The organism is Fibrella aestuarina BUZ 2 (assembly GCF_000331105.1).
Lineage (GTDB): Bacteria > Bacteroidota > Bacteroidia > Cytophagales > Spirosomataceae > Fibrella > Fibrella aestuarina.
Map to the genome: position 1 here is coordinate 610,001 of NC_020054.1, position 57,671 is coordinate 667,671.

The 57,671-nt window shown below is 54.2% G+C and carries 49 protein-coding genes, 1 tRNA gene and 2 rRNA genes (2 of these 52 running past the window's edge); 23 read left to right on the forward strand and 29 right to left on the reverse strand.

Annotated features, from left to right (window positions below; translation table 11 throughout):
- Positions 1-1,441, forward strand: a 23S ribosomal RNA gene (locus FAES_RS02340) (it extends 1,411 nt beyond the left edge of the window).
- A 119-nt stretch (positions 1,442-1,560) separates the two neighbouring features.
- Positions 1,561-1,671: ribosomal RNA gene (rrf, locus tag FAES_RS02345) — 5S ribosomal RNA — on the forward strand.
- 344 nt (positions 1,672-2,015) lie between these two features.
- Here the strand turns inward: rrf and FAES_RS02350 are convergent.
- Both FAES_RS02350 and gatB read right to left on the reverse strand, forming a co-directional pair.
- Positions 2,016-3,170 (reverse strand): TlpA disulfide reductase family protein, encoded by a 1,155-nt coding sequence (locus FAES_RS02350; protein ID WP_015329584.1) that lies wholly within the window; start codon positions 3,168-3,170, stop codon positions 2,016-2,018.
- A gap of 58 nt (positions 3,171-3,228) precedes the next feature.
- Positions 3,229-4,713 carry an Asp-tRNA(Asn)/Glu-tRNA(Gln) amidotransferase subunit GatB gene (gatB, locus tag FAES_RS02355; protein WP_015329585.1) on the reverse strand — a complete coding sequence of 495 codons (1,485 nt, stop codon included), beginning with the start codon at positions 4,711-4,713 and terminating at the stop codon, positions 3,229-3,231.
- Positions 4,714-4,883: 170 nt separating this feature from the next.
- On the opposite strand from gatB, the gene bshC reads away from it, so the two are divergent.
- The gene (gene bshC, locus FAES_RS02360; protein WP_015329586.1) at positions 4,884-6,434 is read left to right on the forward strand and encodes a bacillithiol biosynthesis cysteine-adding enzyme BshC; all 1,551 of its coding nucleotides are present in this window, start codon (positions 4,884-4,886) and stop codon (positions 6,432-6,434) included.
- Between the two features lie 21 nt (positions 6,435-6,455).
- On the opposite strand, the gene FAES_RS02365 is transcribed toward bshC, so the two are convergent.
- The 12 genes from FAES_RS02365 to FAES_RS02420 all read right to left on the reverse strand — a co-directional run bounded on the left by FAES_RS02365 (position 6,456) and on the right by FAES_RS02420 (position 16,759).
- Complete coding sequence (locus FAES_RS02365; protein WP_015329587.1) at positions 6,456-8,003, reverse strand: GH3 auxin-responsive promoter family protein; 1,548 nt, start codon at positions 8,001-8,003, stop codon at positions 6,456-6,458.
- Between the two features lie 82 nt (positions 8,004-8,085).
- On the reverse strand, positions 8,086-8,988 hold the full coding sequence (locus tag FAES_RS02370; RefSeq protein ID WP_015329588.1) for a glycerophosphodiester phosphodiesterase family protein: 903 nt from the start codon (positions 8,986-8,988) through the stop codon (positions 8,086-8,088).
- Between the two features lie 10 nt (positions 8,989-8,998).
- Positions 8,999-9,784, reverse strand: a complete 786-nt coding sequence (gene trpA / locus FAES_RS02375; protein WP_015329589.1) for a tryptophan synthase subunit alpha — start codon at positions 9,782-9,784, stop codon at positions 8,999-9,001.
- A 115-nt stretch (positions 9,785-9,899) separates the two neighbouring features.
- Positions 9,900-11,099, reverse strand: a complete 1,200-nt coding sequence (trpB, locus tag FAES_RS02380; RefSeq protein WP_015329590.1) for a tryptophan synthase subunit beta — start codon at positions 11,097-11,099, stop codon at positions 9,900-9,902.
- Between the two features lie 5 nt (positions 11,100-11,104).
- Entirely contained in the window at positions 11,105-11,497 is a 393-nt protein-coding gene (locus FAES_RS02385) for a PIN domain-containing protein (RefSeq protein WP_041257404.1), read from the reverse strand.
- Complete coding sequence (locus FAES_RS02390) at positions 11,494-11,712, reverse strand: hypothetical protein (protein WP_015329591.1); 219 nt, start codon at positions 11,710-11,712, stop codon at positions 11,494-11,496. The genes FAES_RS02385 and FAES_RS02390 overlap by 4 nt, the downstream gene beginning before the upstream one ends.
- Before the next feature lie 24 nt (positions 11,713-11,736).
- The gene (locus FAES_RS02395) at positions 11,737-12,381 is read right to left on the reverse strand and encodes a phosphoribosylanthranilate isomerase (RefSeq protein WP_015329592.1); all 645 of its coding nucleotides are present in this window, start codon (positions 12,379-12,381) and stop codon (positions 11,737-11,739) included.
- Positions 12,378-13,205 (reverse strand): indole-3-glycerol phosphate synthase TrpC, encoded by an 828-nt coding sequence (gene trpC, locus FAES_RS02400; protein WP_015329593.1) that lies wholly within the window; start codon positions 13,203-13,205, stop codon positions 12,378-12,380. Before trpC ends, FAES_RS02395 begins: the two co-directional genes overlap by 4 nt.
- A gap of 56 nt (positions 13,206-13,261) precedes the next feature.
- Complete coding sequence (gene trpD, locus FAES_RS02405; protein ID WP_015329594.1) at positions 13,262-14,248, reverse strand: anthranilate phosphoribosyltransferase; 987 nt, start codon at positions 14,246-14,248, stop codon at positions 13,262-13,264.
- Positions 14,249-14,348: 100 nt separating this feature from the next.
- Entirely contained in the window at positions 14,349-14,915 is a 567-nt protein-coding gene (locus FAES_RS02410; protein WP_015329595.1) for an anthranilate synthase component II, read from the reverse strand.
- 114 nt (positions 14,916-15,029) lie between these two features.
- Complete coding sequence (locus tag FAES_RS02415) at positions 15,030-16,469, reverse strand: anthranilate synthase component I family protein (protein ID WP_015329596.1); 1,440 nt, start codon at positions 16,467-16,469, stop codon at positions 15,030-15,032.
- Between the two features lie 216 nt (positions 16,470-16,685).
- Positions 16,686-16,759: transfer RNA gene (locus tag FAES_RS02420), tRNA-Pro, on the reverse strand.
- Between the two features lie 110 nt (positions 16,760-16,869).
- Between FAES_RS02420 and FAES_RS02425 the strand changes: the two genes are divergently transcribed.
- Both FAES_RS02425 and proC read left to right on the forward strand, forming a co-directional pair.
- Positions 16,870-17,688 (forward strand): Fpg/Nei family DNA glycosylase, encoded by an 819-nt coding sequence (locus tag FAES_RS02425; RefSeq protein WP_015329597.1) that lies wholly within the window; start codon positions 16,870-16,872, stop codon positions 17,686-17,688.
- A 53-nt stretch (positions 17,689-17,741) separates the two neighbouring features.
- Positions 17,742-18,545, forward strand: a complete 804-nt coding sequence (gene proC / locus FAES_RS02430; protein ID WP_015329598.1) for a pyrroline-5-carboxylate reductase — start codon at positions 17,742-17,744, stop codon at positions 18,543-18,545.
- Positions 18,546-18,647: 102 nt separating this feature from the next.
- On the opposite strand, the gene purB is transcribed toward proC, so the two are convergent.
- Together purB and FAES_RS02440 are read right to left on the reverse strand one after the other, a co-directional pair.
- Positions 18,648-19,979: an adenylosuccinate lyase gene (gene purB / locus FAES_RS02435; RefSeq protein ID WP_015329599.1), complete on the reverse strand. Its 1,332-nt coding sequence runs from the start codon at positions 19,977-19,979 to the stop codon at positions 18,648-18,650.
- Positions 19,980-20,056: 77 nt separating this feature from the next.
- Positions 20,057-20,983 carry a DUF1207 domain-containing protein gene (locus FAES_RS02440; RefSeq protein WP_051054013.1) on the reverse strand — a complete coding sequence of 309 codons (927 nt, stop codon included), beginning with the start codon at positions 20,981-20,983 and terminating at the stop codon, positions 20,057-20,059.
- 259 nt (positions 20,984-21,242) lie between these two features.
- Here FAES_RS02440 and FAES_RS02445 point away from each other — a divergent pair, with 259 nt between their 5' ends.
- Complete coding sequence (locus FAES_RS02445; RefSeq protein WP_041257405.1) at positions 21,243-21,614, forward strand: HPF/RaiA family ribosome-associated protein; 372 nt, start codon at positions 21,243-21,245, stop codon at positions 21,612-21,614.
- 217 nt (positions 21,615-21,831) lie between these two features.
- Here FAES_RS02445 and FAES_RS02450 read toward each other — a convergent pair whose 3' ends face one another.
- On the reverse strand, positions 21,832-24,309 hold the full coding sequence (locus FAES_RS02450) for a ribonucleoside-diphosphate reductase subunit alpha (RefSeq protein ID WP_015329602.1): 2,478 nt from the start codon (positions 24,307-24,309) through the stop codon (positions 21,832-21,834).
- 508 nt (positions 24,310-24,817) lie between these two features.
- Between FAES_RS02450 and FAES_RS02455 the strand changes: the two genes are divergently transcribed.
- Positions 24,818-25,057 (forward strand): type B 50S ribosomal protein L31, encoded by a 240-nt coding sequence (locus FAES_RS02455; RefSeq protein WP_015329603.1) that lies wholly within the window; start codon positions 24,818-24,820, stop codon positions 25,055-25,057.
- Positions 25,058-25,147: 90 nt separating this feature from the next.
- On the opposite strand, the gene FAES_RS02460 is transcribed toward FAES_RS02455, so the two are convergent.
- Positions 25,148-25,960: a mechanosensitive ion channel family protein gene (locus FAES_RS02460; protein ID WP_015329604.1), complete on the reverse strand. Its 813-nt coding sequence runs from the start codon at positions 25,958-25,960 to the stop codon at positions 25,148-25,150.
- Positions 25,961-26,240: 280 nt separating this feature from the next.
- On the opposite strand from FAES_RS02460, the gene FAES_RS02465 reads away from it, so the two are divergent.
- Positions 26,241-26,972, forward strand: a complete 732-nt coding sequence (locus FAES_RS02465; protein WP_148289277.1) for a peptidase associated/transthyretin-like domain-containing protein — start codon at positions 26,241-26,243, stop codon at positions 26,970-26,972.
- Positions 26,973-27,039: 67 nt separating this feature from the next.
- Here FAES_RS02465 and FAES_RS02470 read toward each other — a convergent pair whose 3' ends face one another.
- Both FAES_RS02470 and FAES_RS02475 read right to left on the reverse strand, forming a co-directional pair.
- Positions 27,040-29,709 (reverse strand): valine--tRNA ligase, encoded by a 2,670-nt coding sequence (locus FAES_RS02470; RefSeq protein WP_041258523.1) that lies wholly within the window; start codon positions 29,707-29,709, stop codon positions 27,040-27,042.
- 171 nt (positions 29,710-29,880) lie between these two features.
- Positions 29,881-30,453, reverse strand: coding sequence for a YceI family protein (locus FAES_RS02475; protein ID WP_015329606.1), 573 nt, complete (start codon positions 30,451-30,453; stop codon positions 29,881-29,883).
- A 308-nt stretch (positions 30,454-30,761) separates the two neighbouring features.
- Between FAES_RS02475 and FAES_RS02480 the strand changes: the two genes are divergently transcribed.
- The gene (locus FAES_RS02480; RefSeq protein ID WP_015329607.1) at positions 30,762-31,331 is read left to right on the forward strand and encodes a hypothetical protein; all 570 of its coding nucleotides are present in this window, start codon (positions 30,762-30,764) and stop codon (positions 31,329-31,331) included.
- Between the two features lie 140 nt (positions 31,332-31,471).
- Positions 31,472-31,942: a hypothetical protein gene (locus tag FAES_RS02485; protein ID WP_015329608.1), complete on the forward strand. Its 471-nt coding sequence runs from the start codon at positions 31,472-31,474 to the stop codon at positions 31,940-31,942.
- A 56-nt stretch (positions 31,943-31,998) separates the two neighbouring features.
- On the opposite strand, the gene uvrA is transcribed toward FAES_RS02485, so the two are convergent.
- Positions 31,999-34,890 (reverse strand): excinuclease ABC subunit UvrA, encoded by a 2,892-nt coding sequence (uvrA, locus tag FAES_RS02490; protein WP_015329609.1) that lies wholly within the window; start codon positions 34,888-34,890, stop codon positions 31,999-32,001.
- Positions 34,891-35,272: 382 nt separating this feature from the next.
- On the opposite strand from uvrA, the gene FAES_RS02495 reads away from it, so the two are divergent.
- The gene (locus FAES_RS02495; RefSeq protein ID WP_148289278.1) at positions 35,273-37,372 is read left to right on the forward strand and encodes a S9 family peptidase; all 2,100 of its coding nucleotides are present in this window, start codon (positions 35,273-35,275) and stop codon (positions 37,370-37,372) included.
- 89 nt (positions 37,373-37,461) lie between these two features.
- Entirely contained in the window at positions 37,462-38,496 is a 1,035-nt protein-coding gene (locus FAES_RS02500) for a DUF3500 domain-containing protein (protein WP_015329611.1), read from the forward strand.
- Positions 38,497-38,590: 94 nt separating this feature from the next.
- Here the strand turns inward: FAES_RS02500 and FAES_RS02505 are convergent, their stop codons facing one another.
- From FAES_RS02505 to FAES_RS02515, 4 genes are all read right to left on the reverse strand, one after another.
- A complete protein-coding gene (locus FAES_RS02505; RefSeq protein ID WP_015329612.1) occupies positions 38,591-39,517 on the reverse strand; it encodes an AraC family transcriptional regulator in 927 nt (308 codons plus the stop codon).
- Positions 39,518-39,686: 169 nt separating this feature from the next.
- Positions 39,687-40,826, reverse strand: a complete 1,140-nt coding sequence (locus tag FAES_RS02510) for an acyl-CoA dehydrogenase (RefSeq protein ID WP_173401283.1) — start codon at positions 40,824-40,826, stop codon at positions 39,687-39,689.
- Between the two features lie 135 nt (positions 40,827-40,961).
- Positions 40,962-41,090: a hypothetical protein gene (locus FAES_RS30705; protein ID WP_015329614.1), complete on the reverse strand. Its 129-nt coding sequence runs from the start codon at positions 41,088-41,090 to the stop codon at positions 40,962-40,964.
- A gap of 12 nt (positions 41,091-41,102) precedes the next feature.
- Positions 41,103-42,620 carry a type III PLP-dependent enzyme domain-containing protein gene (locus tag FAES_RS02515; protein ID WP_015329615.1) on the reverse strand — a complete coding sequence of 506 codons (1,518 nt, stop codon included), beginning with the start codon at positions 42,618-42,620 and terminating at the stop codon, positions 41,103-41,105.
- A 207-nt stretch (positions 42,621-42,827) separates the two neighbouring features.
- Here FAES_RS02515 and FAES_RS02520 point away from each other — a divergent pair, with 207 nt between their 5' ends.
- The 4 genes from FAES_RS02520 to FAES_RS02535 all read left to right on the forward strand — a co-directional run bounded on the left by FAES_RS02520 (position 42,828) and on the right by FAES_RS02535 (position 46,064).
- Positions 42,828-43,784, forward strand: coding sequence for an FAD:protein FMN transferase (locus FAES_RS02520; protein WP_229364409.1), 957 nt, complete (start codon positions 42,828-42,830; stop codon positions 43,782-43,784).
- Between the two features lie 61 nt (positions 43,785-43,845).
- Positions 43,846-44,217, forward strand: coding sequence for a hypothetical protein (locus tag FAES_RS02525; protein WP_041257408.1), 372 nt, complete (start codon positions 43,846-43,848; stop codon positions 44,215-44,217).
- A gap of 78 nt (positions 44,218-44,295) precedes the next feature.
- Complete coding sequence (locus FAES_RS02530) at positions 44,296-44,928, forward strand: ABC transporter ATP-binding protein (RefSeq protein ID WP_015329617.1); 633 nt, start codon at positions 44,296-44,298, stop codon at positions 44,926-44,928.
- On the forward strand, positions 44,886-46,064 hold the full coding sequence (locus FAES_RS02535) for a hypothetical protein (protein WP_148289279.1): 1,179 nt from the start codon (positions 44,886-44,888) through the stop codon (positions 46,062-46,064). Before FAES_RS02530 ends, FAES_RS02535 begins: the two co-directional genes overlap by 43 nt.
- 113 nt (positions 46,065-46,177) lie before the next feature.
- On the opposite strand, the gene FAES_RS02540 is transcribed toward FAES_RS02535, so the two are convergent.
- Positions 46,178-47,536 (reverse strand): Gfo/Idh/MocA family protein, encoded by a 1,359-nt coding sequence (locus FAES_RS02540; protein ID WP_015329619.1) that lies wholly within the window; start codon positions 47,534-47,536, stop codon positions 46,178-46,180.
- Positions 47,537-48,025: 489 nt separating this feature from the next.
- On the opposite strand from FAES_RS02540, the gene FAES_RS02545 reads away from it, so the two are divergent.
- Entirely contained in the window at positions 48,026-48,298 is a 273-nt protein-coding gene (locus tag FAES_RS02545; protein WP_015329621.1) for a hypothetical protein, read from the forward strand.
- A gap of 222 nt (positions 48,299-48,520) precedes the next feature.
- A complete protein-coding gene (locus FAES_RS02550) occupies positions 48,521-49,033 on the forward strand; it encodes a hypothetical protein (protein ID WP_041257412.1) in 513 nt (170 codons plus the stop codon).
- A gap of 97 nt (positions 49,034-49,130) precedes the next feature.
- Here FAES_RS02550 and FAES_RS02555 read toward each other — a convergent pair whose 3' ends face one another.
- Positions 49,131-51,227, reverse strand: coding sequence for a prolyl oligopeptidase family serine peptidase (locus FAES_RS02555; RefSeq protein WP_041257414.1), 2,097 nt, complete (start codon positions 51,225-51,227; stop codon positions 49,131-49,133).
- A 125-nt stretch (positions 51,228-51,352) separates the two neighbouring features.
- Here FAES_RS02555 and FAES_RS02560 point away from each other — a divergent pair, with 125 nt between their 5' ends.
- From FAES_RS02560 to typA, 3 genes are all read left to right on the forward strand, one after another.
- Positions 51,353-51,988 (forward strand): phosphatase PAP2 family protein, encoded by a 636-nt coding sequence (locus FAES_RS02560; RefSeq protein ID WP_015329624.1) that lies wholly within the window; start codon positions 51,353-51,355, stop codon positions 51,986-51,988.
- Positions 51,989-52,069: 81 nt separating this feature from the next.
- Complete coding sequence (locus tag FAES_RS02565) at positions 52,070-52,501, forward strand: hypothetical protein (RefSeq protein WP_015329625.1); 432 nt, start codon at positions 52,070-52,072, stop codon at positions 52,499-52,501.
- Between the two features lie 338 nt (positions 52,502-52,839).
- Positions 52,840-54,654, forward strand: coding sequence for a translational GTPase TypA (gene typA / locus FAES_RS02570; RefSeq protein WP_015329626.1), 1,815 nt, complete (start codon positions 52,840-52,842; stop codon positions 54,652-54,654).
- A gap of 74 nt (positions 54,655-54,728) precedes the next feature.
- Here typA and FAES_RS02575 read toward each other — a convergent pair whose 3' ends face one another.
- Positions 54,729-55,526, reverse strand: coding sequence for a polyprenol monophosphomannose synthase (locus FAES_RS02575; RefSeq protein WP_015329627.1), 798 nt, complete (start codon positions 55,524-55,526; stop codon positions 54,729-54,731).
- 222 nt (positions 55,527-55,748) lie between these two features.
- On the opposite strand from FAES_RS02575, the gene FAES_RS02580 reads away from it, so the two are divergent.
- A complete protein-coding gene (locus tag FAES_RS02580; RefSeq protein WP_041257415.1) occupies positions 55,749-55,985 on the forward strand; it encodes a hypothetical protein in 237 nt (78 codons plus the stop codon).
- 56 nt (positions 55,986-56,041) lie between these two features.
- Positions 56,042-56,587 (forward strand): molybdopterin adenylyltransferase, encoded by a 546-nt coding sequence (gene mog, locus FAES_RS02585; protein WP_015329629.1) that lies wholly within the window; start codon positions 56,042-56,044, stop codon positions 56,585-56,587.
- Between the two features lie 102 nt (positions 56,588-56,689).
- Here mog and FAES_RS02590 read toward each other — a convergent pair whose 3' ends face one another.
- Positions 56,690-57,671, reverse strand: the 3' portion of a protein-coding gene (locus FAES_RS02590; RefSeq protein WP_015329630.1) for an Anthranilate phosphoribosyltransferase-like protein. The gene runs 329 nt beyond the window's last position; only the last 982 of its 1,311 coding nucleotides appear in the window; its start codon lies beyond the right edge, outside the window; the stop codon is at positions 56,690-56,692.

A 57,671-nucleotide genomic window follows, 5' to 3' on the forward strand; every position in this document is an offset into this window, starting at 1 on the left:
AGCGAAGGTCAGATGGACAACTGGTTAATAGTCCAGTACTACCCGCTGATGCCAATCACTGACAAATTGATGGAGTCCACACGTCCTGCGGGAATAGGGCGTCACAGCGGCGGCTTCGGCCAAAGCGAGGGGGCGAAGTTGGTTTCAAGAAAAGGTGGTGAAGCGTCAGTCAGTGGGTACCCGTACCGCAAACCGACACAGGTGGTTGGGGTGAATAACCTAAGGCGCACGAGAGAATCATGGCCAAGGAACTCGGCAAGATAACCCTGTAACTTCGGGAGAAGGGGGGCCTACCCTCGCAAGAGGGAGGTTGCAGAGCAAAGGCCCAGGCGACTGTTTACCAAAAACACAGGACTCTGCCAAATCGAGAGATGACGCATAGGGTCTGACACCTGCCCGGTGCTGGAAGGTTAAGGGGGGATGTTAGGGGCAACCCGACGCATTGAACTGAAGCCCCAGTAAACGGCGGCCGTAACTATAACGGTCCTAAGGTAGCGAAATTCCTTGTCGGGTAAGTTCCGACCTGCACGAATGGTGTAACGATCTGGGCACTGTCTCAGCCATGAGCTCGGTGAAATTGTAGTAGCGGTGAAGATGCCGCTTACCCGCCACGGGACGGAAAGACCCCGTGCACCTTTACTATAGCTTAACATGGATCGCTGGTCTGGCATGTGTAGGATAGGCGGGAGGCGTTGAATCGGTGTCGCCAGGCATCGTGGAGCCACCCTTGAAATACCGCCCTTTTCAGACTGGCGGTCTAACCCCTAATCGGGGGACAGTGTTTGGTGGGTAGTTTGACTGGGGTGGTCGCCTCCGAAAGGGTAACGGAGGCTTCCCAAGGTTTGCTCAGGCCGGACGGTAATCGGTCGGGGAGTGCAATAGCAGAAGCAAGCTTGACAGTGAGGCAAACAGGCCGATCTGGTGCGAAAGCAGGGTATAGTGATCCGGTGGTACTGCATGGGTGGGCCATCGCTCAAAGGATAAAAGGTACGCCGGGGATAACAGGCTGATCTCCCCCAAGAGCTCACATCGACGGGGAGGTTTGGCACCTCGATGTCGGCTCGTCACATCCTGGGGCTGGAGAAGGTTCCAAGGGTTCGGCTGTTCGCCGATTAAAGTGGCACGCGAGCTGGGTTCAGAACGTCGTGAGACAGTTCGGTCCCTATCTGTGGTGGGCGTGGGATGATTGCGGGGATCTGACCTTAGTACGAGAGGACCGGGTTGGACGCACCGCTGGCGGATCGGTTGTCGTGCCCGCGGCACGGCCGAGTAGCTACGTGCGGAACGGATAAGCGCTGAAGGCATCTAAGTGCGAAACCGACCTCAAGATGAGTCATCTGTTAATAAAGGCTGTGGGAGACGACCACGTGGATAGGCGGCAGGTGGAGGTGTGGAGACACATGGAGCCGAGCCGTACTAATGAGCCTGAAAGGTTGACCGCTGATCAGTTGTAGATCAATGCTTGCCAGCACATTGTGTGTAAACTCTCTTCTCGATTGGTGAACGAACGAAACGATATTGATCGCGCCAATAAATTGGTGGGATCAGACGAGTAAGGAGGTTGGTAACGACGGGCGGGTGAACACCTTTTCCCATTCCGAACAGAGCCGTTAAGCCCCGCACTGCCGATGGTACTGGAGTCGAATCCGGGAGAGTAGGCGGTCGCCACCTCTGAAACAGCGAGAGCCGTGTTCCACCAGGAGCACGGCTTTTTGCATGTATACACCATACCCAAAAAGCGATCAATTCACAGGCACTAAATAGACACTAAACTGTTGAATCCGGCGTAAGGTGTCAAATTCACAACGCACCAAACGCTGTAAGTCATTCTACGATCGATAGTTCGCTGAGCTGATTAGTGGCCTCGAGTAAACCGCCTAATTTAGTTTGTTAGTGCTGCTCTTGATTAGATGAAGCACAGCATAGTGTGGTTGAGCTATATACTAGTCAATGAAAAAGCCCCCGGATAGATTATGATCTATCCGGGGGCTTTTTACTACTGTTTAACGCTTTCGCTACTGCAGGATCTCAGTCAGTTTTGCTTCCAGAGCGTCACCGCGTAAGTTCTTGGCTACTATTTTGCCTTCCTTGTCAATCAGAAACGTAGCAGGAATTGCACTTACGCCGTAGCGTTGAGCGGCTTCGGATTGCCAATATTTCAAATCGGATACGTGCGTCCAGGTAAGGCCATCGTTCCGGATAGCACGTACCCAGGCTTCGCGCTGACCGGGCCGGTCAAGCGAGACGCTGTAAATGGCAAAGCCCTTATCCTTAAATTTATTATACATCCGTACAACGTTGGGGTTTTCGTTACGGCAGGGACCACACCAGCTTGCCCAGAAATCGACGAGCACTAATTTGCCGCGTAGAGACGATAACGGAACCGTAGTGCCATTGGTATCAGTCAATGCAATTTCAGGCGCTTCAGCACCAACGGAGAGGCCTCTGATACGAGCAATGTTTCCAATGAATGATTTGGCGTGAGGCGAACTGATGCCAGCCTGCTCAAATTTCCGGGCCAATGTATCGAGCGTTGGGAAATCTGTCTCCGGATTCAGAAAGTTCGTCGCGTAGAGTGCTGCCAACGACGTACCTAGTTCAGGCAACATAGCCTTTACTTTCTTGGTCGTTTCGGCCGCTAGCCCATCGTAGGTCTGTTCAATTTGCGACATACTCTTTGCATCATTACGAGCTTGCGCTTCCTGATACGATTTCATCAGGTCTGTACCCTTGTCTCGGATATCGTTCTGTAGCTGGAGCAGCGTACGAAACAGATCATTCGACTTGGTACCTGTGACCGTAATTTTTGGTTTAGCAGGGGGCGCATTCTTGGCTTTTGGCTTTACGCCCGGCTCCGCCAAAACGGTTAACGTCTCACCGCCTTCCAGCAACACGGCCGCTTTTTCTTTAATCACGCCCATATTCACCAGATAAATGTTACCGCCCTCAGGTACGTTCGTTTTGAGCGTAAACTGCTTGTCGGCCGTAACGACGGCAGAGTCGAGCCGAACGGCAGGATTGGTGTTCGATTCCAGGTATACTTTCGAGCCGGGCGTTGCCATCGCAATCTGGCCTGTCACGGTCGAGGGTTTGGTAGCCTGGGCATTGGCCGCTACCGAAAATAAGCAGCAAGTCAGGCTGGTGACCGTGCTTAGTACGAATTGCTTCATCGTTTATTTGTCCTGTTTAGACACCCTGATAGTCAATATGTTTACGCCAGAGCAAGCATCAGGCCAGGCTTTTTGCCAACAGTTGATTCACCAACTTGGGGTCGGCCGAACCTTTTGACCGCTTCATGACCTCGCCAACAAACAAACCCATCAGGTTCTTCTTACCCTTGCGATATTGGTCGACCTTATCGGGCCAGTCGGCTAGCGTCTCTTCAATTAACGTTTGTAAGGCGTCGGTATTACGGTTCTGTAACAAGCCGTTAGCGGATGCTAGTTCAGCGGGCGATTGGCCAGGCTGAGTCACCATCAATCCGAAGATTGTTTGGGCGGCTGTTTGGCTAACCGTTCCTTCATCAATCAGCCGAATCAACGCTGCCAGCGAGGTAGCCGGTACAGGAAATTGCCCTTCCTGTAACAACTTATCAGTCAACTGCCCTTTGACAGGCCCCATAATCCAGTTGGAAGCCGCTTTGAAATTGGTAGTCTCAGCACATACCGCTTCAAAATAATCAGCGAGTTCGCGCGAATCGGTCAGCAGGGCCGCGTCGTAATCGGGCAAGCCGTAGTGTGTGCGGAAGCGGTCGTAACGCTCACGGGGAAGGGCAGGCATCGCGGCCCGAATGCGGGCTAGCCATTCATCGGAGATGACCACGGGCATCAGATCAGGATCAGGGAAGTACCGGTAATCATTCATGGTCTCCTTCTCGCGCATGCCAAAGCTTTGGCCTTTATCGGCATCGAACGTGCGCGTTTCCTGAATAATTCGTCCACCTTCTTCGGTTACCTTGATCTGCCGGGCAAACTCGGCTTCTACAGCGCGCTGCACGTTGCGGATCGAGTTCAGGTTCTTTACTTCAACCTTCGTCCCCAACTGCGTGTCGCCTTTGGGCCTGATGGAGATGTTGACATCGCAGCGCAACGAGCCCTCTTCCATGTTGCCATCACAAATACCCAAATAGCGAACGAGCCGACGAACCTCAGTCAGGAATTGCCCGGCTTCATCGGCCGAGCGCAGGCAGGGGTCAGTCACCATCTCGATCAGCGGTGTACCGGCGCGGTTATAATCCAGGCAGGTAGCGTCGGTATCGGCCGTGTGAATACTCTTGCCGGCATCTTCCTCCAGATGGATATGATGCAGTTGAACGACTGTATGTTCGATTTCACCGTCGGCATTTTTGGCCCGGATCGGAATACCACCGCCTACACAGATCGGCCCTTTATCCTGCGAAAGCTGATAGCCCTTTGGCAGATCAGGGTAAAAGTAATTTTTCCGGGCAAAAATGTTACGCCGGGTAATGCTGCTGCCGCAGGCAAGGCCCATTCGGACAGCGTACTCGACAGCCAGCCGATTAGGCCGCGGCAACGTACCTGGATGCGCCAGCGTAATGACGCTCACCTGCGTGTTTGGGTCGGCCCCGAAGGCGTTGGCATCGGCCGCAAACATTTTGCTGGCCGTGAGCAGCTGGCAGTGCACTTCCAGACCAATAACGGCTTCGTAACCGACTGACGATGTCGGAGTTATAAGAGATGATTCGACTTGCATTGCTACAAAGATAAGCTCTATCGGGCCGTAAGTGGTTTAGTTGACAGCCGTAAGTACTGGTAAACAGACTACCTTTTGAAACCTACTCCGTCGACTTCCCTCCGGCTTGCCGAACCTTGCCCGTAAGCTGCGCGTTGAAGCCTCTGTAACCTCGCTATTCGTCTGCCCGCATGGAGTGTCAGTACGTACCCCTATCAGCCACCGGCCAATTCTCGCAACTCTTTCTCGATTACCTCGATCAAAAACCAGCCTTGCGGGCTTTTTACGGCGATTTTCCGACTCTTAGTGCGTTCGACAAACAGATGGCGCAGCGGCAGTTTCCGAACGAAAACCGGGCGGTGCTGGTCGAGGTGCTGACCCAACAGTATAGTCAGATTGCGTCGAAGCCCGATCTGGAAGCACTCAATGATGAGAAGACATTCGTCGTAACGACGGGGCATCAGTTGAACCTGGGCACGGGGCCGTTGTATGTGGTGTACAAAATCGTGACCATTATCAACCTAGCCCGCAAGCTTAGCGCAACGTACCCCGGTTACCGGTTCGTGCCGCTTTACTGGATGGCGTCGGAAGACCACGATTTTGCCGAAATCAACCATTTCCGGCTGTTTGGACGTACCCACACCTGGCAAACCGAGCAGCGTGGTGCCGTCGGTCGGATGGACCCCCGCGAGCTAGCCAGCCTGTTTGCCGAAATACCCGAGAAACTGCCTTTGTTTGAGCAGGCGTACCTGAACAATGATACGTTGGCGAACGCGGCTCGTCAGTACATGCACGAGTTGTTCGGGCAGGAGGGGCTGATTTGTCTGGATGCCGACGATCCCGCACTGAAGCGCCTTTTCGCGCCGATCATGCGCGACGAATTGCTCCATCAACGTAGCAGCAACTTGGTCAACGAAACAACCGAGCAGTTGAACGCGCTGGGCTACAAAACGCCCATTTCGCCCCGCGACATCAATCTCTTTTACCTTACCGACGGTCTACGTGAACGCATTGTCCGCACGGAGGAAGGCGTGTTTAACGTGAATGGTACCCAACTCCATTTCACCGAAGAAGAGCTCCTGGCTGAACTCGATGCTCACCCGGAGCGATTCAGCCCGAACGTGGTAATGCGGCCGTTGTATCAGGAAGTCATTTTGCCCAATCTGGCCTACATCGGTGGACCATCAGAAGTGCCTTATTGGCTACAATTGAAAGCCGAGTTTGACCATTTTGGCGTGCCTTTCCCGTTGTTGATGCCCCGTAATTTCGCCCTGTATGTGCCCCGCGTCACAGCACGGCGTATTAACAAACTAGGCCTTGACACATCGGAGATGTTTCAGGATGTAGTGACCCTCAAGCGCCGGTATGTTGAGCATCATAGCGAGCATTGCCTGAAATTCGACGAAGAAAATAAAGCGGTCAGCAAATCGCTGGAAGCTATTCTGGTGAAAGCACAGCTGGTAGACCCAACCCTTGAAAAGGCGGTGCTGGCTGAAACAAGGCGCTTCGCCAATGCGGTAGCTCGTTTGGAGAAGAAGATGCGGCGGGCCGAAGAGCGGAACCAGGAAATAGGCGTGCGGCAATTATTGGCCGTGAAAGACGAGTTGTTTCCCGAAGGCACGCCGCAGGAGCGTATCGATAACTTCCTGACGTTCTACCTGAACGACCGTGATTTCCTGAAAAAGCTACTGGGTACGTTCAATCCGTTCGATTACCGGATGCAGGTTTGTCTGGAAGGGTAACGAGCCTGCCGTTTTCCCAGATCAATACACAGCATCCCGGTAACTACCGCCCAGCAGATCCTCGACATACTCGCGGGAGTTGCTGAGGCGCGGCACCTTATGCTGCCCACCTACTTTGCCCCGTTGGGTCATCCAGGCGTAGAACGTGCCGCGGGGCACGGCGTGCACCATAGGCTCCACCAATGCCATATCCCGGTAGCGTTTGGCGTCATAATCGGAGTTGAGTTGCCGCAGTGTTTCGTCGAGCACCTGCGTGAAGGTCGTCAGGCTGTCGGGCTCCCGGGCAAATTCGATCACCCATTCGTGCCCGCCCTGTTGCCGGCCGCTGACACGCCCGTGTTGCATGTAAACCGGGCCGGCGGTGTAATCGGCAATGACAGCGCCCGTCACCTTGCAGGCCTGCGTAATGGCCATCTCGGCGTTTTCGACGATAATCTCTTCCCCAAACGCATTGATAAACTGCTTGGTCCGGCCACTAATGCGGATGCGGTGTGGATACAACGACGTAAACCGGACAGTGTCGCCGATACGGTAGCGCCATAAACCGGCGTTGGTCGTGATCACCAGCGCGTAATTCCGGTTCAGTTCGACCTCTTCGATCGTATAGGCTTTGGGAAACGGCTGATCGGCTTCTTCAATCGGAACGAATTCGTAGAAAATGCCGTAATCGGTCATCAGCAACATTTCGTTGGCGAGCGTCAGGTCGTCCTGAATGGCAAAATAGCCTTCAGACGCGTTGTATACCTCCTGGTAAGTGATGGGTCGGCCGCCGAAAATATGCTGCTGGAACAGTTCACGATAGGGCTGAAAAGCGACTGCCCCGTGGATAAACACTTCGAAATTGGGCCATACGTCGAGAATCGAGGCAGCACCCGTCTGCGCCAGAATCTTCTGAATCAGCACCATGGTCCAGGTGGGTACACCCAGAATGCTCGTCACGTTTTCCTGCGACGTGATTCGGGCCATTCGGTCGAGTTTGGCCTCCCATTCGTCCATGAGCGCTACCTCGAGCGAGGGCGTCCGGATGAATTGACCCCAGGTGGGCAGGTTTTTCATGACCACCGCCGAGATATCGCCCGCTGCGCCGTTTCGGCTATACGGGTTCTCGTGGAGGCTGCCGCCGATGGATAAGCCCTTTCCGTCAAACACACGGGTGTCGGGTCGGTTGGCCACATAAAGAGCCATCATATCCTTGCCGCCTTTGAAGTGGCAATCGTCGAGGGCTTCGGGCGAAACCGGGATGAATTTACTGCGGGCGTTGGTAGTGCCCGACGATTTGGAAAACCAGCGAATGGGCGACGACCAAAGCACGTTTTGCTCGCCCTTCATGACACGCTCGATGAAAGGAAACAGGTCCTCGTAGCTCGATACGGGCACTTGTCGCTGGAAATCAGCCACCGACCGGATGTCGCTGTAGCCGTGCGCTTTACCCCACTGGGTACGTTTACCTTTTTGAATCAGTTGGCCAAAAACCCGCTGTTGGGCATCGCTGGGCCGCGCTTTAATCGCCTCGATCCGAGGTAAGCGACGACGAAGTAGCCAGGTTAGCGTGGTATTGAGCAGCGTCATACGGCGGGCTGTAGCAGAGCTTTGGCTTATAAACTTAAACGTTTGGCGTACTAACCACAAACTACGGCTGATAAACTCCTGTTCAAAGCTCTATCGCCCGGTCTGGGTAATCCGTAATTAAGCCATCGACACCCAGGTCGAGCAGTCGACGCATGTCTTTGGGGTTATTAACCGTCCAGGGAATGACCTTGACGCCTAGCTGATGCAATTTCTCGATGCCGTCCCGACTGATCAACTGGTAATTGGGGCTGTAAATGGCGGGTTTAAAACCCAGTTTTTCGAGGTTGTGGTCGATACCCCGAATGTTTTCCACGAGTGCCGACAGCCGCACCGGCAAGAGTTTTTTGGCCGTCATTTGCTGCTGCCACTGCTGCAACACGGCAAAATCGAAACTTTGAATCACCACGCGGTTGGGGTCGAGGTTGGCTTCTGTCAGAATCTGATTGACCAACCGACAAAACTCGGCGGGTTGCGGCTGGCTCTTGTCGTATTCGTCGCCCTCGCTTTTCAACTCGATGTTATACCCAAACCTGGGTACGTTGCCATTGACCCGGTGGGCTTCGACGGCGGCAATTACGTCTCGTAGCAACGGTTTGATCGCTGGCTGTTTCTGCTGCTCTGGGAAACGCGCGTTACCCCGCCTACCCACATCGTATTGCTTAATGTCGGCATACGGCATACGGTACAGCACCAGCCATTTCTGCTCGTCTTTCGTAACCGGCGTACCATCGGGTTTAGTGGTAAACTCGGCGTTGAAATACGGCTCATGCGACACCACCACCTGCCCATCCTGGCTAACGACCACGTCGAGCTCAAGCGTATTGACACCCAGATTCAGTGCTTTCAGAAAGGCCGGGATGGTGTTCTCGGGCATCAGGCCCCGGCAACCCCGATGTCCCTGCAACTCGTAGTTACGAGGGGTACGTTGTTGGGCCGTCAGAAGGTTGGTGGAAAGCAACATGAGCAAACCGAGGAACAACCGCATAGAAAACAGCTTATCGGCGGATGTTTTGTACAAAGGAAGCGATCCCCTCGGCCGACGTACCCGACTCCTGAAGGTGCCGGATAAACGCGCTCCCGATGATGGCTCCGTTGGCAAACTGGCAGGCCGAGTCGAACGTGTCCTGGTTGTTGATACCGAAACCAATCAGCCGGGGGTTGCGCAGGTTCATGGCCTGAACCCGGTCAAAATAAGCCCGCATGGTGTCGTTGATGCCCGATACTGACCCCGTGATGCTGGCCGACGAGACCATGTAGATAAACCCGTCGGATACCTCGTCGATAAACCGAATGCGCTCGTCGGACGTCTGGGGCGTAATCAGGAAGATATTCAGGATGCCGTAGCGATCAAAAATAGCCTTGTATTCATCCACGAACAGATCAAACGGCAGGTCGGGCAGAATCACGCCGTCGACGCCTACTTCCTGGCATTTCTGGCAGAACGCTTCCACGCCAAACTGCAAAACGGGATTAACGTACCCCATCAGCAGAATCGGTACGTTGATTTCCTGCCGACAACCCGCCAGCTGCTCGAACAGCACTCTCAGGCTCATGCCGTTTTCGAGGGCCACGCCATTGCTTTGCTGAATGGTCTCCCCGTCGGCTACGGGGTCAGAATAAGGCATACCAATCTCGACCAGATCGACCCCAGCCTGTTGGAGGCCACGCAATACCGTGCGGGTGTCGGTCAGTTGCGGAAAGCCCGCGGTAAAGTATACGTTCAGCAGTCGTTCACTCTTCTGCGCAAACAACTCCGTAATGCGGTTTTGGGTAATCGTCATGGATAGCTTTGGTGGTCATTGGTGGTCATTGGTAGTCCTTTGCTGTGCGTCATTCGTTGTAAAAACCGATTAATGACGCACAGCAAAGGACTACCAATGACCACCAATGACGTTTTTAAAGATACTTCGTATACGTACTGAGGTCTTTGTCGCCGCGGCCTGAGAGGCAAACCACCACCACATCGTCTGGCTGAAGCGGCAGTTCGTTGAGCGTGGCCAGAGCGTGTGCCGTCTCGAGGGCGGGAATAATGCCTTCCAGCTTGCTGAGGTTGAACGCGGCTTTAACGGCTTCGTCGTCGGTGATGCTGTAGAACGTACCCCGCCCTGAGTCGAACAAGTGCGCGTGCAGCGGCCCAATACCCGGGTAATCAAGTCCTGCCGAAATCGAATACGGCTCGGTAACCTGCCCATCTTCGGTCTGCATCAGGATGGTGCGCGAGCCGTGCAGTACACCCGGCTTACCCAGGGCTGTGGTCGCGGCCGAGTGACCCGACGTGATGCCGTGCCCAGCGGCTTCGGCCGCAATCAGTTGCACCGACGGCTCGTCGAGAAAATGGAAAAATGCCCCGGCGGCGTTGCTGCCACCGCCCACGCAGGCCACCACGTAATCGGGTGTTTCGCGGCCTTCTTTCGCCAGCAATTGTTTCCGAATTTCTTCCGAGATGACCGACTGAAACCGCGCAACCATATCCGGGTAGGGGTGCGGCCCCACCACTGAGCCGATGATGTAATGCGTATCGACGGGGTTATTGATCCAGTGGCGCATGGCCTCATTGGTCGCGTCTTTGAGCGTTTGGCTACCCGACCGGGCGGGACGTACCTCGGCACCCAGCATCCGCATCCGGTCGACGTTGGGCTTCTGGCGCTCAATGTCGATAGACCCCATGTAGACGATGCACTCAAGGCCCATCAGCGCGCAGACCGTGGCAGTTGCTACGCCGTGTTGCCCGGCGCCGGTTTCGGCTACGATGCGTTTTTTGCCCAGCCGCTGTGCCATCAGAATCTGACCAATGGTGTTGTTGATCTTGTGGGCGCCTGTGTGGCAAAGGTCTTCGCGCTTGAGGTAGATACTCGCCCCAACCTGCTCAGACAGCCGCTTGGCCAGAAACAAGGGCGTCGGCCGACCAACGTAGTCGATCAGTAATTGCTGAAATTCAGCCTGAAAGGCCGGGTCAGCCATGATGGCAAGGTAATTCTGCCGAAGCTCTTCTACATTCGGGTAGAGCATTTCGGGAATAAAGGCCCCGCCAAAATGACCGTAAAAGCCTTTATCCGTTACCGAAAAGGAAGCTTGTGATTCAACTATGGTTTGCATATCAATTAGTGCTTTACGAGCCGCAGGCCAAGGGCGGTGAGATGGTCGAAGTCGTTATCGGCTGTGTGCAGTTCCATATCCAGATAGAGGGCTGTGGCGGCTATCCAGATATCATTCTTGCCCATATTACGGGCTGTTGTTTTTAGTGGAAGAGGCTTGAATTTATTCTGGCTATAAGCATCGATTTGCGCATAAACAGGAATGAGATCCGGCTCAACTTCAGCAATAGGGTAACGATCAACTAGGTAGTGCATAAAGGCAACTCGTTGGCTTCCCCAATCAGCTTTCAGTGCAAACGACTCTAGTTCGGCGGCTACAATCAACGGAATGATTGTTAGAGGCGGTGGCAACTCTCTTCTCCGTATGTGTTGCAACAACACATTGGTGTCGTAAATCATACGTCACCCCGGTCACCTTCCGCTATTAATTCGTCCATGCGCCGGTTCTCTTCATCGGTAAATTCAGGAAATTCTAGCAGGAACGGCTCGCGTATAGCTGTTGCTTCCAGAAAGCGATCAACGCCCCAGCGTTTTATGTCGCTAGGCTTATAAGTGTTCAACCGCCCTTTCTTCATGGGTGGTATGTCATCTTCTAAACGCTTTATCGTTTCCATTAGCTTCTTATTTAATGGGTTCCCTCACGCCTCTTCTTCTTCCTCGATGGGGCGGAGGCGGGCAATAAGCTCCTTCACTTTGTCAACATCTTTTACCCCCGGTGCCGTTTCAACCTGACTGTTTACATCGACGCCGTAGAGCTTCATCCCTTTCAACTGTTCGAGCTGGTCGAGGTTGTCGAGACCAATGCCGCCGCTGATAAAAAACGGCTTCGTGTTGTCGTAGTTTTTCAGCACACTCCAGTCGAAGGTGATGCCGTTGCCGCCGGGCTGATCGCCTTTGGCATCGAACAGGAAAAAGTCAGAAAAGGCTTTGTAGTTGTTCAGCATCGAGAAGTTGAACGACCCGTCGACCCGAAACGCCTTGATGATGTTGATACCCCGGTTTTGCAGGCTGCGGCAATACTCCGGCGTTTCATTGCCGTGAAGCTGCACATACTGGAGGTCGTACTTTTTCACGTTTCGCAAAATGTAGTCGGGGCTGGCGTTGACAAACACGCCTACCTTCCGTATCGATCGGGGCAGCGCCTTCACGGTTGCTTCATCGAGCAACTCACCCACAAATCGGGGCGATTGATCGTAAAAAATGAAGCCGATAAAATCTGGATTTAAGGCCGCGATTTCCGCCAGATTGGGCGCGTCGCGCATGCCACATACTTTGATCTTCATACGGTCAGAGACGATTGGGTACAGGTTGTACGTTGCTGTTGGTAATCGGCGAGCAGGCTGGTCAGGGCGGCGGCCGGGTCGTTGGTTTTCATGAACGCCTCGCCAATCAGGAAGGCCCGATAGCCCGCTGTGTAGAGCTTCACCATCGTAGCGGCATCCTGCAAGCCACTTTCAGTCACCTTCACAAACTGGTCGGGAATCTGATCAGCGAGTTGAAGCGACGTATCGATCGAGGTCACAAAGGTCTTCAAGTTTCGGTTGTTAACACCCACCAGATCAACGGTTTCGCATAAAGAACGTTGTAATTCGTCAGCATCGTGTACTTCCAGCAAAACCTCCAGGCCTAGCTCTTGCGCCTGCTGACTCAACGAACGTACCTCGGCGGGCGACAGGCAGGCCGCGATGAGCAGCACCAGGTCGGCACCCCAGGCTTTCGCCTCCAGCAACTGATAGCCGTCTATTACGAAGTCTTTACGTAGAATGGGGGTGGTTGGGTTGCTTGCCCGTGCCGCCTGCAAATCGGCCGGCGTACCCCCAAAAAACGGTTCGTCGGTCAGCACCGACAGTACGGCTGCACCCGACGCAACGTACCCAGCCGTTGTTTCGGTGACCGAATGCCGATCGTTGATGACCCCCTTGGAAGGTGACTTCCGCTTGTACTCGGCAATCACGCCCGACGAGCCCGGGGCCAGCAGCGCCGCCCGTGCCGAATTGACCGCCCGCCCGAACAGCGGTGCCTGACGTAATTCTGCTTCTGAAACGGCGGCCTTACGGTGGGCAACTTCTTCCCGTTTGCGGGCAATAATCGTATCGAGAATGGTCATGGTAAGGAATGTACAATTGACAATGAATCGGTTCCTGTCAACCGTACACTTAGTTATCACTTCATCAATAAGTCAAAGGCCCGCTTGGCCTTTCCGCTTTCGAGCGACTCCCGCGCCATCGCTACGGCATCGGCGGGGGTAGTTGCCTTCTGGGCGGCGAGTAGTGCCATAGCCGCGTTGGCCAGTACGGCCTGGGTTTGAGCGGGTGTACTTTCGTTGTTCAGCACATTCAGAAAAATCGCTGCCGACTCTTCTGCCGTTTTCCCGCCCGACAGGGCCTCGGCCGACAGTCGGTCGAAACCCAGATCCGCCGGATTCAGCATCGTTTCGGTGCGATCGGTAATGGCTTTGAACGGGCCGGTCAGTGACACTTCGTCATAGCCATCGAGCGAATGCAGCACCATAAACTGCTTGTCTGTCTGCTGATAAAGGTACGCATAAAGGCGGGCCAATTCAAGGCTAAACACACCGACCAACTGTTTGGGTGGGCGCGCTGGATTGACCATCGGGCCCAGCACATTGAAAAAGGTTTTAACCCCCAACTCCTTTCGAATGGGCGCTACGTTTTTCATGGCCGGGTGAAACAGCGGGGCGTGTAGAAAGCAGATACCAGCCGTATCCATTTTGCGCTTCAGCGTGTCGATATCGTTGGTGAAGGTGTAGCCGAGCCGTTCCATCACGGTGCTTGAGCCCGTCAGCGACGAAACCCCGTGGTTGCCGTGTTTAGCTACCCGCTGCCCCGCACCCGCCACTACAAAAGCTGACAAGGTAGAGATGTTGAACGTGTCTTTGCCGTCGCCGCCGGTGCCACAAACGTCCATCGCATCATAGCCGTCCAGATCCACCGGCAGGCAGAGTTCCAGCATGGCGTCGCGGAAGCCTTCCAACTCTTCCACCCGAATGCTGCGCATCATGTAGACCGTGAGAAACGCCGCGACCTGCGAGGGGTTGTATTCGCCCCGGCCAATGCCCAGCAACACCTGCTTCGCCTGATCTTTAGCCAGCGTTTTATATTCAAAAAGGTGATTCAGAATCGCTTTCATGATTGCAAAAAGTAAGCGACTGAACGAGCGAAAGAGTGCGTTTCGAAACGTTCGAAAAGAACGTACCTGAGCTACACGCGCTCGTTCAGTCGCTCACTCATTAGTTTTTTATCCAGTTTTTCATCATTTGCACACCGCCTACCGTCAGCACCGATTCGGGGTGGAACTGCACGCCCCGTACATCGTAGCGGGCATGGCGCAGGCCCATCACGCGGCCGTTTTCGTCTTCGGCTGTCACCAGCAGATCGGTCGGTAGTGAGTCGCGCACCACCGACCACGAATGATAGCGGCCAACGGTCAGGTCGTCGGGCATATCCGCGAAGAGGGGTTCGTCGTGGTCAAGCACGCGGGCCGAATGCGCCACGCCGTGCAGTACGTCGCCGAGGTTTTCGAGCGTCGCGCCAAACACTTCGCCGATAGCCTGATGTCCCAGACACACGCCCATGATAGACTTCGTCGGGCCGTATTCGGCAATCAGCGGCTTCAGAATACCCGCCTCATCGGGAATACCCGGCCCCGGCGACAGCAGAATCTTGTCGTAAGCGCTCACCTCTTCGACGCTGATCTTGTCATTCCGAATCACATCGGGACGCAGGCCCAACTCACGCAGGATATAGACCAGATTGTAGGTGAACGAGTCGTAATTATCTAAAACGAGAAGTTTCATAGTTGAAATGAATTAGGTCATTTAGCTGCGCTGTCATTGATAGCCATTCTTCGAAGAAAAAACCATGAATGACTATCAATGACAGCGCAGCCAAATGACAGCGCAGCTAAATGACTATAATGCTTGGGCCTGTTGAATAGCAGCGCGCAGGGCGCCCAGCTTGTTGTGCACTTCCTGTACTTCGCTCTCCACCACCGATTTGGCCACGACACCCGCGCCCGCCTGGTAGTAGAGTGTGTTGTTCTGGCTCATAAACGTGCGGATCATGATGGCGTGGTTAAACTCGCCGTCGAAGCCCATGTAGCCGATGCTGCCCGAATAAAACCCCCGGCTCTGGTTTTCGTAGCGGTCGATCAGCTGCATGGCCATGTGCTTGGGCGCGCCCGACAACGTACCTGCCGGAAACGTCTCGGCCACAATTTGCAGCGGATCGGCCCCGTCGTTCAGCTTGCCCACTACCTTGGAAACCAGGTGAATCACGTGTGAGTAGTACTGAATCTCCTTAAAGGTTTCGACGTTCACCACATCGCAGTTACGGCTCAGGTCGTTGCGGGCCAGATCCACCAGCATCACGTGCTCGGCCGATTCTTTGGGGTCATCGTACAGCTTCTGGGCGAGTTCGGCATCTTTCAGGTCGTCGCCCGTGCGGCGGAATGTACCGGCGATCGGATAGATCGTCGCCTGCCCGTCTTTCACCACAATCTGCGACTCGGGTGAGGAGCCAAACAGTTTGAAATTGCCGTAATCGAAATAGAACAAATAAGGCGACGGGTTCAACGACCGCAATGCCCGGTACACGTTGAACTCGTCGCCCTGAAATGGCGTCTGAAAGCGCCGCGACAATACAATCTGGAAGACATCGCCCCGCCGGCAATGGTCGATACCGTGCTGAATAACGCCCCGGAATTCATCGTCGGAGAAATTCGACGTTTCGTCGCCCGTTGTTGAAAACGAATAGAGCGCGTAGTTCCGGCTGGTAATGAACGCCGCTACTTCGTCGAGCTGGCTGGCGGCTGGTTCGGTGTCTTCCTGTACGTAGTTGTGTTCGAAGAGGTGCAACTCATCTTTGAAATGGTTGATCGCGATAACGTACCTGTATACCTGAAAAACGGCCGCCGGAATGCCGTTTTCGGTCGGCACAGGTGCCGACAGCCGGATATCTTCAAACCCCTCGACCGCCGGAAAACCGAAGTAGCCAAACAGCCCGTTGGAGATAAACGAGAACCCCGACGGCTCGGCCACAAACTGCTGCTTGAATTCGCGGAGGGCGGGCATCAACTCACTGGCGGTGATAGGACGTTGCTCTTCATCCTGACCCGGCATGGCAACGCTCAGCGTACCGGCGTTGTAACTAAACCGCGCCACGGGATCAAACGCGATGTACGAGAAGCTGTTGTCGTTGCCGTGGTAGTCGGCGCTTTCGAGCAGGATGCTATTGGGGTATTTGTCCCGAACGCGCAGGTAAATGCTAACGGGCGTGATAATGTCGGCCAGCATGCGGCGATGCTGGGTACGTACCCGGAAGCGCCGATCGGTGAGTATTGAGGTCGTCATGGCTTAATGGCTTAAGCGGTTTGGTTTGATGGAAAAAGAAAAGGCTCACCGGGATGACGGTGAGCCTTTTTTGGTAGTGTATAGAACACAGCGCGGCAACCCTCATCCCTTGCAGGAAAAGTGCCACCACCACGCTTTGTTGTTAATCTGGTTCATGTTCTATGGTTTGCTTTGAACGTAGGACGTCACGTTCAAACCGATTGTTACTTTTTCTAGTCGGGGTGGCGGGATTCGAACCCACGACCTCTACGTCCCGAACGTAGCGCGCTACCAGGCTGCGCTACACCCCGTTTGAGTTGCAAAAATAAGCGAATTGCGATCGATTCCGTTCACACAAACCAAAAAATATGACCAATTCCACAGCGTACGTTGTTATCTAGGGAAACAGTCAACGCACTTTATGCCTGAACTACCCGAAGTCGAGATCCGGCGGATGTACCTGGAGGCCACCTCGCTCGCCCAACCCATCGACTCCATCACTGTCGAAGACAAGAAACTACTTACCACCGAATTCGATACGCTTTACGAAAAACTCGAAGGTCGCCAGTTCACCCATACACGCCGGGTTGGTAAAAACCTGTTCATCTACACCGACGACCCCCGCGTGATTTTGCGGATGCATTTCGGCATGACCGGCGACTTGGAGTATTACCACAACTCCGTCGACCGGCCGCGGCATGCGCGCATCGTCTTTTACTTTACTAACGGCTTTTGTCTAGGCTTCATCTGCCCCCGCAAATTTGAGCGGATCGGGCTGGTCAACGACGTCGATGAATTTCTGCGGTTGAAGAAGATTGCGCCCGATGCGCTGTCTATTGAGCTGGGTACGTTGCGGGACAAGCTGAAAAAGCGCCGATCGCCCATCAAACCCGTGCTGCTCGACCAGTCGACGACCGCCGGGCTGGGAAACTGGATTGTCGATGAAGTCTTGTTTCAGGCCAAGGTTCACCCATCGGCGGTCAGCGCTGAGTTGTCGGAGGCCGAAGTCGAAGCAATTCATGAGGCCATTCAACTCGTGCTGAAAACGGCCATCGCGAAGGAAGCGGTCTACAAAGATTTCCCGCGTTCGTTTCTGATCCACGTGCGCGAGTGGGACGATTCGCCCTACGACGACGTGGAAGCGCACAAGGTTTGCCCGCGTTGCGGTACTCCCATCGAACGAACCGAAGTGGGTGGCCGTACGACCTTTTTCTGCCCTAACGAACAGGTACTTGGGTAAGCCGTTACCTTTGCCGGATAATCTTTTCCGCTAACCGTACTACGTACCTGACCATGAAAATTGCGATTCTGGGCTGCGGCAACATGGGCATGGCCTTCGCCAAGTCGTTTCTGCAATACGATCTTGTAAAAAAGGATGACCTGCTGCTCATCGAAAAGAGTAGCGAGCGATCAGCCGCCCTGCGTGCCGAAAAGGCAGGCGTGGTGGTCGATACTATCGGCCCCCGCGTCGGCGACGTCGACCTGATTATCCTGTCCGTAAAGCCGCAGGATTTCGCCTCAGCCCAGGAGGAGCTAAGGGCGGTGATTCAGCCCCGGCAGGTGGTGCTATCCATCATGGCGGGTATCCCGATCAACCTGATTCAGGAGCGATTGGCGCATCGGATGGTGATCCGCGCCATGCCCAACACACCGGCAATGCTCGGGATGGGCATTACGGGTTTCACCGCCTCACCCGAGGTAGATGCCGCCAGCCTGCGCCGGGTCGAGAACCTGATTAACGCTACGGGCCGGTCGATCTTTCTGGACGATGAAGCCATGCTCGACGCGGTTACGGCGCTCAGCGGTAGCGGCCCGGCTTATTTCTATTACGTCGTGAAGGCGATGGTGGAGGCCGGTAAGCAGATGGGTTTCGACGAAGGTACGGCCTCGCTGCTGGTGAAGCAGACGATGCTGGGTTCGTACCACCTCATCAATAACGCCGATAAATCGCTCGACGACCTCATCAAGGCCGTGGCCAGCAAAGGCGGTACCACCGAAGCCGCCCTACGCACTTTTGAAGCCGGTACGTTGGCCAACACGCTCGTGGCTGGTATTCAGGCCGCTCAGGTACGTGCCACCGAGCTATCGAAGGGATAAGGCGATCTGCTGATTATAACGTGCAAGAGGCCCAATAACGAAGATGATCTCTCGTTGTTGGGCCTCTTGCATTTGGATGGGGCTAAGCGCTCTGGAGAAAAATCATACCCCTGTATAGGTAAACGGCGTAATGGCCCGTAGTTCCGCTTTTACGCTATCCGTCACATCGAGGCCGTCGATAAAGTGGCTGATCGTTTTCTGGGTGATGGCTTCGTTGGTGCGGGTCAAGGCTTTAAGGGCTTCATAGGGTTGCGGATAGCCTTCGCGGCGCAGCACCGTCTGGATACCCTCGGCCACTACGGCCCAGTTGGCCTCCAGGTCGGCGGTGATCGCGGCCTGGTTCAACTCAAGTTTGTTCAAGCCTTTCAGGGCGGCTTTCAGGGCAATCACCGAATGCGCGAAGGGCACCCCAACGTTTCTGAGTACGGTCGAATCGGTAAGATCGCGTTGCAGGCGCGAGATAGGTAATTTGGCTGCCAGATGCTCAAACAGGGCGTTGGCAATGCCGAGGTTCCCCTCAGAGTTCTCAAAATCAATCGGGTTTACCTTGTGCGGCATCGCACTCGACCCCACTTCGCCCGCTTTGATTTTCTGCTTGAAATAATTCATCGAGACATACGTCCAGATGTCGCGGTCGAGGTCGATCAGGATGGTGTTGAGCCGTTTATAGGCGTCAAACAGTGCCGCCATCATGTCGTAGTGCTCGATCTGCGTAGTGTACTTACTCCGCACCAGGCCCAGGCTGTCGACAAACCGATCGCCAAACTCTTGCCAGTCGATGGCAGGGTAGGCTACCGTGTGCGCGTTGAAATTGCCCGTTGCCCCACCGAATTTGGCCGATGCCGGAATCTGAGGCAGCATAGCCAGTTGCTTTTCGAGCCGTTCGCAGAAGACCAGCAACTCTTTACCCAGCCGGGTCGGTGAGGCGGGTTGCCCGTGGGTACGTGCCAGCATGGGTACGTCTTTCCATTGCTCGGCCAGTTCCTGTAACCGCACGTACACCTGCCGATAAGTTGGTTCGATCTGCTCGTTGAGCGCTTCCTGCAACAGCAGTGGAATCGCCGTGTTGTTGACGTCCTGTGAGGTCAGGCCAAAGTGAATGAACTCCAGAAACGGCTCTACCGACAGGCCTTTCAGTTTCTCTTTGATGAAATACTCGACCGCCTTCACATCGTGATTGGTAGTCGCTTCGATGGCCTTGACCCGCTCGCCGTCGGCCTCGGAGAATTGCTGATAGAGCGTCCGTAGCGTTGGGTAAATGGCCTTATCAACACCAGCGAGTTGGGGCAGCGGTAACTCGCAGAGCGCGATAAAATACTCAACCTCGATCCGGACGCGGTAGCGAATCAGGCCCAATTCCGAAAAATAAGGACTCAGTGCATCGACCTGTTTGGCGTAGCGGCCGTCGATGGGAGAAATGGCATTGAGAGACATATAGGGTCAGTTTCGAGTTTGGCGTTTCCTATTTGACGTTGCTACGCCTCCCGGATAAAGCGAACTCGAAACTAGTTTTAAAATGGATTGAAATACAGGCCAAGACCGACCCAGGAAACAGTTTGGTACTCATACTGGCCATAGGGCCGGTATCCGTAATACATATCGAGCATGGCCGTCAGGTTCTGCGACGAGCGCCCCAGTTCATAGCCGACGCCTGCGTGAATGCCCGGTTTAAAATCGGTCTGCTGCCAGAATTTGGCGTCTATACCAGCCACAAGCCGTTGCCGCATGGACCCCGGTTGCCGATAATATGCGCCAACCTGCGCGTTGAATCGGTCGCGCTCCCGTGTGTTGCGCGTGCACACGCCTACGTTGCCATACACGCGCAGCCCAATGGGAAAATCACGACTGGCTGTGAAGTCGAGCAATTCGTAATTAACAGCGTTAGGCGTGTAATAATTGAGTTGATAGCGGATCACATAATCATCGCCAAGGTGCGAGGAGATGTGATAAAGCCGGATGCGGTAGCTGTTGCGACCCCGGCGCAGGTTGTACCAGAAACTTAGCCGATAGTCGGTGTTGATGATCTTGTAAACCAGTTGACCCGGCTTTTTGGCGAGCCGCGACGTATCGTTGAACACCTGAAACTGGGTGTACGAAGCCACATCGAGTCCAAACTCATGAGCCTGTCCGGGAGCGGTGGTGACACGGTAGAAGGGTTTATGAAACCCAAAGGCAAACGGAACGATGGTACCCTGGTTCAGCTCCCGGTCGCGCTTGTCGAAATCGGTGGCGTTGATGCGCCGTTCGCCGGTGGTATTGAAGTAGGGGAGGGCACTACCGTAGACCTGCGCTTCGAGCGGATCGAGCAGGATGGGCGCAAACAGGTGATTTTTGGGAAACCACTCTTTGCGAGGGTAAGCCGTTGTATCGGTAGCCGATTGAGAACGAACCGCGAGGCTCAGGAGGCACAGCGCCCCGGTCAGTAAAGCAACTCTCATGCAGTGAGGTCGTGGGGAAAGCACAAAGCTACCAAAAAACAGTGGGCCTCTCTCCAGTTCACCCCTCGCTGTTGCGCCATTACAAGATAAGGTGGTGCCCCGCGACGAAACAGCCCTGAACATGGGGAACGTACACATGTCTACGTCCTTACACTCGCAAAATGGGGCCATCAACCAACCTTTTGACCGTTGCGGAGTACTTACTGTGAGTAAGCGCCAATGGGGCTACTTATTTGGCGTCAATAAAACACACGCAACGATGGATGTACAGGAAAATATGGACGATGTCCGCCTCGATATTGAATCAGTCGGCTTCACCCTTAGTGATACGATGGAGGCGACGGTGCTTGAGTCGCTGGCCAAGCTGCGGCGCTTCTACAAGGGCGACGTGATCACGGCCGAGGTCTACATGAAGCTGGAGCCCAATCAGCGCAGCAACGAAAAACACGTAGGCATCAAATACGGCGTTCCCGGCAATGATGTCTTCGCCGACGATAACGGCGACGATTGGTATACGCTGCTCCACAACGTGGTGGCGAAGTTGCAAAAGCAATTGGAAAAGCGGTTCGGCAACCATACCAACGCCAACCGCGGCAACATCGACGACATTGACCCAGCCAGTTTGGCCTAGTTGTCAATAACTCAAACCGGCTGAGGAAAACGTACCTGGTTGAGTTGCCCACAATGGGTACGTCGGCTAGGTACGTTTGTTTTGTACGGCGACCTCATTCCACGTAATCTTGGGTCTGGACTATATATTAAAACGAAACGACGTACCGAATCGCTGGGTCAACCAGTCGACAGGTACGTCGTTTCTTTTTAATATAAGTTATAACCTATGAGGTCATTTACGATCCGCACATTTCGCAGCCTTCTGGGTCATCCAGAGAGCATTGCATGGCCGCGTAGGCGAGCTCGGCTTCCGATACCTGCGGGGCCTGCGCCGATGCTTGCGCAGCGTGCTCCTTGGCATAACCTACATAGTCGAGTGGTTTTTCGACCGGCGCGGTTTCGGCCATCGCGGGTTCGAGTTGTGGCTCGGCCTGCGGCTGCACCACGGTGAACTTCACGGCGTCGGTAGCGGCTTTGGTACGCAGGTAATACATACCCGTTTTCAGGCCCGCTTTCCAGGCGTAGAAGTGCATCGACGTCAGCTTGCCGAAGTTGGCATCCTGAATGTGGATGTTCAACGACTGCGACTGGCAGATGTAGGCGCCCCGGTCGGCGGCCATGTCGATAATGTGCTTCTGCTTGATCTCCCAAACCGTTTTGTAGAGGTCTTTCAGGTGCTGCGGAATATTCGGAATATCCTGTACCGAGCCGTTGGCCAGAATCAGGTTATTCTTCATCGCCTCGTTCCAGAGGCCCAGTTTCACCAGATCACGCAGCAGGTGCTTGTTTACCACCACAAACTCGCCCGACAGCACGCGGCGGGTGTAAATGTTGCTCGTGTACGGCTCGAAGCACTCGTTGTTGCCCAGGATCTGGCTCGTCGAGGCCGTCGGCATGGGAGCCAGCAGCAGTGAGTTGCGAACGCCGTGCTCAACCACCTGGGTACGTAGCGCATTCCAGTCCCAGCGGCCCGACTTTGGCGTTACCCCCCACATATCGAACTGGAATTCACCATTCGAGATGGGCGACCCTTTCCAGGTTTCGTAGGGGCCGTCTTTCTTCGCCAATTCCATCGAGGCCGTCATGGCCCCGTAATAAATCGTTTCGAAAATATCTTCGTTGAGGCGGCGGGCTTCGTCGCTTTCAAACGGCATCCGCAGCATGATAAAGGCATCGGCCAGACCCTGCACACCCAGACCGATCGGCCGGTGGCGCATGTTGCTCCGACGGGCTTCTTCAACGGGGTAATAGTTCAGGTCGATGATCTTGTTCAGGTTGCGAGTGGCAATCTGCGTGACCTCCATCAGTTTCTGGTGATCGAAGCGCAGAATGCCGTCGGTCCCCTTCGTGATGAATTTCGGCAGGGCAATGCTGGCCAGGTTACACACCGCCACCTCGTCGGGCGAGGTGTACTCCATGATCTCGGTGCAGAGGTTGCTCGACTTGATGGTGCCGAGGTTCTTCTGGTTCGATTTCCGGTTAGCCGCATCCTTATAAAGCATGTAGGGCGTGCCGGTCTCGGTCTGGGCTTCCAGAATCTCGAACCACAGCTCTTGTGCTTTTACCGTGCGGCGGGCGCGGCCTTCGCGCTCGTAGCGCGTATACAGCTCCTCAAACTCGTCGCCATAGGCATCGCTCAGGCCGGGGCACTCGTGCGGGCAGAACAGCGACCAGGTGTCGTTGTCTTCCACGCGCTTCATGAACAGGTCGGGCGTCCAGATGGCGTAGAACAGGTCACGGGCGCGGAGTTCTTCCTTTCCGTGGTTCTTTTTCAGTTGCAGGAAATCGAAGATATCGGCATGCCAGGGCTCCAGGTATACGGCAAACGAGCCTTTACGCTTCCCGCCGCCCTGATCAACGTACCGGGCGGTGTCGTTAAACACGCGCAGCATCGGCACAATCCCGTTTGAGGTGCCGTTGGTGCCTTTGATATACGTACCTGTGGCCCGCACGTTGTGGATGCTCAGGCCAATACCGCCCGCCGACTGCGAAATTTTGGCCGTCTGCTTCAGCGTGTCGTAGATGCCCTCGATGCTGTCGTCTTTCATCGTCAGCAGGAAGCAGCTCGACATCTGCGGTTTCGGCGTACCGGCGTTGAACAACGTCGGGGTGGCGTGGGTAAACCACTTTTCGCTGAGCAGGTTGTAGGTTTCGATGGCCGCGTCGATGTCGTCCATGTGAATGCCTACCGCCACGCGCATCAGCATGTGCTGCGGCCGCTCGGCAATGCGCCCGTCAATTTTCAGCAGGTACGATTTTTCGAGCGTTTTATACCCAAAATAATCATAGCCGTAATCGCGGTCGTAAATGATAGTCGAGTCGAGAACGGCGGCGTTGTTACGGATAACGTCATACACCTCTTTCGAAATCAGCGACGCATTTTCGCCCGTTTTGGGGTCGATATACGTGTAGAGCCGCTTAATCGTGCCCGAAAACGATTTGTTGGTTTCCTTATGCAGGTTAGAAATGGCCACCCGCGCTGCCAGAATAGCGTAGTCGGGGTGTTTGGTGGTCATCGACGCGGCTGTCTCAGCAGCGAGATTGTCCAGTTCGGTCGTCTTTACGCCGTCGTACAGGCCATTGACAACCTTCATGGCTACTTCGACGGGCTGCACATAGGCCGGATCCAGGCCATAGCACAGCTTTTCGATGCGAGCGGTAATCTTATCAAATTTGACCGATTCCCGGCGGCCATCTCGTTTGATTACATACATGGGCTTGTAGGTGTTAGAAAGATAGTAACGTGTTGAAAATAAAGCGGATATATGTTGATTGTGTGATTAGAATCCGTGTTAAGCTAGTGTTAAAGGTAGCCGAAAAGCGGCCAGAAACGGTAGCGTATCAACAACTCCTTAGAAAAATTAAACTCGATTTCGTTCGTGGTTTTATGCTTCTCAACTGAGCGTAAGCGACTTATAGAAGCCTATCGGGTGTCGGTTATAAAAAACATGCTATTGATTGCCGCGGGGTGGCCGTTCGTATAGGATCATCTGTGCTGATGCGTATATAATAGGGTGGCGAACGTCACAACGAACGCCTTCAAAATAGCGCTTCTGAAACCGTAAATGCCAGAGACTGACGGGTTTTTGTGATCCTTTTATTAGGTAATGGTTAAATGATCGAGAGGGGTGCGAAAACGCTTGTGTATCAGGCAAAAAGCCCGTACTTTTGCAATCCTTTTCGGACGGAAACCGAATTTGGCAGATAATCAAGACATTCATTATGAAAAAGGGCATTCATCCCGATTACCGTGAGGTTGTGTTTCACGATCTGACAAGCGACTACAAATTCGTGACCCGCTCGACGGTACAAACGAAAGACACGATGGAGTTTGAAGGCAAAACCTACCCCCTCGTGAAAATTGAAGTAAGCTCACAATCGCACCCCTTCTACACGGGTAAGAACGTGCTGCTCGATACGACCGGTCGTGTCGACAAATTCCGCAAGCGGTACGGCAAATAAGCCAGCAACTGCGCTTCGGATTTCCAGTAAAATGCCTCGGCCCAACCCAATAAACTGGTTAGGCCGAGGCATTTTTCGTTGATAACTCGCTTAGGCCTGCTGAATCAGAATAGCGTTTCTCTGGCCCGAGATACCGTCCGCTCTGAACTGACTGGCTACGTTTTCCTGCATGTAGTAGTAGGTGTCCCAATACGTGTCGGGCCTGGTCCAGACGCGCACGTCATAGACAACGCCGTTGTCGTTCAGGTGGTTAACCAATATGTCGTGGGCTTGATCGGGCAGGGCCGACGGGCAGGCGTCGATTACTTTCTTGATCGACGCGCGGGTGGCGGCCAAGTCATTCTGATTGCTAACCGCAAACGTCATATCAACCCGGATGAGGTTGCGGCCTGATACGTTGGTGATTGGTGCCGTCGATAAAGGTCCGTTAGGCAGGATGATGGTTTTGTTATCGGGCGTAACCAAAATGGTGTTGAAGATCTGAATGGCATCAACTGTGCCGGTAAAGCCCTGCGCGCTGATCAGATCGCCCACCCGGAACGGCTTGAAAATCAGAATCAATACGCCACCCGCGAAGTTGGACAGGCTCCCCTGCAACGCCAACCCGACCGCCAGTCCGGCCGCGCCAATGATCGCGACAAACGAAGTCGTTTCGATGCCCAGCGTACTGGCTACACTCAACAGCAGCAAGACACGCAATAAGCCACTGAACAGCGACAGTAAAAACGGCTGCACATCACGGTCGACGTGCCGGTTGTTCATCACCTTCGACAACAGCTTGACTAGTTGGCCAATGGCCCACAAGCCGATAATCAGGATGATAATGACCAACAGCAGTTTGGTGCCGTAGAGGGTCAGCAGCGCCAGGAGCTGATCCGATAGTTTGGCAAAATTCAAGTTCATATGCGTGTAGTAGAATGGTGGTTCGTGCCTATGACTTGATTAGACGATCAAAGTAACGGTATAGAAAAGCGCCGCGTTGGTTACCAGGCTTGTGCTACCGGGCAAGCGCCTGCACGCAGTAACTTAGCGGATCGGGAGGTATAACCTATTTTGAAAATTGTGTACATTGACCCAAAGCGCTCGAGTATGTCATGTGCTGCTACGCTCGCTCCTCACACGACCCTAGGCTAGAAAAAAGTGCAGACTTTCGATTGATTACGTTTCGATAACCAGATGACCCATGCGCCAATCGATAACGCTGTCTATTCCGCAACCCTGCTCTGAACGCTGGGAGACCATGCAACCTCTGGAACAAGGTCGGCATTGTGTTTCCTGCGAGCGGATAGTGCATGATTTTACCAGCTTCACCGATCAGGAACTGATCGCCTGGTTTGCCCAACAATCCGGTCCCGTTTGCGGGCGATTGCGCGATGATCAATTAGCGGTTGCGCTTTACGAGTCCCAGTCTGCTGCCCCACGATTCACAAGCTGGGTACGTTGGGCAATAGCTCTCGTAGTAGGCTGGCAGACAGCACGAGCGCAATCGAGCGTCCCACCCGCTGTGCAGTCTATAACGGTTGCGCCAGTCAATCCTATAAAAACAGTCGCCAACAATTCAGGTGTGGGACCACTTCGCTTTCAGGTTCGTGGTATGGTAGTCGACGAAGCCGGGCGGCCACTACCGGGTGTGTTTGTTATGAAAGAAACCAGTTCCACCTTCGTAAAAACAGATACCGAAGGTCGATTCGAGTTGCCTATCTATGCGACAGATCAGACTAAGGATTCGTTGCGGATTACGTTCTCGGGTGATAGCCGAGTCACTATCAATCTATCGATTAAGAAAGAGCCAGAGCCGGTACGCGTAATTATTCCTTTCGCGGCTGTTAAGGTCATATCAGGTGGTGGCATTGTGGTGCAACGGGCCAGTCTTCCTAAACGCGCCTGGTGGTCATTCAGGCGGTTGCTTCGATAAGAACAAACGCCCGGCTATCTGCGGATAGCCGGGCGTTTTGGCATTAACCTATAAGGTTTCAAAAACCTTACAAGCTTTTCAACTGCCGCAACGTCTCCTGCAAAGCAGTAATTTTGGCATCGGCATCGGCGGCTTTTTGGCGCTCACGCTCTACCACGTCAGCTTTGGCGTTGGCCACGAAACGCTCGTTGCTCAGCTTTTTCATGACCGAATCGCGGAAGCCGATGTTATAGGCCAGATCGCGTTCGGCGTTGGCAATCTCCTGCTCCACGTCAATTTCGCCGGCCAGGTCGATGTAGAATTCGTCGCTTTTGATCAGGAACGACGTAGCGTTTTCTGGTTTCTCCGATACGTAGCTGATCGTGGGTACGTTGGCCATCTTTGTAATCAGGCCTTCCAGCGGCGCAAAGCGCGCGGGTACGTCGGTACGTATCGAAAGCGGCAACTCCGTTTTTGGCGCAATCTGCTTGGCGTTACGGATGTTACGGATGCTGCTGATGATTTCGAACAACAACTCGAAATCGGCCAGTATGGCGGCATCCGCAGGTTGGGCCTGCGGGAATGGCGCCACGCACAAACTCTCGCCTTGCTGACGAGGAGCGATATCCTGCCAGATTTCTTCCGTGATAAACGGCATGAACGGATGCGCCAGTGCCATCAGGCGTTCGAAGAAGTTGATCGTCGCCAGGTACGTTGCTTCGTCGATGATACCGCTGAAGTTGCCGTCGGCGTCTTTTTCGGTGTAGTGCGTTGGCTTGATTAGCTCCAGGTATTGCGAGCAGAAATCGTCCCAAATCAGCTTGTAAACGCTCTGCAACGCATCCGAGATACGGAACTTGCTCAGATGATCGTCGATTTCGGTGAGGGTGGCGTTCAGTTTAGCCTCGAACCACCGCACGGCTAGTTGCGACGAAGAATTGTTGCGTTCGGCATTAGCTGTTTCTACCGTCCATCCCTTTACCAGCCGGAACGCATTCCAGATTTTGTTGCAGAAGTTACGGCCCTGTTCGCACAGCTTTTCGTCGAACAGCAGATCGTTGCCCGCTGCCGAGCTAAACAACATGCCCGTACGGACGCCATCGGCCCCGTATTGGTCGATCAGCACGAGCGGGTCGGGTGAGTTGCCGAGCTGCTTCGACATCTTCCGGCCCTGCTTATCGCGTACCATGCCCGTGAAATACACATTGCGGAACGGCCGTTCGCCCCGGAACTCAAAGCCCGCCATCGCCATCCGGGCTACCCAGAAGAAAATGATGTCGAAGCCCGTAACGAGGTCGTTGGTCGGGTAATAGTAGTTGATGTCGGCATTGTCGGGGTTGCGGATACCGTCGAATACCGAGATCGGCCACAGCCACGACGAGAACCAGGTATCCAGCACGTCGTCGTCCTGCGTGAGGTCGGCTTCGGTCATGGCAAACAGCAGTTTCTCGTGCTGCACCTTGCGCAGCGCTTCCCGCTTGTTTTTAGCCACGATGATGGTGCCGTCCTGCATATAGAAAGCCGGAATACGCTGCCCCCACCATAATTGGCGGCTGATGCACCAGTCGTGCGGATTTTCCATCCACGACCGGTACATGTTCTTGAACTTGGGCGGCACCAGGTTGATCACGTCGTCGAGTACAGCCTGCAACGCGGGCTGGGCAATCTTGTCCATTTTCAGGAACCACTGCAACGACAGCTTTGGCTCGATCACGGCACCCGTGCGCTCCGACGTACCCACGTTCGATTTGTACTCCTCGACCTTTACCAGATTGCCCGACTCTTCGAGCATCGTTAAGATCGCCTTCCGGGCGGCAAACCGGTCCATTCCGACCAGAATCTGGGCTTTCTCGTTCAGCGTGCCGTCGTCGTTCAGGATATCGATAACCGGCAGGTTGTGTTTAACGCCCAGTTCGTAGTCGTTGAGGTCGTGAGCTGGCGTTACCTTCAGGCAACCCGTCCCGAACTCAATCGTTACATACTCGTCGGTAATGATCGGAATACTGCGGTTGACGAGGGGGATGATGGCTCGTTTGCCGTGCAGGTGCTTATACCGCTCGTCGTTGGGGTTTACGGCGATGGCGGCATCGGCCATGATGGTTTCGGCCCGCACCGTGGCGATAGTCACAAACTCACCTTCTGCGCCCTCAATTGGATACTGAATGTAGGTCAGCTTTTGCTGTACTTCTTTTACGATAACTTCTTCGTCGGATACGGCGGTGCGGCCCTGCGGGTCCCAGTTGACCATACGCACACCCCGGTAAATCTGACCCTTATTATAGAGGTCAACGAATACGTCGATTACCGATTCATACAGGGCCGGTTCAAGCGTAAAGCGCGTGCGGTCCCAGTCGCAGGAGGCACCCAGCTTGCGCAATTGTTGCAGGATAATGCCGCCGTACTGATTCGTCCAATCCCAGGCGTGTTCCAGAAATTGCTCGCGGGTGAGATCGGTCTTGCTGATGCCCTGCTCGTTCAACCGGGCGACGACTTTGGCCTCCGTAGCAATGCTGGCGTGGTCGGTACCGGGCACCCAACAGGCGTTTTTGCCCTGCATACGGGCATGCCGGATCAGCACATCCTGAATGGTGTTGTTGAGCATGTGGCCCATGTGCAGCACGCCCGTCACGTTGGGCGGCGGAATCACGATGGTGTAGGGTTCGCGCTCGTCGGGTGTGGAAGAAAACAGCTTATTATCAAGCCAATACTGATACCATTTGGCTTCAATATCGGTGGGCGAATACGTCTTGGCGATCATGCGGTCGGCGGTGGCTAGCACCGGATTAAGGCCGCAAAAATACGAGTTTTTACCGCCGTAGCGGCACGCCCGGTCCACAGGGAACAAAGGGCAAGCACGAATTACCCCAAAAAGCAAGCGCCGACGTACCTGGGTACGTCGGCGCTTATACTGCCAGTTGCCGGTATGGACTTACTTTTTGGTAAACTCGCCGTTCAACTTGAGCTCAACTTCTTCGCTTACCGTAGCGCCGCCCGACGAGCCAACGCCAAAATCGGTCCGCTTGATGGTGCCGGTCGCTTTCAGGCCAACTTTTTCCTGCTTGCCGTTGCGGCCTTCCATCGTAACGGGGCCCGTCAGTACGGCGTCAAGCACAACCGGCTTCGTAACGCCGTGCATCGTGAGGTCACCGGCCAGTTTGTAATTCTTGCCGCTTACCTTTTTGAACGACGTGCTCTTGAACGTCAGCGTGGGGTATTTGGCCGCATCGAACCAATCGGGCGTTTTCAGGTGACCATCGCGCCGCTCGTTGTCGGTATCGACCGAGTTGATGTCGGCTGTCAGGTCGAATACGGCATCAGACAAGTCAGGCTTCGAGGCCGTCAGGTTAGCGTCGAACGTCTTGAAATTGCCATCGACTTCCGAAAGCAGCAGGTGGGTTACGGTGAAGCCAACGCGTGAGTGGGCTTTGTCGAGCCCCCAGCTTTGCGCATAGGCAGCCGAGAGCGAGAGCAGAAGAGCAATAGGGGTTACAAGTAATTTCATGAGCGTACTAGAGGATTTTAAGTATGGTTCGAATTAAGTAAGTAGTATTTACATAGAAAACTATGTGTCGATACATGCAAGCCATGTGCCGACGAACGGAAAATAGTAGTAATGTTGACAGAAGACAAATCACAGTCAAGATTATCGGTAATACTCTAAGGTCGACAATGTATACGACACCGATGAAAAATTAGCTTTATAGGCTTGTCGCCTCATGGTTAACTGTTGAAATAGGTAAATTAATCGCTAAACTTGGCTACGTGCTGATTGATACCCAGCCTGATTGAAGAGGGAAAACTACGATAAGCATGGTACAGAACCGCTACTGGCGACAGGTAGTCTTTGTGTGCTGTTATAGTCTGTCATTGGCGGCTTATAGTCAAGCAAAACAACCGATTGATTTATCATTCACCTATGTCGACCCTAAGTACAATAGGCCTATCTATGCTACCAATTATTTATGGGAGCGGTATACGAACGTAGCTAAGCTGGTGAGCGATTACAGTCATTTTAATTGCCTCCAAACGTTGGGACAGATCCGTTTTCGTGTCGAAAAAACGGGTGTCATCGATCAAGTTCAGGTAACAAGTAAGGCTTTTCCTGATTACCTGCCGGGGATGTTCCGCGATAGACTGGAAGCGAGCAAGCCTTATTGGACATGTGCCGACTGTGAGACGAAGGGGCCGGTATCAATCACAGTACCTGTTTTTATCCAGTTTGAAGTCGGCTGCCGGGGAAAACAGGATTCGGTCTATACGAACCACATGCTGGGTACGTTGCTGCGATTTCCGTCGGCTAACCTGCTTCCAATCCTGGGTATTCAAACGGGTGATCGGAGCTTAATGCTCTACCCTATTCTACTGGAAAGTATACGCTAATAAACCGTACCGTGATGATTACTAGACGATTACTATGCTTTTCCTTGCTGGTTGGGCTACTGTTGCTGCTTGGCTCATCGGTTTATAGCCAGTCGAAAACGCATCCAGAAAAGGCAACGATTTAGCTTACGTTCTCGGCGATGCATCCCCGCGCCAACGTACCTGTGTCGCCCGCTGATTTTATACACCGTGGTATTTTGGACGCGTGTCGAAGTGCCTATCAGCAATTGCCTAGCTGTTTTTATGGCTTCGATTGGATTCATTTTCGACTCACTGCGCCTAATAAAATCGACAGTATTCGAATCACCGGTGATTACCTACCCGAGTGGCTGACCGATTTTTACGAGTCCAAAATACTAGCCAGCCAACCGTTTTGGCACTACGTCGACAAGGCAAGCAACGGTCCGATTGTTATTGCTATACCGATTGATTTTGCCTTAGAAAGCGGGTGCGATGGAAATCGGTCGACAAAAGGAAGATACGAGCTCGAATCGGCAGCCATTGACAGCCTGTTTGCAGACAAAAAGCAGTTCTTACCTAGGCTCAAAGCTGTGCAAAAGGGGAAAAGGCAGGTGATTCTCAACCCCGCCTTTTTGCACTCAATGCGCTAAGCATGCTGACAGATGATCGGGTTACTCGCTATCGGTAGCGAGTAACCCGGTTTATTCTATGCCCCGGCCAGCTCCATCGCTAAAAACTTGCCGGTATAGCTGCCCGCTACTTTGGCCACTTTTTCCGGCGTGCCTTCGGCGATGATCTGCCCGCCTTTGCTGCCGCCTTCGGGGCCGAGGTCGATTACGTAGTCAGATACCTTGATCACGTCGAGGTTGTGCTCGATGATCAACACCGTATTGCCTTTATCGGCCAGCTTGTTCAGCACGTCGAGCAGGTGTGCAATATCCTGGAAGTGCAGGCCCGTCGTGGGTTCGTCGAGGATGTACAGCGTTTTGCCTGTATCTTTCTTCGACAGTTCTTCGGCCAGTTTCACGCGTTGCGCTTCGCCACCGCTTAGGGTCGTCGCGTGTTGGCCCAGCGTGATGTAGCCCAGTCCCACGTCGTTAAGGGTTTGTACCTTACGAAGAATTTTCGGCTGGCTCTGGAAGAAATCGAGCGCCTGCTCCACAGTCATGTCGAGCACGTCGGCGATGGATTTGCCTTTGAAACGGACCTCCAGCGTTTCGCGGTTGAAGCGTTTGCCTTTGCAGACTTCGCAGGGTACGTGTACGTCGGGCAGAAACTCCATTTCGATCTTCTTCATGCCAGCGCCTTCGCACTCTTCGCACCGCCCGCCTTTCACGTTGAACGAGAAACGCCCCGGTTTGTAGCCCCGAATTTTGGCTTCGGGCAGTTCGGCAAACAGCGTACGGATTTCCGAGAACATGCCCGTGTAGGTGGCCGGGTTTGAGCGCGGGGTACGTCCGATCGGCGACTGATCGACTTCAATGACTTTGTCGATGAACTCAAGTCCCTCGACGTTTTTGAAGGCCAACGGCTCGCGTTTCGACTTATAAAAATGGTGGTTCAGGATCGGGAAGAGCGTCTCGTGGATCAGCGACGATTTGCCACTGCCCGATACGCCCGTGATGCTGACCATCCGGCCCAAGGGCAGTTTGAGCGTTACGTTCTTGAGGTTATGGCCCGTGGCCCCCTTGATCTGCAAAAACTTTCCGCTGCCTTTACGGCGCTCGCCAGGTACGTCGATGGCTGTGCGGCCGCTGAGGTAGTTGGCGGTGGTTGAGCCGTTTTTCAGAAATTCTTCGGGCGTACCGGCTCCCACGACTTGCCCGCCATGCCGACCCGCTCCCGGCCCAATGTCGAGGATGTAGTCCGACTCCAGCATCATGTCTTTGTCGTGCTCGACAACCAGCACCGTGTTGCCCAAATCGCGCAGGTTCTTCAGCGACTCAATGAGCTTCACGTTGTCGCGTTGATGCAGGCCGATGCTCGGTTCGTCCATAATGTACAGGACGCCAACGAGTTGAGTGCCAATCTGCGTAGCCAGCCGGATGCGCTGCGCTTCCCCGCCCGACAGTGTCTTCAGCGACCGGTCGAGGGTTAGGTAATCCAGCCCGATGTCGACCAGAAAGCCAATGCGCTTCCGGATCTCTTTCAGAATTTCCTTGGCGATCACGTTCTGCCGGTCCGACAGGCGATCTTCAATCCCTACGAACCAGGCCGCCAGCACAGCAATGTCCATGCTCGCCAGCTCGGCAATGTTCTTGTCGGCAATGCGGAAATAGAGCGACTCTTTTTTCAGGCGGGCGCCGTTGCATTCGGGGCAGGTGTTGATCACGAGAAAATCGCGCAACCATTCCTGAATCTTCTCCGAGCCCGTTTCCTGTTGCTTTTTCAGGAAGTTGATGATGCCCTCAAACTTGGTGGTGTAATACGTCTCGCCGGGGTATTTCTTCGATGGAATCGGCGTTTCCTCCTCAGAGCCGTGCAGTAATACGTGCAGCAACTCGGGCGGGTACTTGCTTACCGGCGTCGTCAGGCTGAGTTTGTGCTTTTTCAGGATCACTTCCACTTCCTTGAAAAACCACAGCTCGCGATATTCGCCCAATGGCGCAATGGCCCCCCGGCTCACACTCAGCGATTTATCGGGGATGACCGACTCTTCGGTGATCTCTTCGACCACGCCCAATCCCTGGCAGGTGGGGCACCAGCCGTAGGGCGAGTTGAACGAAAACGAGTTGGGCGAGGGTTCATCGTAGCTGATGCCCGACTCGGGGTCCATCAGGTTCTGCGAGAAATAATGCAGCTTATTGTCCTGATCGAGTACCTGAATGGCGCCTTTACCCTGCTTCAGCGCCGTTTGCACCGATTGGCTCAGCCGGAAGCGATCATCGGCGCTCGGCACCAGGCGGTCGATCACGATCTCGATGTCGTGGACCTTGTAGCGGTCGACCTGCATCTTCGGCACAATATCCTGCACGGTACCATCGACGCGCACTTTGGTGTACCCCATCTTGGCAATTTGCACGAACAGTTCGCGGTAGTGCCCTTTCCGGCCACGCACCACTGGTGCCAGCAGCACGGTCTTGCGCCCGGCGTTCTGGTCCAGCAACGCATCCACGATCTGATCCTGCGATTGCCGGGTCATCTTGCGGCCCGTTGCGTACGAAAAGGCTTCACCCGCACGGGCGTAGAGCAGGCGCAGAAAGTCGAAAATCTCGGTAGTCGTGCCGACGGTCGAGCGGGGGTTTTTCGAGGTCGTTTTCTGTTCAATGGAAATTACCGGGCTGAGGCCGTTGATCTTATCCACGTCGGGCCGTTCCATATCGCCCAGAAAGGAGCGGGCATAGGCCGAAAAACTTTCCATGTAGCGCCGCTGCCCCTCGGCGTAGATCGTGTCGAACGCCAGCGATGATTTGCCCGAGCCACTGATGCCCGTAACGACCACCAGCTTATTGCGGGGAATCGATACGTCGATGTTCTTCAGGTTATGTTCGCGGGCGCCCAGCACGTCGATTTGCTCGTAGCCCGTGAGTTGCACGTCGGAAAGCGGTGAACCGGCGGCAATCGGCTCAGTATGTGTTGTTTGTTGTTCCTGTATCACTTGTTCGAAGTGGGTTCAACGGTCAATATCCAGGGGTCAACGTTGGGCTGTTTCATAGACGAAACCCAAACCCCAACCCATACACATCGACCATTGGGCGTTTTTTCAGGCCTTATCCAAATATCAACACCGATACCGAAATGGTAGTTTCCGGGGGCGGAAAGATGTGAAAGGCCACCCAGCAGCGAGGGTATCGCGGGGCGATTGGCTGTAAGTTGGGTAAAAGAGAGGAACGTACCCAGCCGTCCGTCATTTCGGCAACTGTTGTTGCCCCGTTTGGCTGTAAGTTCGCGTAACGGGCCATTTGGAACCGTTCTATCCTCTAGCACGTCTCATGAACAAACAACTAGTACCGGCTCTTGCAGCCCTTGCGCTTCCCTATATGACGAACGCACAATCACCCGCCCCGGTGCCATCGCCCGCGGCAGCCAAGCCCCCCGTAGCGGCCATAAAGCCCAAAACGCTGACTACCAATGGTCACACCCGTACTGATAATTACTACTGGCTCAATCAACGGGAAGACAAGGAGGTGATCAGCTACCTCAACGCCGAAAACGCGTATACCGATGCCCTGCTGGCCGCGCAGAAGCCGCTGGAAGAGAAGCTGTTTGCCGAAATGAAAGGGCGGATCAAACAGCAGGATCAATCGGTACCCTACAAAGAAGGCGCCTATTACTACCAGACCAACTACGTGCAGGGCGGCGAATACCCGATCTATGTACGGAAGAAAGGCTCGCTGACCGCCCCCGAAGAGGTCATGTTCGACTGCAACGTGCTGGCCAAAGGGCACAATTATTACAATATGGGCGGCTATGAGGTCTCGGACAACGACGAACTTGCCGTCTTCGCCGAAGATACTGTCAGCCGTCGGCTCTATACGTTGCGGGTCAAGAACCTGAAAACGGGCCAGATTTATCCTGAAGTCATCCCCAACGTTGAAGCGGGCAGCTTCGCCTGGGCGGCCGACAACAAAACGTTCTTCTACATCAAGAAAGACCCGCAAACGCTGTTGGGCTATCAGGTGTGGCGGCATATGCTGGGCAACGACCCCAAGAAGGATATCTTGGTCTATGAAGAGAAAGACAACCAGTATTACATGGGGCTGTACCGGATGAAGTCGAAGAAATACATCGCCATCGCCTGCGACCATAACGGCGTTGCGACGGAATACCGACTGCTCGACGCGAAAACCCCGAACAGCGATTTCAAGGTGTTCTTCCCCCGCGAACGTGGCCACGAATACGACATTCAGCACTTCAAGGATAAGTTTTACGTCCGCACTAACTACAAAGCCACCAACTACCGGCTGCTGGAAGTGCCGGAAGGGCAGCAGACCAACCGCGCCGCCTGGAAGGAAGTGATTCCACACCGGGCCGACGTGTTTCTGCAAGGGATGGATGTGTTTGCCAACCACCTCGTGCTGGCCGAACGCAAAGAGGGCCTTGCCAAACTGCGGGTGATCAACCAGAAAACGAAAGCCGACGAATACCTCGATTTTGGCGAACCAGCCTACGTGGCGGGTATCGGTTATAATCCCGATTTCAACACGGACGTGCTACGGTACGGCTACTCGTCGCTGACTACGCCTTCGTCGACCTACGATTATAACATGGATACCAAAGCCAAAACCCTTCTGAAACAGCAGGAAGTGTTGGGCGGCTTTGATAAGAACAACTACGTATCGGAGCGCGTATTCGTAACCGCCCGCGACGGTGCCAAGGTGCCCGTATCCATTGTGTACCGTAAAGGCACGCCCAAAGACGGTACCGCGCCGCTGTTGCAGTATGCCTACGGTTCGTATGGGAGTAACACCGAGCCGGGCTTTAGCAGCAACCGTCTGAGCCTGCTGGATCGGGGCTTTATCTACGCTATCGCACACATTCGTGGCGGCCAGGAAATGGGCCGACAGTGGTATGAAGATGGCAAACTGCTGAAGAAGAAAAACACCTTCAACGACTTTGTCGACGTATCGAAGTGGCTGGTTGCCAACAAGTACGCCGCTACGGATAAACTGTTTGCGCTCGGCGGCTCGGCCGGCGGTCTGCTGATGGGTGCCGTTATGAATCAGGCGCCTGAACTGTACCGGGGCGTAGTCGCCGCCGTTCCCTTTGTCGATGTCGTGACAACCATGCTCGACGAAAGCATTCCGCTGACGACCGGCGAGTTTGAAGAGTGGGGCAACCCCAAGCAAAAGCAGTACTACGATTACATGCTGTCGTATTCGCCCTACGATCAGGTGGAAAAGAAAGCATACCCGAACCTGCTCGTCACGACCGGCCTGCACGATTCGCAGGTACAATATTGGGAACCGGCCAAGTGGGTAGCCAAACTGCGAACCATGAAAACCGACAACAACGTACTGCTGCTCCACACCAATATGGAGGCAGGCCACGGCGGCGCGTCGGGTCGATTCAACGCCTTGAAAGAGATTGCGATGGAATACGCCTTCATGCTGAATCTAGCCGGTAAAGGAGCGATGTAAAACCGGGACCTGTCGCCGTATTAGTCAGATTACACAGTAGAACCGCGTTTAGCTCACCCTTCTGGTGAAAGCTAAACGCGGTTCGTTTTATGAAGTCTTTCCTGCTCCTTCTACTTTCACTGAGTACCCTTTCGGCTTCGGCGCAGGTGGTTGCGCCACAGCGGGTTAAAGACGACATGGCCGAGGCCGCGCAGGCTTTCTGGAAGTCGCTGACAGCCGAGCAACGTACCCAGACCGGCTTCACATTCACCGACGACGAGCGGGTCAACTGGTTTTTCGTGCCGCATGACCGGAAAGGCCTTCCGTTGAAGCAGATGACACCCGATCAGCGGAAGCTGGCGTGGGCGTTGTTAAAAACCGGGCTTAGCGATGGTGGCTACGAAAAAGCCCAACAGATTGTCGACCTGGAAAACGTGCTACGTGTGGTCGAAAACCGGCCGCCCAACGATACGTACCGCAATCCAGAAGGCTACTACGTGTCGTTGTTTGGCGATATTGGCAGCAACGAACCGTGGGGCTGGCGCTTTGAAGGACATCATCTGTCGGTGCAGTTCACCTCGCTGACGGGTAAAGTGCTAGCCCTGACGCCCCTATTTATGGGCAGCAATCCCGGTCAGGTACGTATCGACGTACCCCAGAAAGGCCGGGAGATCATGAAGGAAGAAACGCAGCGGGCGTTTGACCTGCTCCACACTCTGAATGCTGGCCAACTTACGCAGGCGACGTTGGCCAAAAAAGCGTTTGGCAACATTCTGACCGGTAACAGCCGCCGCGCCTCACTGGAGCGCATGGATGGCCTGACGTACGCCGCTATGGACGCCAAACAGAAAAGTCAATTCCTTGATTTACTGAAGCTCTACCTGAGTCGGTATCGGATCACGCTGGCCAAGCAGCAATTTGACCGGATCGAAAAAGCAGGGCTCGACCAACTCCGCTTTGCGTGGGCGGGCGACACTACGCCGGGCAATAGCGTCGGCTACTACTACCGGATTCATGGCCCGATGTTGCTGATCGAATACGACAACACGCAGAACGACGCCAATCACGTACACACCGTTGTGCGCGACCTCACCAATGATTTCGGCGACGACCTACTCCGGGAGCATTACGAGAAAAAGCATTGAGAATGAATAATGTACGATGCACAATGTACAATGGCTATTCAGTTGCCGCGAGGCGAACCGCATTGTACATTGTGCATCATACATTATTCATTCTTTATACGTTCATCAACGACTCTCTCCGACGCATCTTGCCAGCGGGAATGCCGAACATCATCTTGAAGCGACGGCAGAAATAGGCGGTGTCTTTGTAGCCCACTTCGGCACCAATAGCCCGAATGCTCTTCTTGCTCGTGCGGAGCAGCCCAACGGCCGCTTCCATCCGCTGGTACTCGATGTAGTCCTGCGGGTTGATGCCCGTGAGCATCTTGAAATACTGCCCCACGTAATCTTCCGATACGTTGGCTACGTTGGCCAGCACTTTGTTTGACAGATCGCCGCCGATATTGTCTTTGATATAGGCAAAGATGTCGATCAGGCGGGGATCTTTGAAGTAGGTGCTGTTGGTAACGAGCTGTTCAACAAACAGCCTGTTTTTCAGAATGTACCGGATAATTTCGATCACGATTTCTTCGGTCTTGATCTTAATTACCCGCCCTTTGCCGGCTATATCGGTCATGTCTTCGGCCAGAATCTGCCGAATGGCTGCCGCCAGCGTTTCGTCGTGCTTGATGATAAACGGCGGTACGTCGAGCGAGTTGAAGAAGTTAACCGAGTCGAACACCTTCGCTTCAAACGACACGTACCCAAAGGAGTTGGGCATGTTGCCAATCTTGGCGGGTTCGCGGTTGGCTTCGAAATACTGCTCGCGGTGGGTCATGAACTCCTCGTTGGTAACCGGCTTGGGGTTCGAGGGTTCGCCATACGTTACCGTCACGTGCTTGCCGCCGGGAATGAACAACAGATCGCCAATATCGACTTTCTGGTGTTCGTCGCCATACGACACTTCGCCGTTATATAGGATCAACAACGTGTTCTCCACGTCGTAGAAATTCTTGATGACTATCGGTTGCAGGATGCGGATGTTCCGTGCCTTAATGAACTTCACGCCGAGCGACTCGATGATTTTATTATAGTCTTCCATAGCTGAACCGTGTTACAGGGTGCGTTGTCGCCTGCAATATTGCACAAAACTAATAAATTGTACAAAACTAATATAGGCACAAAAGTTTCCGTTCGCTAAAAAAAAGAGGCCCTATTTGCGTCAAATAGGGCCTCCAGTTCCTGAAAATATAGTTTTTTTAAGAAACACCTTAGCGGATGAGCTCGCGGGCAATCACTAATTTTTGTATTTCTGAGGTGCCTTCGTAGATCTGGGTAATCTTGGCGTCGCGCATGCAACGCTCTACGTGAAACTCCTTCACGAACCCATAACCACCGTGAATCTGAACGGCTTCCGTGGTAGCCCACATGGCTATTTCTGAGGCATATAGCTTCGCCATAGCCGCCGCCTGCACGTAATCTTTTTGCTCGTCTTTGAGGCGGGCGGCCTTATACACCAGCAGCCGGGCCGCCTCAATTTTGGTGGCCATTTCGGCCAGTTTGAACTGAATCGCCTGATGCTCGAAAATGGCTTTGCCAAACGCTTTCCGCTCCTGACTGTATTTCAGGGCCAGTTCGTAGGCACCCGCAGCAATGCCCAGCGCCTGCGCGGCAATACCGATGCGCCCGCCGTTCAGGGTCGACATAGCGAACTTGAACCCGAAGCCGTCTTCGCCAATGCGGTTTTCTTTAGGCACTTTCACGTCGGTAAACAGCAGCGAGTGCGTGTCCGACGCCCGGATGCCCAGCTTATCTTCTTTCTTGCCAACCACGAAACCCGGCGTGCCTTTCTCGACAATCAGACAGTTGATGCCCCGGTGTTTTTTCTCGCGGTCAGTTTGGGCAATCACCAGCGCTACCCCCGACGAGCCGCCGTTGGTGATCCAGTTTTTGGTCCCATTAATGACGTAATGGTCGCCCTTGTCGTCGGCGGTGGTGCTTTGTGAGGTTGCGTCTGAACCGGCCTCCGGCTCCGAAAGGCAGAAGGCGCCGAGCATAGCACCCGATGCCAGTTTGGTCAGGTATTTCTGTTTCTGTTCTTCCGTGCCAAACGCCTCCAGCCCGTAGCAAACGAGCGAGTTGTTGACCGACATGATCACGGATGCCGACGCGTCGATCTTCGAAATCTCTTCGATGGCAATGGCATACGATACGGTGTCCATGCCGCCACCGCCGTATTCGGGTGAGACCATCATGCCCAGAAAGCCCAGTTCACCCATGCGCTTGACCTGCTCGGTGGGAAACTGTTGGGCATTGTCGCGGTCGATAACACCCGGGAGGAGCTCGGTTTGGGCAAAATCACGTGCCGCCTCCTGCACCGCCAGGTGTTCTTCGGATAAGTTAAAGTTCAGGCCCTGAAGGTCCTGGATTGCCGATGTCATAAAATAGGTCTGTTGAACGATGAAGTAAAAATAGAAAAATAGTATGCATGCATACGGCTTTAAGCAAAAATGAGCTCATGGATCGGCGACCCATGAGCTCATTGGTTACGCAGCCCGCGTTACAGCGGGCTTTGTCGGTTTGGCAGCTCCATAAGCGGGGCAGGCACTTTTGCGCGAGCAGGCGCCCAACGTAAGCAGCAGGGCCGCGCCTGCCAGCATGGTAAGCTTTTTCATAATTGGATTGGCTTAATTGTCTTCAGTTACTAACTCGCTCAGGGGTTGCTCAAAAACCTCGCCACCGTCAGCACCGCCTTCGGCCTCACCCGCCGCCTGGGCTGCTTCGAGCTCAGTAGGCTGGGGCAAATCAGAGGGGGCATAGCCCAGAATTTTAAGCATCGTTTCGCTATGCTGTTCCGGCGCAAACAGGCGCGTACGGAGGTTTCCTTCTTCGTCTTTATCGACAATCACGTGCTGCGGGGCGGGAATCAGGCAGTGTTGAATACCGCCGTAACCGCCAAGCGATTCCTGGTAAGCACCCGTATGGAATAACCCAACGTATTGGTCTTCGGCTTCCTGATCAAAAATAGGCAGATACAGGTCGGCCGAGTGTACTTCAGTATTATAAAAATCGTGCGAGTCGCAGGTTAAACCGCCCAGGTTGACCTTCTGGTAGGGGTTATCCCAATTATTTACCGACAGCATGATGTATTTCTGGCCGAGGCCCCACGAATCGGGCAGCTGCGTGATAAACGAGCCGTCGATCATGTACCACAACTCCTTATCGTTCTGCAACTTCTGGTCGATCACCTTGTATATAACGGCGCCGCTCTCGCCAACCGTATACGACCCGAACTCCGTGAAGATGTGCGGCACAGGTACGTTGTTTTTGTTGCAGATCCACTGAATCGACTCCACAATCTGATCAATCATGGCCTGATAGTCGTACGTGAACTGGAACGAGGTCTGGATGGGTAGCCCCCCGCCGATGTCGATGCTGTCGAGATCGGGGCAGATTTTCCGGAGTTCGCAGTATTTGTACATGAACCGGCTCAGTTCGCTCCAGTAATACGCGCTGTCTTTGATGCCCGTATTGATAAAGAAGTGGAGCATCTTAAGCTTGAACTTGTCGCTGTTCTGAATCTTGCTCTTGTACAGCTCGTTGATGTCGCTGTAGCGGATGCCCAGGCGCGAGGTGTAGAAAGCAAAGTTGGGTTCTTCGTCGGTCGCGATCCGGATGCCGAGGTTCACGGTATCGGCCGTTACGGCGTCTTCGTAGGCCTCGATTTCCTTCAGGTTGTCGAGGATCGGCAATACGTTGAAGCCCTCGTTGATCAGCTCGCTGATATACTGCGTGTAGAGCGGCCGTTTGTAGCCGTTGCAGATGATGTACGTGCTCTTGTTGATCTTGCCGGTGCGGTGCAGCTCGCGGATGATCGGAATATCAAACGCCGACGACGTTTCGAGGTGTACGTTGTTTTTCAGCACCTCATCCAGCACAAACCGAAAATGCGACGACTTCGTACAGTAGCAGTACGTGTAGTTCCCCTTGTAATTGTACCGCTTCATCGCATTTTTGAAAAGCGACTTGGCCTGTTCAATGTGCTCCGAAATCTTCGGCAGGTACGTTAGTTTCAGCGGGGTGCCGTACTGTTTCACAATGTCCATCAGGGGTACATTGTTGAACAACAGGTTGTTGTTCTCGACGTTGAATTCCAGCGTGGGAAACTCGAACGTCTGATCAATCAGGTCATAGTACGTCTTCATCCTTTCGGTTGGCGCATAAAAGATGACTTGGCTGGTTGGGCGGGCCAACCGGCGCGATTGTGGTTGATTGTTATGTCAAAAAAAGTGGGCAAAAATGGGGTAAATCAGGATGGCGTCCAAGTATATCCCATTCGCACGATAGAGAACGATTTAGGTGGGGGTTTAATTCAAAAAAGTAAGTGGGCGGGTAAAGTTTATCGGTTGGGATTGATTGGGCTGTTGAGCCTGCTGACCGCCGCTGCTCTACGGGCTCAGCCGACGGCCTACGCGTTTCGCCGACCGCTCATGGGTACGTTCTTTTCCGCCACGCTCTACGCGCCTGATAGCCTGGCGGCGCGGCAGGCCTACGAAGCTGTGTCGGCGCGAATGGATGTATTGAACTACATCATGAGTGATTACCTGGATGAGTCAGAAATCAATCGATTATCGGCTTCAAGTGGCCTGGGTGCCTGGATGAATGTATCGCCGACGCTGTTTGCGGTATTGGCCGAGGCTGTAACGATTGCCAAACGGTCGGGTGGGCGGTTTGACCCCACGATTGGGCCACTTTCCCAATTATGGCGGCGGGCCGTGCGCCAACGGCAGTTGCCGACAGCGAAGGAGCTACGTCGGGCGCGGCGGCTGGTTTCATACAACTACATTGAGTTGAACGACCGAGGAGTGCGGCCCCGAGTTCTGCTGCGAAAGCGGCACATGCGGCTCGATTTGGGCGGTATCGGGCAGGGTTTTGCTATCGATGAGGCACAGAAGGTGCTGCATCAGCACGGAATTCGGTCGTTTTTGCTCGACATCGGTGGCGACATACTGGTGGGCGATGCCCCCCCCGCCCGGCCCGAAGGCTGGCGCATTGGCATCCAGCGAGGTAAACCCAGTAGCGGGAACATCGCTGAAACAGATTCGGTCATTCACTTGAAAAACGCGGCCATCACTACCTCGGGCGATACGGAGCGTCACCTCGATATCAACGGCAAACGGTACTCGCACATCATGAACCCCCGCTCGGGACTGGGCCTTCGTCGCTTTGTGCAGGCCACGGTGATGGCGCCCACAGGTACGTATGCCGACGCACTGACGAAGGTATTCAGCGTAGCCCGCCCCGGTGCCCGCAAACGCCTGCAACGCCGGTTTCCGCAAGCAAGGGTCTGGATCGTGGAAAAGAAATAAGGTTTGAAAAGGAGAGTTTTGTGTTTCGGATTTTACGTTGCACTCCATAAATAGACTAGCTATGACGCCTACTTTCGATGAATTTGCCAGTTTTTTACGCGAACGACTAGGCGTTAGAAAGAAGCAGGTTATTACGCCGAAGACGTTGTTGGAAGATGAGTTAGGCGTTACTGGTGATGATGGTATCGATCTTTTAGAAGCTGTCGAGCGGCAATACGCTATATCACTAAGTCCTTTACACGAAACGTTTTCGATGCAGCCCAACGAGCTCTTATTCCAGGAGGAAGGATTGGGTATTCACGTCGGTGAACTGAGCCGCGTTTTTAAGAACTTATTTAGGAAGATAAAAGAACCTGGGCCCGTCATGCGCAAATTCCAGGTCGGCGAGTTGTATGAAGTGGTTTGCCGGTTGAAGCAGCAACAGGCCCGATAGCCGGCACCATTCATCCCAAAAGCGTCTTGTCTGCTATCGCCAAGCCTAATCTTTGTGCCGAAAACGCGCTCTGATGGTATGTTGCATCTCCAAAATTTCCAGAAATCGTACGGTGAACGGCCAATTCTGACGATTCCTGACTGGCAGCTACCGCCGGGTATTCACTGGCTGAAAGGACCAAACGGAGCCGGAAAAACCACCCTGTTTCGCTCCATTGCCGGTATGTTGCCGCACGACGGGTCTGTTAGGCTAAACGAGCTGGACAGCCGGCGCGACGTGGTGGCGTATCGGTTACAGGTCAATTACGCCGAGGCCGAACCAACATTTCCGCCTTTTCTGACGGCCCATGAACTGATTTCATGGGTGGCCGATGCCAAGCAGGCACCCGCCGGTCAGGCCGAGGGGCTGGTCGAGGAATTTGGCGTGGGTACGTATCAGCATACGCCCGTAGGTACGTATTCGAGTGGTATGCTGAAGAAAACATCGCTGGTTATGGCGTTTTTGGGCCAGCCAACCCTGATTTTGCTGGACGAGCCCCTGGTTACGCTCGATGTTGCTGCCACCAAAACCGTGGCTGAGCTGATCGACAGAGCGCGGCTGGCAGGCGTAAATTTCCTGCTGTCGTCGCATCAGGCGATGGAGACGGCGCAACTCCCCATCGACTCGGTTTGGCACGTCGCCAACCAGACGATTACGCCCGGCAGTGTATGATGAACCGGATTCGAGCGATGTATGCGGTGTTGGCCAAAACACTGGTATATCCTTTTTACCGGCAGAATGCGGGTTTGTTGTGGGTAACTGGCTTGCTGGCGGGCGGTTTCATGCGCGGGAGCGATCACGTGGCGCTGGCTACCTACGCCGTTTCGTCGCCGATGGTGTTGGCTATCTACGTGGGTATCTGGCTGCTCTACACACTGCTGGCGACGCGTTTTGCCGTCGGAATGATCAACCGCTACGATGTGCTGTTGCATCTGCGGCTGTTTTCGCCAATCAACCGCTGGGCGGGGCTGGGCGGGGCTCAACTCCTGCTGATGGGGCCGGCACTGGGGTATGCCTGGTTTGTGGGCCGCATTGCCATGCAGGAAAAGCAGAGCTGGGCTGTTGTCGCCATTGGCGGCAGCCTGCTAGTCATCTGGGCGGCTGGTCTTTCCTGGTACGAATACGCGCTACGCCACCCGAATCCGGTAAGCCGGTGGGCGGCGTGGGGAAACCGGCTTCGCCGCTACGTTCGTACGCCGTACAGTCTGTTCCACCTGCGTCACCTGCTGAACCAGGAAGCTACGTTGTTCTGGCGAACCAAGCTGGGAACGGGCCTTGTCTGGATTGGTATTCTGAAGCTCTACGCCACCGATCATTACCAGATCAACCTCTTCCGAACGCCCGACTATGACCTTCGGCTGATCGGGCTGGGTGCTCTGCTGGTTGGGATTGGCCACGCTACCGTCGTTTACGAACAGTATCGGTTTGAGCATCGATGGTTGCCCCTTTACCGAAACATGCCCGTATCCGACTGGCGGCGGTTGGCTGGGTACGTTGGTCAGTTTGCGTTGCTGCTTCTGCCTGAAGCGCTGCTCCTGTTCTACCACCTTCCGGCCGACCAGCCCCTGTGGCGAACAATCGGTGCCTGGGCGTTCGGCGTCAGCCTGTTGAACCTGCAACACGGCCTGCTGCTGCGCGTACACCGCACGCCCGACCGCACGATGACGTACCTGTACATCCTGCTGATTGCCTATTTCCTGCTGATTATGTTCCGACTGCCGCTCTGGCTACTGGCTGGCGCTAATTTCACGGCCGCCGCCTGGTTGGTGAAGCGTTACTATTGGCGGTCTGCGTGGCAGGAAGAGTAAGTTTTAGACGATTAAACGCAAAGGCGCGAAGGGTTCGCCAAGAACGCAAAGCGAAAGGAGCTCTTCGTAATCTTGGCGAACCCTTCGCGCCTTTGTGTTTAATCGTTTAGAATCTATACCGTGATGGTCTTGCCGGGTACGGCTACGGGATAGAAGCCATCGGCGTTGGGGAGCACTTTGGGTTGGGCGTCCCAAGCGAGCGTCGTGGGGAAAAGATCGATCTGCGAATTGATCGCATCATCCCACTTCACCACGTTGCCCGAGTAGGTTGCCATGCGGCCCATGATGGAGGTCATGGTGCTTTTCGCGCCGTTTTCGGCATCGGCAAACTTGTACTGTCCTTTGGCAATGGCCTCAAACAGCTCGTTGTGCTCCACCTGATAGGGGTCGATGTCGGTTTTGGCGCTGGCGTGCGCATAAATCGGCTGCCCTTTGTAGCCCTTCAAGATCGTTTTGTTGCCGTTGAAGGAGTCGATGCGCCCTTTTGTACCGAGGAACTGCTCGTCTACTTTGCTGTAAGTGCCTTCATAGTGGCGGCACTGGCTGTTGATCGTCGTACCGTCGGCATACACAAAATCGACGATGTGGTGGTCGAAAATCTCGCCGTATTCCTTGCCGGTACGTACCTGCCGGCCACCCGTGCCCTGCGCCGAAACGGGGTAACCGCGTTTGGCCCAGTTGGCCACGTCGATGTTATGAACGTGCTGTTCGGTGATATGATCGCCGCATAACCAGTTGAAATAGTACCAGTTCCGCATCTGGTATTCCATTTCGGTCTGGTTTGGTTGCCGTGGATTGTTCCAGACGCCCCCGCTGATCCAGTATACGCTGCCGCCAACGATATCGCCGATAGCGCCATCGTGAATCCGCTTCATGGCTTCACGGTAGTTGCTTTGGTAGTGCCGCTGTAGACCCACTACGACGTTTAGCTTCTTCTTTTTCGCCTCTTCAGCCGCCGCCAATACCCGACGGATACCCGGCGCGTCGGTTGCCACCGGCTTTTCCATGAAGATGTGCTTGTTCTGCTTTACGGCCTCTTCGAAGTGGCTCGGCCGGAAACCCGGCGGCGTGGCCAGAATGACGACGTCGGCCAGCGGAATAGCTTGTTTGTAAGCGTCCAGCCCCACGAACTGCCGCTCTTTGGGCAAGTCGATTTTCTGGGCAACGTCCGGCCGGCTCGTCAGCGTCTTATAGGCGGCATCGACCCGGTCCTGAAACGCATCGGCGATAGCGACAATCTTGATGTTCTGCTTGGTGTTGAGGGCCTGCATGGCAGCACCTCGTCCCCGGCCTCCACACCCGATCAGCGCGACCTTGATGGTATCGTCAACGGATGAATGGAAGCCGCCGAGCGGGGCTGCTGACAGCCCGTTGGAGAGCGACGAGAGTAGCGCGCCGCCCGTTACAAGACCAGAAATCTTTAAAAACTCGCGGCGACTAGCCTCAAGCTGACTCGTATCGACAGATGCCATAAGGATATATGGTTGACAGTGAACAATCTATTTTTCTTTGAAAGAGACAGAGCCGCGTCTCATACCTGCCAGCCTGAAAAGTAGGGCCTGGCTGTGTTGGAAAACTACTCAGCCGGTCTAGTTAAATGAGCTGGTTTATAGCGTGTCAGGATCCTTATTACTTAGTAAAAATTGCCTGTATGTTGATATTTTGAATTTGCTTTTTCATCAAATTGACCACGATAACCAGGTAATCCATAATAGTTGATGAAAAAGACGTACCTGCTACCAGGCAGAACACCGACGGCTTGACAGGGGCTGCAACCGAGTCTGACACTGCCTTCGGTAGTTCGCTTTCGGCAGAGCGAATTTGAGGCGATTCTGAAGAAGGCGCAGAACGAAAAAACTAGTGTTGCTTGATGGCTAGGTTGTGTGGTGTCGACCCTGCTATTGGCTTGATGGCTTACTTTCAGCAACGTACCCCTGGGTGGGTTTGTCAATAGCTGATTCGTGCCTTATCGGGTCAACATCGACGTTTTTTGGGGCATGGCTTTGGTCGATCGGTATGGTGTGAAAGCGTATCCTACCAGGCCGATTGTCGATGCTGCCGATGGAATAATTTCCTGTAAACTGACCGGCATTTATCTGCTTACCTACCTGCAAGTGGAGTTAGAACATGCCCTGTCGATTGCCGCTGCTCAGACTACCGGTAAAAAAAGAAGAAGGGCTAACGAATTCAGTGACTCAAGAGTTGGCGATCGCCTTCGTGTAGTAACCTTATAGTCTGTAAATCAGCCTATATTGTATGCCCCGGGCAAACGACTGGGCATACATTTAATTGAATTGTAAAAACAATTAGTCGAAAAGTATCTTTAAAAGGTCAATTTAAAAGCTGATAATACGCATAATCGGCTACCGATGAATAATTCATCACAATGCATATTTTTCAGTTCAAAATGAGGTGCCTTTATTTGTTCGATTGTTTCACGGAAAAAATTGTCCACAATGAAAAAGATTTTCGCAATTGTCGCTCTTTTGAGCCTTTCGCTGCTTACTACAACAAGCTTTGCCCAAATGGCTATTGATAAAGGTACCAAGTTTGTAAACCTTGGTATTGGTATCGGCGGTGCTGGTTATTTAGGAACGTCGGCCCTTGGTTTTAATGCCGCTGCTGACTTTGGTGTTACCAAAAATATCACGGTTGGTGCCCAGGCTGGTTACCGTAGCTATGGTAGCAGCTTCGGGTATAGCCTTTCGGCGTTTGACATTGGTGCGCGTGGTTCGTACCACTTCAACGAACTGTTGAACACACCAGAAAATGTTGACTTGTATGCCGGTCTTGGCCTGACGTACTTTGGCTACACGGGCGATGGCTTTGTAGGTGATGCATCATTCATTTATGTACCCATTCACATTGGTGGTCGGTATATGTTCTCAGATAAGGTTGGCGGTTTCGCTGAACTTGGGTCGGCTGTATCTACTCTGCGTCTGGGTGTTACTTTCAAATTAGGTCAATAAGGAATCGCTATTCCTTTACCTCAACAAAAACGCCCCGGCCATACGGTCGGGGCGTTTTTATTGTCAGCATAGCCAAAAAGCCTAATTGAGCTTTGGGTTAACGGCTGGCCATTTCTTTCAACGTGCTGACGCCCATGTTCCAGAGGATAAATGAATAGATATCGGCGGTCTGCTCGATGTTCTTCTTCGTATTACTGGCACCATGCCCCGAATTGGTATCGATCCGGATCAGAACTGGGTTGGGGCCTTTGTACACCTCCTGCAAGGTTGCGGCGTATTTAAACGAGTGGGCGGGTACAACCCGGTCGTCGTGGTCGGCCGTGGTGATCAGCGTAGCCGGGTAGGGCTGACCGGGCTTCAGGTTATGCAGCGGTGAATATGCGTAGAGTGCCTTGAACTCGTCGGCGTTGTCGGCGCTGCCGTAGTCGGCAATCCAGTTCCAGCCGATCGTGAACTTGTGGAACCGCAGCATGTCCATCACGCCGACCTGCGGAATCGCCACCCGGAACAGATCGGGCCGCTGATTCATGACCGCGCCCACCAGCAAGCCACCATTGGAGCCACCCCGAACGGCGAGTTTGGCCGGACTGGTGTATTTCTCCTTGATGAGGTATTCGGCGGCGGCAATGAAATCGTCGAATACGTTCTGCTTCTGCAACTTCATACCCTGCTTGTGCCAGGCCTCGCCATACTCCGAGCCTCCGCGCAAGTTAGCCTGTGCGTACACGCCACCCTGCTCAAGAAACGGAATCAGGAACGACGAGAAAGTGGGCGGCAGGCTCACGTTGAATCCACCGTAGCCATACAGAATCGTTGGGTTTGTCCCATCCATCTTGGCCCCCTTCCGATACGTAATGAACATCGGAATCTTGGTGCCGTCTTTGCTGGTGTAGAATACCTGTTTGGTTTCGTAATCAGCGGGTTTAAAATCGACTTCGGGCTGGCGGAAAACGCTGCTCTTCTTTGAGGCGATGTCGTAGTGGTAAATGGTAGGCGGAAACGTAAACGACGTAAACGTGTAGAAGACGAACTTATCGTCGCGCTCGCCGCCAAAGCCGCTCGCCGTGCCAATACCGGGCAGGTTGATTTCATTCTCCAATTTGCCGTTGGCGTCATATACGTACGCCCGTGAGGTCACATCCTTAGCGTATTCGATGAATAGCTTGCCACCCGCCATGCTGCTGCTGGTGAGGGGCTCAGGCTTTTCGGGAATGATCGTCGTCCACTTCTTTGTCGCGGGGCTGTAGCGCATCACCTTGCTATTGGGGGCGTCGGCGTTGGTGCTGATCAGGAAGTCATTACCGACGTTGTCGATGAGGCCGTACTCGAAATTGGTGATCTCCGCCACGATGGGCTGAAATGTAGCGCCCGGTTTGCCCAACTCCATAAAATAAAGCGCGTTGCCATCGAGGCCTTTGCCCCGGTCGCTGACGTTCAGGAACGCAAACTTTTCGTCGTCTGACGTACCTACGTAATGAAACCGCTGACCATTTTTAGGGTCTTCAAACACCAGCCGGTCGGCCGACTGCGGCGTGCCGATTTTGTGGAAGAATACCTGATGGTTCTCGTTTTTAGCGGCCAGTGCCGACCCTTCGGGTTTGGGGTAGCGGCTATAATAGAAGCCATCACCCTGCCAGGCGCCCCCCGAAAACTTCACCCATTCGATGGTTTCGGGAAAATAGCTCTTGTCGGCCAGCTTCATCACCCGAAATTCATTCCAGTCGGAGCCGCCTTTCGACGTACCGACCACGGCATAGTCCCCATTTTTTGACAGCGAAAACGTGGTCAGGCGGGTGGTGCCGTCGGCCGAGAGTTTGTTGGGGTCGATGACCACCTCGGGTTTACCATCCAGCCCTTTCTGCCGGTACAGCACCGACTGATTCTGCAGGCCGTCGTTCTTCGAAAAATAGAACCACTCGCCTTTCCGCGACGGTGCCGAGTATTTAGGGTAATTGAACACTTTTTCGAGCCGGTCCTGCAACTGCTTGCGGTACGGGATCTGGGCCAGGTAATCGAACGTTACCTTGTTCTGGGCCTTGACCCATTCCCCGGTTTCGGCTGAGCGGTCGTCTTCCAGCCAGCGGTAGGGGTCGGGCACGGTGGTGCCGTGGTAGGTATCGGTCTGATCCGTTTTTCGGGTCGTTGGGTACGTTAACGAGGCAGTTTGGGCCATCGTAGCAGCGGAGACAAGCATAAGCGGGACGCTTCGGAGCAAAAGTTTGACCATGGTTGACGAAGAGAAGAGGGTTGTGTCGTTGGTAAAGTTCGCACACAACACCGACAACTAATAGCAATAAACTGCCCCTTACCTTTGTGGCCATGACGCTGTCTGATCTGTTTCGGCGCAATCGTGCCTTTTTCATAACGTACCTGTTGCTATTACTCACCGTTGGGGGCCTGATGCTGGCCTACACCAAAGAGCAACTTATCCGGTTTGTCAATGCGCATAACACACCCGTGGGCGACGCGCTTTTTCCGTACCTGACGTACCTGGGCGATGGTTCGTTTGTGATCGTCGTGGGTGTGCTGCTGCTCGTCGTGAACCGGCGGGCGGGGTGGCTGGTGCTGGTGAGCTTTGCCGTTTCGGGCCTGATCAGCCTGTTTCTCAAACTCGTTGTGTTCCCCGAGCGGCTCCGGCCGATCCGCTATTTCGAGCATTCCAACTGGGAGTACCACGTCATCAAAGACCTGCGCATCAACGAGTACAACAGCTTTCCGTCGGGCCACACCACGTCGGCGTTTGCGCTGTTTGCCATGCTGGCTTTTTTGTGGCAGCGCAAGGCGTGGGGCTGGCTGGCGGTCGGGCTGGCGGCCGTGGCGGGATACTCGCGGGTCTACCTGTTTCAGCACTTTGTGGAAGATGCCTTCGTTGGGTCCATGCTGGGTACGTTCACGAGCGTTGGCTTGTGTCTTTTCTACCAAAAACGATACGGAAACCTACCGCTGCTATACTAAATGTACGTTTGCTCAATTGCTGCGTAACCCCTTCATACTCATTGCTTCTATTTGCAGTAGAACTAAACTACTATCCAGACAATGAAGCAATTTCTATTGATCGTGACGGTGTGGCTGGGCGTCAGTGTGAGTGCCTTCAGCCAGGGTGTGTTGACCAACAAAGACGTAGTCGCCATGATTACGGCTAAGGTGGGTAAATCGCTCATCGAGTCGAAAATTCAGAGCAGCCCGGCCAAATTCGACCTGACGCCGCAGGGGCTGATTGAACTCGAAACCGCTAAAGTGCCGGATGGCATTGTGAAGGTCATGATGGGTAAAACCACCATGACCGACGTGATGACCAACGAACATATCGTGCAGCTGACCAACGCGAAAGTCTCGAAATCGCTCATTAGCGAGAAGATCAAGCGCGGGAAAAACAAATTCGACACGTCGGTTGACGGCCTGATTGCGCTCCGCTCGGCCAAAGTATCCGATGGAATTGTGAAGGACATGATGGCCGCGCCCAAGTAGCGTATACGCTGATGTTGAGCCCTGACGGGGGTGCTGAGCAAACGTCCGCAATCAGGCCGCTGTTGGCTCGGCATCCCCGTCTCTTTTTGGCTAAAAGTTGCTTACAGACTAATCATAGTCAAAATTGTACTTCTAAAAGTACAAATGCCTATTGTGGCCGAAAATTGGATTAATAAATTGTAAATTACTGTTTTTCAGGATATGTTTTTGTACCTTTGCGGGAAATTTGCCGGTATCTTTTTCCGACAGGGTTAGCAAGCAACGCGCATTCGCTGGTCGGATCGAAAACCAGCGGTATTCCGTTAAACCTGTTAGAAGGGACACTTCACAGCTATTGTATGCAATCCATCCGCAATATTGCCATTATCGCCCACGTTGACCACGGCAAAACCACCCTGGTCGACAAGATTATACACGCGTCGAAATTATTTCGCGATAACCAGGAATTCCAGGACCTGATTCTCGACAACAATGACCTGGAACGCGAACGCGGCATCACGATCGTTTCGAAAAACGTGTCGGTTCGTTACAAAGACGTTAAGATCAACATCATCGATACACCGGGCCACAGCGACTTCGGCGGTGAGGTTGAGCGCGTTTTGAAAATGGCCGATGGCGTCTGCCTGCTGGTCGATGCGTTTGAAGGTGCCATGCCCCAAACGCGTTTTGTATTGAGCAAAGCCCTGTCGTTGGGTCTGAAGCCCATCGTGATCGTTAACAAGGTCGACAAGGAAAACTGCCGCCCCGAAGAAGTACACGAAGAGGTGTTTGACCTGATGTTCAACCTTGGTGCGACCGAAGACCAACTCGACTTCCCGACGGTCTACGGGTCGTCGAAACAAGGCTGGATGGGTCCCGATTGGAAAACCCCGACCGGCGACATCACCTACCTGCTCGACACTATCGTTGATACGATTCCGGCCGCGCCCGTCAATGAAGGCTTGCCGCAAATGCAGATTACCTCACTCGACTATTCGGCTTTTGTAGGCCGGATCGCCATCGGGCGGGTACACCGGGGTACGTTGAAGGAAGGCGCTAACATGGCGCTGGTAAAAGCCGACGGTGTTGTCAAGAAAGTACGGATTAAAGAACTCCAGATCTTTGAAGGCCTCGGCAAACAGAAAGTTGCCGAAGTTCAAAGTGGTGATATCTGCGCCGTAACCGGCCTCGAAGACTTCGAGATTGGTGATACGCTGACAGACGCGGAGAACCCCGAAGCGCTGGCCCGTATTGCCGTCGACGAGCCGACCATGAACATGCTGTTCACGATCAATAACTCGCCGTTCTTCGGTAAAGAGGGTAAGTTCGTGACGTCGCGCCACCTGCGTGAGCGCCTGTTCAAGGAAACCGAGAAAAACCTCGCCCTGCGCGTGGAAACAACCGACAGCGAAGACCGCTTCCTGGTGTTTGGCCGGGGTATCCTGCACTTGTCAGTCCTGATTGAGACGATGCGTCGCGAAGGCTACGAATTGCAGGTAGGTCAGCCGCAGGTGCTGTATAAAGAAGATGAAAACGGCCAACGGCTGGAGCCCATCGAGACGCTGGTTGTCGACGTACCTGAAGAGACAGCCGGTAAGGTAATCGAACTGGCCACGCAACGGAAAGGCGAACTGCTGATCATGGAGCCGAAAGGCGATCTGCAACACCTTGAGTTCGACATCCCGTCGCGGGGGTTGATCGGCCTGCGGTCAAACGTGCTGACGGCCACCTTCGGTGAAGCCGTGATGTCGCACCGCTTCAAAGAATACCAGCCTTACAAGGGCGTGATCCCCGAGCGTATCAACGGGTCGATGATCTCGATGACATCGGGTCAGGCAACGGCCTACTCGATCGACAAGTTGCAGGACCGCGGCGTGTTCTTTGTGGAGCCGGGCGAAGAGATTTACACCGGTATGGTCGTGGGCGAACACAACCGCCAGAACGACATCGTGATCAACCTGCAAACGGCCAAGCAGTTGACCAACATGCGGGCCTCTGGTTCAGACACGAACGTTAAGATTGCACCGAAGATCAACTTCTCATTGGAAGAGTCGATGGAATACATCCAGAAAGACGAGTACCTGGAAGTAACGCCCAAGTCGCTCCGGATGCGGAAGATTTACCTCGACGAGAACGAGCGCAAGCGCAACGAGAAGAAGTTTGCGATGGCGTAAGTAAGCAACTCGCTTTGACAGCAAAAAGGGCCGATGCAATACTGCATCGGCCCTTTTTCGTTGGTGGCAAGACTTTACAACACGGCTTCAGCGGGTTCCTGAGCCACGTTGGTCGTCGGTTTGGTTTGCGGGATGTAATGCCGGAAAAAGCTACCCAGCTTCATCTGAATTACCCCCAGAATGGCTTCCTTGAAAATCTTGGTCGACATCTTCGATTCGCCGCGTGTCCGGTCGGTGAAGATGATCGGTACCTCGGTCAGGCTGAAGCCGTATTTCCAGCAAGTGAATTTCATCTCGATCTGGAAGGCGTAGCCAACGAATTTGATGGGGTTCTGGAGCAGCACCTCCAGCACGTGCGCCCGGTAGCAAACAAACCCCGCCGTGGGGTCCATGATGGGCATGCCCGTGATGAAGCGCACGTAGATACCCGCCCCGTACGACATCAGCACGCGCCCGATGGGCCAGTTGACCACGTTCACGCCTTTAATGTAGCGCGAACCAACGGCCACGTCGGCGCGTTTGCCCGTGGCGTCGCCCTCGGCACAGGCGCGATAGAGCCGGACCAGGTCGTCGGGATTGTGCGAAAAGTCGGCGTCCATTTCGAAGAGGTAGTCATACCCCCTCGCGAGTGCCCATTTAAACCCGTCGATATAAGCGGTACCCAGCCCCAGCTTGCCCCGCCGTTCGAGCAGGTGAAGCTGTTGAGGAAACTGTGCCTGAAGCTGTTTCACAACCTGAGCTGTACCGTCAGGCGAACCATCGTCGACAATGAGCAGATCGAAGGCCATCGGCAGGCTGAACACCTTATGGATAATAGCCTCGATATTCTCGATCTCATTGAACGTGGGTATGATGACAAGGCGGTCGGTCACAACAGAAAAGCGTTTAGGAAAGAAACAGGGGAGGCATCAAAAATAGTGCATATGAGGCGTTAAATAACGTTAAGCCAAGCTAGAAGTGATTGTGATTGGCCGCGCTCCAACCCTTTTGGCCGTCAGCGTATCTATGGCTGTAGTATACCCCTTACCTCGTGGCTTACTGGCCGATAAAGCGATATGAAAAACGGTATTCTTTTACTTGTCTTTCCCTGTTTGATGCTTCTGTTTACGTTAGCAATCAGCTACATCGAACGGCTGTACCGGGCCCGGTTGCGGCGCCGGGCCAAACTGGAGCGGATAATCGCCAACGCCCAGTTGCAGTATTATTACCTGCCAACCGTACGGGGTTATCAGCTGGAAGCGCTAACCGCCGATCCTTCACTGGACAAACTTTCGCAAAAGCCAGCCGTTTCGGCGGTGAAGAAAGGCGGTGCTGCCCGCCACAGTAACTAAACGCAGTTACCGGATGATATGCGTGGTCGTTGCGCGCCGACTGCTACTTTTGCCTCATGGGTACAGAACAAACCGCCGTTGCGCGCATCGGCATCATCAACGTATCGGACCGGGCAAGTGCAGGCGTTTATGAGGATATTCCGGGTAAAGCCGTCGTGGCGCTGCTGACCGAATGGCTAACCAGCCCCTGGGAGCCGGTTTACCGCGTTATTCCCGACGAGCAGGATCAACTTGAAGCGGCGATGATCGAGATGGCCGACCGGGAGGGGTGCAGCCTGATCGTGACGACGGGGGGCACAGGTCCCGCTCTTCGCGATGTAACGCCCGAAGCCACTGAGGCCGTTTGCCAGAAAATGATGCCCGGTTTTGGGGAGTTGATGCGGCAGGAAAGCCTGAAATACGTACCCACGGCCATTCTGTCGCGGCAAACGGCGGGCATCCGCAACCAGACGTTGATCCTGAATCTACCCGGGAAACCCAAAGCCATTGGCCAATGCTTGTCAGTGGTATTCCCGGCCATTCCGTACTGCATCGATCTCATCGGTGGCCCCTTTCTGACGACCAATGAGGCGGTGATGAACGTGTTCCGGCCGAAGAGCTAAGACGCGCGCTCAAGGTTCACCGGCCCATTGTCACGGTTGGCTGGCACCCCGCTTATCACGCGCCTACTAAGCTCAGACGTGGGACGCTGAATTCTGAATGGGTTAAGCCGTTCGCTCCAGTTGCCCTTCGATCCAGTCGAGGCCGCGGCCTAGCAATGCCTGCCCAAAGCGAACACGGTTGTCGAATTCGGCATCCTGGGTACGTTGTTCGGTTAAAAATTGCCGGATCAGCCGGGCGTTGTCGGCGGCCTGCGGGTGCGGCACTTCGTTGTCGATCTCGGTTCGGTAGGGCGCAAACTCGGGTCGGTCGGCGTCGAAATGCTGAAAGAACAAGTGATTAGCGGCGGTCCTGACGGCGCACAAAACGCCCGAAGCCCGCGACGTCGACGGCGCAAGTGTGCCTTCTAACCCCCGCTTGAGCACAATGGCGGCGTCGAAACCGGCCATGAGAGCCAGCTCGGCCATTTTCATCTGATACGTAATGTGAAAGACCGACGTGACCAGCACTTTGGCACGGGCCGGGTTCAGCAGTTTTTCCAGCGTGGATAGAAAGGGCCGCTTGAGCAAGATCCGCCGCCGATCGACCCAGCGGTTGAGGGCGGGTGACATCGCTTTCTGGTCCAGTACCCAGCCATAAGTCGGCAGAGGGGTAGCTAGCTCGTGCTGACTTTGTAGAAAATCACAGCCGAGGTGCATGTAAAGGTCGTGGGCGTTCAGGTCGTATTTGGGGCCCGGCGTGCGGCCCACCAGCGAGAGCGCCCCGTAGCCGCGCTGCTGCACGAAATTGGCCAGCAACGGCGTGATCAGGTAGGAATGCTCGACGCCATCGAACGGTTCAGCCAACTGCACGATGTGGCGCACCGATTGCGTTGGTTTGGCCTGAAAACCGGGCACCAGTGTTGCCATCGCCGCCTGATACAGCCCGGCATATTCGTCATTCGTTTCGTGGCGAACCCGCATGATGCTGACGGCCAGCCCGCGAAAATGCTCACATTGCGATTCGGCCGCCTGATCACCGAAGAGATAATCACCCAACTGCCGGGCTTCGCTTACCTGCAACGTATGCCCACGCACCAGCTTGACG

Coding starts and splice junctions, on each gene's coding strand:
- FAES_RS02415 (WP_015329596.1), bottom strand. CDS start 16,469: ATGACGACCTCAATACTCACCGATCGGCGCTTCCGGGTACGTACCCAG.
- FAES_RS02425 (WP_015329597.1), top strand. CDS start 16,870: ATGCCTGAACTACCCGAAGTCGAGATCCGGCGGATGTACCTGGAGGCC.
- FAES_RS30705 (WP_015329614.1), bottom strand. CDS start 41,090: ATGAAAAAGCTTACCATGCTGGCAGGCGCGGCCCTGCTGCTTACGTTG.
- FAES_RS02470 (WP_041258523.1), bottom strand. CDS start 29,709: ATGATCGCCAAGACGTATTCGCCCACCGATATTGAAGCCAAATGGTAT.
- trpB (WP_015329590.1), bottom strand. CDS start 11,099: ATGCAAACCATAGTTGAATCACAAGCTTCCTTTTCGGTAACGGATAAA.
- proC (WP_015329598.1), top strand. CDS start 17,742: ATGAAAATTGCGATTCTGGGCTGCGGCAACATGGGCATGGCCTTCGCC.
- FAES_RS02395 (WP_015329592.1), bottom strand. CDS start 12,381: ATGAAGATCAAAGTATGTGGCATGCGCGACGCGCCCAATCTGGCGGAA.
- FAES_RS02555 (WP_041257414.1), bottom strand. CDS start 51,227: ATGCTTGTCTCCGCTGCTACGATGGCCCAAACTGCCTCGTTAACGTAC.
- purB (WP_015329599.1), bottom strand. CDS start 19,979: ATGTCTCTCAATGCCATTTCTCCCATCGACGGCCGCTACGCCAAACAG.
- trpD (WP_015329594.1), bottom strand. CDS start 14,248: ATGAAAGCGATTCTGAATCACCTTTTTGAATATAAAACGCTGGCTAAA.
- FAES_RS02410 (WP_015329595.1), bottom strand. CDS start 14,915: ATGAAACTTCTCGTTTTAGATAATTACGACTCGTTCACCTACAATCTG.
- FAES_RS02485 (WP_015329608.1), top strand. CDS start 31,472: ATGCATCCCCGCGCCAACGTACCTGTGTCGCCCGCTGATTTTATACAC.
- FAES_RS02465 (WP_148289277.1), top strand. CDS start 26,241: ATGCGCCAATCGATAACGCTGTCTATTCCGCAACCCTGCTCTGAACGC.
- FAES_RS02515 (WP_015329615.1), bottom strand. CDS start 42,620: ATGAAGACGTACTATGACCTGATTGATCAGACGTTCGAGTTTCCCACG.
- FAES_RS02495 (WP_148289278.1), top strand. CDS start 35,273: ATGACGAACGCACAATCACCCGCCCCGGTGCCATCGCCCGCGGCAGCC.
- FAES_RS02500 (WP_015329611.1), top strand. CDS start 37,462: ATGAAGTCTTTCCTGCTCCTTCTACTTTCACTGAGTACCCTTTCGGCT.
- FAES_RS02440 (WP_051054013.1), bottom strand. CDS start 20,983: ATGAGAGTTGCTTTACTGACCGGGGCGCTGTGCCTCCTGAGCCTCGCG.
- FAES_RS02560 (WP_015329624.1), top strand. CDS start 51,353: ATGACGCTGTCTGATCTGTTTCGGCGCAATCGTGCCTTTTTCATAACG.
- FAES_RS02530 (WP_015329617.1), top strand. CDS start 44,296: ATGTTGCATCTCCAAAATTTCCAGAAATCGTACGGTGAACGGCCAATT.
- FAES_RS02390 (WP_015329591.1), bottom strand. CDS start 11,712: ATGGAAACGATAAAGCGTTTAGAAGATGACATACCACCCATGAAGAAA.
- FAES_RS02475 (WP_015329606.1), bottom strand. CDS start 30,453: ATGAAATTACTTGTAACCCCTATTGCTCTTCTGCTCTCGCTCTCGGCT.
- FAES_RS02365 (WP_015329587.1), bottom strand. CDS start 8,003: ATGACGCTGCTCAATACCACGCTAACCTGGCTACTTCGTCGTCGCTTA.
- FAES_RS02580 (WP_041257415.1), top strand. CDS start 55,749: ATGCTTCTGTTTACGTTAGCAATCAGCTACATCGAACGGCTGTACCGG.
- FAES_RS02450 (WP_015329602.1), bottom strand. CDS start 24,309: ATGTATGTAATCAAACGAGATGGCCGCCGGGAATCGGTCAAATTTGAT.
- bshC (WP_015329586.1), top strand. CDS start 4,884: ATGGAGTGTCAGTACGTACCCCTATCAGCCACCGGCCAATTCTCGCAA.
- FAES_RS02350 (WP_015329584.1), bottom strand. CDS start 3,170: ATGAAGCAATTCGTACTAAGCACGGTCACCAGCCTGACTTGCTGCTTA.
- FAES_RS02370 (WP_015329588.1), bottom strand. CDS start 8,988: ATGCGGTTGTTCCTCGGTTTGCTCATGTTGCTTTCCACCAACCTTCTG.
- FAES_RS02525 (WP_041257408.1), top strand. CDS start 43,846: ATGACGCCTACTTTCGATGAATTTGCCAGTTTTTTACGCGAACGACTA.
- FAES_RS02540 (WP_015329619.1), bottom strand. CDS start 47,536: ATGGCATCTGTCGATACGAGTCAGCTTGAGGCTAGTCGCCGCGAGTTT.
- typA (WP_015329626.1), top strand. CDS start 52,840: ATGCAATCCATCCGCAATATTGCCATTATCGCCCACGTTGACCACGGC.
- FAES_RS02455 (WP_015329603.1), top strand. CDS start 24,818: ATGAAAAAGGGCATTCATCCCGATTACCGTGAGGTTGTGTTTCACGAT.
- FAES_RS02505 (WP_015329612.1), bottom strand. CDS start 39,517: ATGGAAGACTATAATAAAATCATCGAGTCGCTCGGCGTGAAGTTCATT.
- mog (WP_015329629.1), top strand. CDS start 56,042: ATGGGTACAGAACAAACCGCCGTTGCGCGCATCGGCATCATCAACGTA.
- trpA (WP_015329589.1), bottom strand. CDS start 9,784: ATGACGATTACCCAAAACCGCATTACGGAGTTGTTTGCGCAGAAGAGT.
- FAES_RS02445 (WP_041257405.1), top strand. CDS start 21,243: ATGGATGTACAGGAAAATATGGACGATGTCCGCCTCGATATTGAATCA.
- trpC (WP_015329593.1), bottom strand. CDS start 13,205: ATGACCATTCTCGATACGATTATTGCCCGCAAACGGGAAGAAGTTGCC.
- FAES_RS02460 (WP_015329604.1), bottom strand. CDS start 25,960: ATGAACTTGAATTTTGCCAAACTATCGGATCAGCTCCTGGCGCTGCTG.
- gatB (WP_015329585.1), bottom strand. CDS start 4,713: ATGCAAGTCGAATCATCTCTTATAACTCCGACATCGTCAGTCGGTTAC.
- FAES_RS02565 (WP_015329625.1), top strand. CDS start 52,070: ATGAAGCAATTTCTATTGATCGTGACGGTGTGGCTGGGCGTCAGTGTG.
- FAES_RS02480 (WP_015329607.1), top strand. CDS start 30,762: ATGGTACAGAACCGCTACTGGCGACAGGTAGTCTTTGTGTGCTGTTAT.
- FAES_RS02385 (WP_041257404.1), bottom strand. CDS start 11,497: ATGATTTACGACACCAATGTGTTGTTGCAACACATACGGAGAAGAGAG.
- FAES_RS02550 (WP_041257412.1), top strand. CDS start 48,521: ATGAAAAAGATTTTCGCAATTGTCGCTCTTTTGAGCCTTTCGCTGCTT.